Source organism: Devosia sp., assembly GCF_039927955.1.
Taxonomy (GTDB): Bacteria; Pseudomonadota; Alphaproteobacteria; order Rhizobiales; family Devosiaceae; genus Devosia.
The window spans coordinates 108,968-165,691 of record NZ_JBDSUA010000005.1; the positions used below are offsets into that span (position 1 = coordinate 108,968).

Below are 56,724 nucleotides of genomic sequence, written 5' to 3' on the forward strand. Positions count from 1 at the left end.
CAATCTCTCCCGCGCCCAGCCGGCCGGGCGCTATCTCTAGCGTGCTGCACGCGCCAAAATCACCACGGCGCCCTGCGGGGCGCCGTTTTCGTTTCGTGAAAATGCCATATCCGTGCTATAGACTTTGCTTGTCGGCACACCGTTCCTGCCCGGCGCTTCACCCATTTTGAAGTCTTGCCCCGCCCTTACAGGCGTCGACGCAGTGTCATATCTTTCATGAAGGACGCACCCATGCGTTACAAATCCCTTGGAGGGACGGGCTTGCTCGTCTCTGAAATTTGCCTTGGCACCATGACATTCGGTGGCGCCGGTTTCTGGACCGCCATCGGCCAACTCGATCAGGGCACCGCCGACTCCATCGTCGCCCGCGCCCTCGATGCTGGCGTCAATTTCATTGATACCGCAGACGTTTACTCCGAAGGCCTCTCCGAAGAGATCACCGGCCGCGCCATGGTCAACTCCGGCCGCAAGCGCACCGACATCGTGCTGGCCACCAAATGCACCGGCGGCACCGGCAAGGGCGTCAACGATCGCGGCTCGTCGCGCGGCCACATCATGGATGCGGTCAAGGCGAGCCTCAAACGCCTCAACACCGACTACATCGACCTCTACCAGATCCATTCGCAGGACGAATTGACCCCGGTCGAGGAAACCGTCCGCGCGCTCGAAGACCTGGTCCAGCAGGGCCACGTTCGCTATGTCGGCGTCTCCAACTGGGCCGCCTGGCGCATCATGAAGGCGCTTGGCATTGCCGACAAGCATGGCTGGGCGCGCTTTTCCACCATGCAGTCCTACTACACCATTGCCGGGCGTGATCTGGAACGCGAACTGATGCACGTCCTGACCGAAGAAAAGCTCGGCCTGATGGTGTGGAGCCCGCTCGCCGGTGGTCTGCTCAGCGGCAAGTACAACCGCGACGGCAGCGGCCCCGAAGGCTCCCGCCGCGTCAATTTTGATTTCCCGCCCGTCAACAAGGACCGCGCCTTTGATGCGGTCGATGTGATGCGCGAAATCGGCGACAGCATGGGCGTTTCGGTTGCCCGTATCGCGCTGGCCTGGTTGCTGCACCAGAAGCATGTGATGTCGGTGATCATTGGCGCCAAGTCGGTCGAACAACTCGACGACAACCTCGCCGCGGTTGACATCGTCCTCTCGCCCGAACAGTTGGAAAAGCTCGACAAGGTCAGCGCCCTGCCGCCTGAATATCCCGGCTGGATGATCGAGCGCCAGAATGCCACGAGCCCCAAGCTCAAGGCCTGATCGATACCGGCGGCGCCAAAAGCGCCGCCGTTTTGCTTTAGCGCCCGAACCGAAAATTAGCGGTTCGCCGCTACCATTCGCCCCAACCAACCTGCCGGGCGGATGATGAACCAGCACCTGATCGATCCATCGCTGCACACCGCCAACCCGGTCAATCCACCCCTGCGGCTGGACGAACTCACCGCCGCGCGCGGCTTTGCCGCCTGCTTCGTCGTGCTCTACCATGTCGATGCCTATGCGCAGGGCTTTCTCAGCCGCTGGTTCCCGCCGCTGCATTATGGGCCGCTGGCCGTGGACTTCTTCTTCGTGCTCTCGGGCTTCGTGCTCACCCACGTCTATCGCGACGCCTGGCGCAATGGCAGCTATCGCCATGCCAGTTTCATGCTCAAGCGTTTCGCCCGCGTCTGGCCGCTCCATATCGCCACCCTGCTCGGCGTCGCCGCGCTGATCCTGGTCGGCACCCGCCTCGGCCTGGTGCCCGATTGGCAACCGAGCGTGACGTCGTTCCTGCTCAACGTCACCATGCTGCACGCTACCGGCCTCGCCTCCGAGCTTGCGTGGAACCAACCCTCGTGGTCGATCAGCGCCGAGTGGTGCGCTTATCTGGCGTTTCCGCTGTTCCTGCTGGCGGTCGATCGCCTGCCCAGTCTGCTCGCCCGGCTCATTGCCGCGGCGCTGCTCTTCGTCATCTGTGCGCTGGTCGCGAGCCAGGTTCTGCACGAAGACCTGATGGAAATGACCATCCATATCGGCGTTCTGCGCATCATTCCCTCATTCTTTGCCGGGGTCGTGCTGCGCTACTGGCTGGATCAAACCAGCACGCCTGATGCCCGCGACACCGGCTTGTTGTCGATGCTGCTGCTGGCGACGCTCGCCGCAGCGCTCAATGCCGCCTGGCTTGGTGCGGCCAATGCAGTGTTCTGGCCGATCATCATCGTCACCATCCTGCTGCTGGCCCATCGCGGAAAATCCGCCAAAGCCGGGCTGATGCGCGCCAAACCCCTGCTCTGGCTCGGCGATATTTCCTATGCGCTGTATCTAGTCCACGCCCCCGTCCTGATGCTGGCTTTCGGCGTCGGCGGCAAGCTGCTGCATCTCACCACGCCGGCCGCCCTCGCTATGCTCGGCCTGATAGCCTTTGCGGTGGCCATCGCCATCGCCCATCTGGCGCATGTGCTGATCGAGCGCCCCGCCCAGCGCCTGATCGTTGGCTTGGCCAAACCCAAACAGCAGACCGCTGCGGCCTGAAACAAAAAGGGCGCCACCCTGCGGCAGCGCCCCACATTTGTTGGCCGATCAGCCTACTTCAGCGTGATCTCGGTGCGCTCGCCGGCCGGAACGGTCAGCGGCGTTTCCTTGTCCAGGCTCTTGATCACATAGTCGCCGGCCTTCAGCGTGGTCTCGAAGGCAGGGCCATAACCGTAGTCGAACGACTCGCGGTTGCCCTTGATGTCCTTCTTGGCGCCAAGAACTTCGATGTAATCATCGCCTGGCGTCGTAAAGGCCACCACGCCAGCATCCAGCACCAGCGTCACATCGGTGCGTTCGCCGGTCTTGATCGAGAACGGCACTTCGCCCTTGGTTCCGTCGAGGGTGTAGTCGACCACATAGTCACCCTGCGGCAGATCAAAGGTCTGGTTGCCGCCATAGCCGTTGGTCACCGATTTGCGGCTGCCGTCCAGCGCCTTCTTGGCCTCGAACACTTCGAGGAAGATGTCGTCATCGACCGCCTGGCCCTCAACATATTCCGACTGGAAGCTGCCAATGCCCGAGCCGACGATGACGTCCTTGTCGATCGTGTCGCCTGCCGTGGCCGTGAACGTCTCACTCACTTTGGCGGCGCCGATAGAGACGTTGAGCGTCACCTCGCCAGCGGGCACCACGGTGGTGATCTCGCCGTAGAACGTCGTCTCGTCATTGGGCCAAGCGATGGTAACCGTTGCGTCCTTGTCCACATCGGCCCCCTCGCTGGGGCGCGGATGCACCTTCAGGATGGCGCCATTGATGACAAAATGCGGCTTGGAAACCTTGCCGGCCTTGATCGTCACCGGCATGGTGGCCTTGGCCGAACCCTCGCCCGCCGAGATCAGGTACTCGCCTGGATCGAGGTTGACCTTATAGGTCGAGCCATAGCTGGTGGTGACGTATTCGCCTTGGGTGCCATCAGCCTTGGCCTTGTAGATTTCCCAGACCAGATCGACCTTGTCGTCGACGATATCTGGGCCACCTTCAGACAGGGTTGCCGTGGGGATCAGGTTGAACTCGTCCTCTACCGGTGCTGGCTTGGGCTCTGGTGCCGGCGCAGGCTTCGCCGTCTCAGCCACAGTCTGCGCCAGTGCCTTGACCAGCGAATCTCCGTCCTGCGCCGAGAAATACTGGCCGCCGGTATTGTCGGCGAGGCAGGCAACCTGCTTTCCCTCTTCTTCCGTCAGACCAAATCCGACCACGTCGACGGTAAAATCAACGCCCTGGCTCTCCAGATCGTTGCCCAGGGCGCATGGATCGACATTGCAGGTTTCCAGCCCGTCGGTGATCAGGATCACCGTGGCCTTCTCCTCAGTGAACTTCAAATCGTCAGCAGCCATCCGCACGGCGGCGGACAGCGGCGTCTTGCCCTTGGGCGTGATGCCGTCGGCCGCCTTCAGAATGGCTGCCGCAGTGCCGGCAGCCGGCTCCACCATCATTTCGATGTCGTCGCAATTGCCCTTCTCGCGATGGCCATAGGCCATGAAGCCGAGTTCCAGATCGTCCGGCACACCTTTGAGCACGGTGGCCAGGGTCTCGCGCGCAATGGTGATGCGCGCCTTGCCATCCACCTGCGCCCACATCGATCCCGACGCGTCCAGGATGATGATCGCCTTTTCGGCTGCAATTACGGGCATCGCCATGGCCACTGCCGCGACGCCGCCTAAGATCAGATTTCGTATAAGTCCCATCGATATGCCCTCCAAAATCCGCAGGTCTTTTAAAGACTGCATCACGGCGCGCCAGTCACATCACGTTTCGGCTGAAGCCAGGATGAATGCAATGTTCACCCAGTAACTTACATTGCATTGATACGACGTCTGCAAGACCCCACTTGCGCCATTCATTGCAGATCACATCCACCGGCAATTCCGCTTCTGCGGGCAAACGGACATCGACGCACCACGCGGTTGGCGCTATGCTGCTAATATTATTGCCTGAGTCCCCCACCCCTATATTTCTGGATAGTCAGATGCCGATCGGCGTCATTTTTGCGTTGGGCGCCTATGCCGTGTTTTGCGTCGGCGACGCCCTGATCAAGGCCATTGGGCCAAGCGTTTCCGTCTTCGAAATGGCCTTCTTCACCACCATCTTTTCCATGGCGCCGGCCGTGCTGTCCAATCGCGGTGAGCAGTGGCGCTTCATGTTCCGCATGCGCCATCCCTGGCTGCTGCAGCTCCGCTGCCTGTGCGCCATCGGCAGCACGGCCTGCGTCATGTACGCCTTCACCCATATTCCGCTGACTGAAGTTTATGCCATTGCCTTTGCCGCACCGATCCTGACCACCATTTTATCGGTGTTCTTCCTGCGCGAACACATGACCCCGCTGCGCTGGCTGATGCTCGCAGTCGGCTTTGCCGGGGTCCTGCTGGTGATCCGGCCCGGCTTCCGCGCGCTCGAACTCGGGCACGTCATGATGATGGGCGCGGCGGTTTCCAGCGCCCTGGCGGCGATTATCCTGCGCCATATCGCTCCGGTCGAACAGCGCATCAGCATTATCGGCATGTCGGCGATCTATTCGCTGCTATTCAACGGCGCGCTGATGCTGCCCGATTTCACCATGCCCACAGCCCATCAGATGCTGATGTTCCTGCTGGTCGGGGCCACCGGCGGCACTGGCCAGGTGCTGATCATCGCCGCCACCCGTGTCACCCCGGCCAGCGTTGTCGCTCCGCTGCAATATAGCCAGCTGATCTGGGCCATCCTGTTCGGCGCCATGTTTTACCACGAGTTCCCCGACCAGATCGCCGTGGTCGGCCTGCTCATCGTCGTCGTTGCCGGCATGACCAACGTCATCAACGAAGAAACTCGCACCCGCTGGAAAGCCAGGGTATTTTCCTACCGGTTGGGCCAGTAGTTTTAGGCATAGTGTTGCCGACTGGTCATCGACATTCGCCCCGATGTCCGCAAGCTGGCCTGAAGACAAAAGGTCCGCATATGCCAGATCGCGAAACCAAGCTTAAAGCCGGCAAGTTTCCCGTCGATGTGCCTTTGGTACGGCAGCTTGTGGCTGAGCAGTTTCCGCAATGGGCGGGCCTGCTCGTTCGTCCCGTCGCCCAGGATGGCTGGGACAATTGGACCTTCCATCTGGGCGACCACATGAAGGTGCGGTTACCGTCCGCCGAGTGGTACAACGAGCAGACTGCCAAGGAAGCTCACTGGCTCCCGCTTCTGGCGCCACAGCTGCCAATCCCGGTCCCCGTCCCGTTGGCCACCGGCAAGCCGACGGCGGACTTCCCCTGGCCGTGGTCGGTCTATCGTTGGATCGATGGCGAACCCGTTAGCCGCAGCATCGACAAGCTGGCTTTGGCTGGCGATGTCGCCGGGTTCCTTGGCGCGTTGCAGCTGATCGACGCGACCGATGGCCCGCCGGCCGGCGAACACAATTTCTTACGCGGCGGCCACCCGGTCGACGCCTACGGTGCCGAGGCGCGGCGCTACATCGACACATTGGGTGATCGCATCGATGTGGAGGGCGCCTATGCCGTGCTCGAGAACGCAGCACAATCGAGACAACCAAACCCGGTCTGGGTGCATGGCGATATCGCCGTAGGCAATTTGCTCACCAGCGATGGCCGTCTCTCGGCAGTCATCGACTTCGGTGGCGCCGCGGTGGGCGATCCTTCCTGCGATCTGGTGCTGGCTTGGGTGTTTCTTGAGGGTCAAAGCCGTGCGCTGTTCCGTACGGCCGTGCCGGTGGACGAGCCGACATGGGCGCGCGCTGGGGCGTGGGCCTTGTGGAAGGCGGCTTTTCAGCTCGCCAACGACCAGGTCGTTCATCCCGACGAAAACCCGCCGCTCGATGTCATCGCCGCAGTGATCGCAGACCACCGCAGCCGCACCTGATCCAGGCTAAATTGGCCCGCCTCAAGGGCGACGGGCCAAACCGGTCAGCCGGAAAGCTAGAGCAGCGCTCGAATGGCAGCCAGTGCCTCAACCGACTTCGTCCCATCCGGCCCACCGGCCTGAGCCATATCCGGCCGGCCGCCGCCGCCCTGCCCGCCCAGTGCCGCCGAACCGGCCTTCACCAGATCCACGGCCGAAATCCTGCCCACCAGATCGGCAGTGACGCCAACAGCCAGCCCGGCCTTGCCATCTTCGGAAATGCCGATGATCGCCACCACGCCGGAGCCGATCTGGCTCTTGGTCTGGTCAACCAGACCGCGCAGATCCTTGGGCTGCAAACCATCGATCGACCGGCCCACAAAGGTCACGCCGTTGATCGTTTCGGCTTCGCTGGCCGCCTGCCCGCCAGACCCGCCGCCCATCGCCAGCTTCTGCTTGGCATCGCTCAGCGCCCGCTCGGACTTCTTGATCTGGTCCTGCAACGCCTGAATGCGGTCCAGGACTTCGTGGCTGCCACTGCGCAGCAGGCCGGCAGCCGCGCCGACAATCGCCACATTGGTATTGCCGCGATGGCGCGCCGCCTTGCCGGTCAGGGCTTCGATACGCCGCACGCCCGAACCGACCGCGCTTTCGGCAACCACCGAAACCAGCCCGATATCGCCGGTCCGGCGCACATGCGTGCCGCCGCACAATTCCACCGACCAGCCCAGGCTATTGCCGGTCGGCTCGCCCATGGCCACGACGCGCACTTCATCGCCATACTTTTCGCCAAACAGCGCCCGAGCGCCGGATTCCTTGGCTTCCTCGACGCCCATCAACCGGGTTTCGACCGGCGTGTTCTGCAGGATAATCGCATTGGCAATATCCTCGATCTCGACCAGTTCCTGATCGCTCACCGGCTTGGTATGGACGAAGTCGAACCGCAAGCGGTCCGGCGTTACCAGCGAGCCCTTTTGCGCGACATGGTCACCCAGCACAATGCGCAGCGCCTCATGCAGCAGATGCGTCGCCGAATGGTTGGCACGGATTGAAGAGCGACGCTCATGGTTGACGTGCAATGCCAGCGCCGTGCCCTTGGTCAGCCGGCCCTTGGTCACGGTGACCTTATGGCCAAATACGCCATGGTTCTTCTGTGTTTCGGTGACCTCGGCCTCGATTCCGTCGCCAACCAGCTTGCCGGTATCGCCAACCTGCCCGCCGCTTTCGCCATAGAACGGGGTCTGGTTGAGCACGACAAAACCTTCGTCGCCCTGCTCCAGCGCATCGACCAGCTCGCCGGCTTTCACCAGCGCACTGACTTCGCCTTCGGCGGTCTCGGTTTCATAACCCAGAAACTCGGTCGGCCCGACGCTGTCGGCCAGCGTGAACCAGACGCGGTCAGTGCCGGCATCGCCCGAACCCGACCAGCTCTTGCGCGCCTCAGCCTTCTGCTGCGCCATGGCCGCATCGAACCCGGCATGATCCACCGCAATACCGCGCGCCCGCAGCGCGTCTTCCGTCAGGTCGAGCGGGAAGCCATAGGTATCGAAAAGCTTGAACGCGGTGCCACCGGCCAGCGTATCACCATCGCCCAGCGTGCTGGTTTCATCGGCCAGAATCTGCAGCCCGCGACCGAGCGTCTTGATGAACCGGCCCTCTTCCAGCTTCACCGTCTCGGCAATCATGGCTTCGCCATGCACCAACTCGGGATAGGCCTGGCCCATTTCGCGCACCAGCGTCGGCACCATCTTGTGGATCACCGGCTCGGTTGCACCCAATAGGGTCGCATGGCGCATCGCCCGGCGCATGATGCGGCGCAGCACATAGCCGCGGCCTTCATTGGACGGCAGTACGCCTTCGGCAATCAGGAAGCTCATCGAGCGCAGATGATCGGCGATCACCCGCTGGCTCTGCTTGCCCGCACCATTGAGTTCGCTACCGGTGAACTGTGCGGTCGCCGCCAGCAGGGCCTTGAACAGATCGATATCGTAATTGTCGTGCACGCCCTGCAGCACTGCCGCGACGCGCTCCAGCCCCATGCCGGTATCGATCGACGGCCGCGGCAAAGCCGAGCGTGCGCCACCCGGCGCCTGCTCATACTGCATGAACACCAGGTTCCAGATTTCGACGAACCGGTCGCCGTCTTCCTCGGGCGAACCCGGCGGGCCGCCCCAGATATGATCGCCATGGTCGTAAAAGATTTCCGAACACGGCCCGCACGGACCAGTATCGCCCATCTGCCAGAAGTTCGACTTGGCCCCGAGCCGCACGATGCGGTCATCGCCAATGCCGGTCACCTTCTTCCACAAAGCATGGGCCTCATCATCGTCCTGATAGACGGTGACGGTCAGCCGGTTCTTGCCGAGGCCCCATTCCCTGGTCAACAGTCCCCAGGCCAGCTCGATCGCTTGCTCCTTGAAATAATTGCCGAAGGAAAAATTCCCCAGCATTTCAAAGAAGGTATGGTGGCGCGCGGTAAAGCCCACATTGTCCAGATCGTTATGCTTGCCGCCAGCGCGCACGCATTTCTGCGCCGTCGTCGCCGTCGAATAGGGGCGCTTTTCCACCCCGGTGAACACGTTCTTGAACTGCACCATGCCCGAATTGGTAAACATCAACGTCGGATCGTTGCGCGGCACCAGCGAGCTCGACGCGACAGGCTCATGGCCAGCGCGGGTGAAGTAATCGATAAAGCTCGACCGGATATCGTTTACGCTCGTCATCACAAGGCTTTCGTCGCGGGAATGGCGCTCCGAAAGCTTCCGGGAACGCCCATTGAATGGTGCTGGCTTTCTATCGCGGGGCTTGCGTCTCTGTCCAGCATTGCGGGCTGGTCAGCGCCTGCAACTGCCACAATTCCAGACAAAAAGGGCGCCGGTTACCCGACGCCCTCAAAAACTGCCTCAAAATCAGGCGTTTACTCCGCGTCGTCGACCTCGCTATCGGAGCCGGCGGTGATCAGCACATCGCTCAGCAGACCCGCACTTTCGCGCACACCCTGCTCGATGGTGGCGGCAATCGCCGGATTGTCCTTGAGGAACTGCTTGGAATTGTCACGCCCCTGCCCGAGGCGCTGGCTGTCATAGGAGAACCAGGCGCCGGATTTTTCGACGATGCCGCTCTTGACCCCAAGGTCGATCAGTTCGCCGACCTTGGAAATGCCCTCGCCATACATGATGTCGAATTCAACCTGGCGGAACGGCGGCGCCAACTTGTTCTTGACCACTTTGACGCGGGTCTGGTTGCCGACCACTTCTTCGCGATCCTTGATCGCACCGATACGACGAATATCGAGGCGCACCGACGCATAGAACTTGAGCGCATTGCCGCCCGTGGTGGTTTCGGGCGAGCCGAACATCACGCCGATCTTCATGCGGATCTGGTTGATGAAAATGACCATGCACTTGGATTTGGAGATCGACGCTGTCAGCTTGCGCATTGCCTGGCTCATCAGACGGGCCTGCAGGCCCGGCAGGCTGTCGCCCATTTCGCCTTCCAGCTCGGCCCGCGGCGTCAATGCCGCCACCGAATCGATCACCAGCACGTCGACGGCACCGGAACGCACCAGCGTATCGGTGATTTCAAGCGCCTGTTCGCCGGCGTCCGGCTGCGAGATCAGCAGATCATCGACATTGACGCCCAGCTTGCGGGCATAGACCGGGTCCAGCGCATGTTCGGCGTCGACAAAGGCGCAAATGCCGCCATTGCGCTGCGCTTCGGCAATCACATGCAGCGCCAGCGTGGTCTTGCCCGAGCTTTCCGGCCCGAAAATCTCGACGATACGGCCCTTTGGCAGGCCGCCAATGCCCAGCGCAATATCCAGCCCGAGCGAGCCGGTCGAGATCGATTCGACCTCGATCGACGCCGCTTCCCCCAGCCGCATGATCGAACCCTTGCCGAAGCTGCGCTCGATCTGGCTGAGTGCAGCCGCGAGCGCCTTTTCCTTGTCCATTGATCCCCCGTCGATAACGCGAAGCGGTGAGCTAGCCATCGTTGTCTCTCCTTATTCCACGCCCTGGGGGTTCCTGCAACGCAGTGCAACCGCAGCAAGCTGTGCCGTTAATGTCCCCTGTTTGTTCTCATTTTGTTTCCGTTCTGTCAAGCGCATTTCGCGGACAAATTGGATACGAGGCGAATCTTTATCATCGCGAACAAGGCGGCCTAAGTCATAACGCCGAATCTGCGCGGCCAAGGGCAATCCGCCCTATGTCTCATGGGCTTTTGCGCAGTTTGTGCTTGCCGCCGACTGGCATGTTGCGTTTTATGCGCCCGAACCAAGCGGGCAGGAGCAGCGCCATGAACCTTATTCAATTTATCGATTCCAATGGTCAGCGCGCCGTCGGCAGCGTCGAAGGCGGCACAGCCCGCCAGGTCAATGACGCCGCCAGCGTTTATGACCTCGCCCTGACCGCCTTCCAGCGCAATATCGGCCTTGGCGCATTGATTGCCGAAAAGGGCCTCGGCGCCACTGTTGATCGCGAAAAAATCCTCGCCGAAGGCCGCATGCTGTCGCCGATCGATCATCCCGATCCGGCGCACCTCTATGTCACCGGCACTGGCCTGACCCATCTGGGCTCCGCCGCCACCCGCGATGCCATGCACACCGCCAATTCGGCCACCACCGAAGTTGGCCTCACCGACACCATGAAAATGTTCCGCATGGGCCTCGAAGGCGGCAAGCCCAAGGGCGGCGCCAGGGGCGTCCAGCCGGAATGGTTCTACAAGGGCAACGGCTACACCGTCGTCGCCCCCGGCCACCCGATCCCCTCGCCGTCCTTCGCCCGCGATGCTGGTGAAGAGCCCGAAATCGCCGGCATCTATATCATCGACCAGAACGGCCAGCCGCGCCGCCTGGGCTTTGCCATTGCCAATGAATTTTCCGATCACGTCACCGAGCGCGTCAATTACCTCTATCTGGCTCACTCCAAGCTGCGCGCCTGCTCGTTCGGCCCGGAAATCCGCGTCGGCGACCTGCCCGCCCATGTCGAAGGCACCTCCAAGATCCTGCGCGATGGCAAGGTGATCTGGGAAAAGCCGTTCCTCTCCGGCGAGGACAATATGAGCCACACCATCGCCAATCTGGAATATCACCACTTCAAATATGATCTGTTCCGCACCCCGGGCGACGTCCACGTCCATATGTTCGGTACCGCCACTTTGAGCTTTGCCGATGGCATCCAGACCCAGGCCGGCGACATCTTTGAAATCCAGGAAGCCCAGTTCGGTGCCGCGCTGCGCAACCCGATCAAGCTCGAAACCGAAAACCCCGTCATCGTCGGCAATATCTACTGATATCAGCCGATTAGCCGGACAATCGGAATCACATTCAAGGGGCGCCCACTGCGGCGCCCCTTTTCTTTACCGATAAAACACAAGTGTTCTTTACCGCCGCAGGCTAACATGTCAGTTAGAAGTAACGGTCGGAGGAACATCATGAGCCAGCACAAATTCAACAAACGCAGCGTCGGCCAGACCGCCCTCAAGATCACCGAACTCGGCTTCGGCGCCGCCACCATTGCCGGAAACTTCAAGGCTGTCGCGCCTGAAGACGCACGCAACACCGTCAGCCATGCCTTGGATCTGGGCATCAATTACGTCGATACCGCCCCCCAATATGGCTATGGCCGCTCCGAGCACATGGTGGGCGACGTGGTCCGCGAGCGCCGCGATGAGGTAGTGCTCGCGACCAAGGTCGGTCGCCTGCTCAAGCCCGCCTTCAATGATGTGCGCACCTTGCCGCACAATTGGGCCAATCCCCTGCCCTTCGATCAGCACTACGAATACACCTACGACGCGGTGATGCGCTCGTTTGAAGACAGCCTGCAGCGCATGGGCGTCAACCGCATCGACATCCTCTATGTCCATGATATCGGCGTGATGACCCATGGCGTCGAGGGCAACAAGCCGCTGTGGAAGCAGCTTGAAACCGGCGGCTACAAGGCGCTGCGCGAGCTTCGCGATAGCGGCGTCGTCTCCGCAATCGGCTTTGGCGTCAACGAATGGGAAGTCCTGATGGACGCGCTGGACCTGGGCGATTGGGACGTGTTCCTGCTCGCCGGTCGCTACACCCTGCTCGAACAGACCTCGCTGTCGCCGTTCCTCGAAAAGTGCCTCGCCCGCAAAACCTCGGTCGTAGCGGCTGCCCCGTTCAACGGCGGCGCGCTGATGGGCAGCGGCACCTGGAACTATGGCAAGGCGCCGGATCACATCATCAGCAGGGTCGCCGAACTCGAAGCGATCTGCAAGGAATTCAACGTTCCCATCGGCGCGGCCGCCCTGCAATTCCCGCTGACCCATCCGGCAGTGTGCAGCGTGCTGACCGGCCCGAAGTCCGTGTCCGAGCTTGATGGCGTCGTGGCGTGGTGGAACACGCCGATCCCCAATGAATTCTGGACGGCCCTGGTTGATCGTGGATTGGTCGCCCAAGGCACGCCGCTGCCCCAATGAGAGGTTTGGCGCACCCCGCCGCTCAGCTCAAATCCAGCGCATGCCGCTTCAAATCCGCCAGGCTGATCCGTCCCAGCACTGCCTGATGCGTGCTCAGCAGCGCCACGCGCGGTGCCTGCCCGGCTTCCAGCGCCTCGGCCCAGCGCTCTGCCACCAGGCACCAGCGATCGCCAGCCACCAGCCCCGGAAACGCATATTCGGGTCGCGCCGTGCTCAGATCATTGCCGCGCGCCTTGGAAAACGCCAGGAAATCGTCGGTCATCTCGCAGCACACCAGATGCCGACCGGCATCTTCCGGTCCAGCCGAGCAGAAGCCGTTACGATAGAACCCGGTCAGCGGACTGGTTGAACACGCGGCCAGCGGCTCGCCCAAAACGTTGAGCGCCCCATCGGGGTCCATTGGTCCCAACGCGTTCACTCCGTGGTGCCGCGCAGCGCCGATTGCAGCACTTCCTTGACCTTGGAATTGATCTGGTCGAGCGAATAGGGCTTGGACAGGAATTCCACGCTCTGGTCGTCTTCGATATCGCGCCGCACGCTGTCCTCGGCAAAGCCGGACACAAAGATCACCTTGAGCGTCGGCATCACTTCGCGCACATGCTTGAGCAGCGTCGGCCCGTCCATTTCCGGCATCAACACGTCCGAGATCATTAGGTCGATCTTGAACTCCAGCTCTTCCAGAATTTCCAGCGCCTCGTCGCCGCCATCGGCCTCGAATACTTCGTAGCCGGTGGTGCGCAGCGCCCGCGCCGAGAAATTGCGCACGCTTTCTTCGTCTTCCACCAACAGGATGCGCTCATGCCCGGTCAGATCGCGCACCGGCGCCGCCACCGGCCCCTTGGCCACGGCTTCGTTGGCCAGGGGAATGTAGCGCGGCAGGAAAATCTTGAAGGTCGTACCGACCCCCACCACCGAGACGGGATAGATGAAGCCTTCGGTCTGCTTGACGATGCCGTAAACCGTCGACAGCCCAAGGCCCGTGCCCTTGCCCAATTCCTTGGTGGTGAAGAAAGGCTCGAAAATCTTGGCCAAAACCTCGGCTGACATGCCGGTGCCGGTGTCCTGCACTTCGATCAGTACATAGTCGGCTGCAACCATGCCCTCGAAATTGAGCTGGCTGGTTTCGGACTCGGTCACATTGCCGGTTCGCAAGGTGATCGATCCGCCCTCCGGCATCGCATCGCGCGCATTGACCACCAGATTGATGATCACCTGCTCCAGTTGCACCACGTCGGCACGCACCGGCCAGATATTGCGGCCGTGTTCAACGGCGAGGCTGATCTTCTCCCCGATCATGCGCTTGAGCAGCACGGTCAGGTCATCCACGATCAGCGGCAGTTCCAGCGTCTGCGGCCGCAGCGTCTGCCGGCGCGAGAACGCCAGCAATTGCCGGGTCAGGCCCGCTGCGCGATTGGCGTTCTGTTTGATCTGCATCAGTTCCGAGAACGACGGGTCACCCGGCTTGTGCTTGAGCAGCAGCAGGTCCGAGAAGCCGATAATTGCGGTCAGCAGATTGTTGAAATCGTGTGCCACCCCGCCAGCCAACTGGCCCACCGCCTGCATTTTCTGGCTCTGCGCAAACTGCGCCTCGAGCTTGCGCTGGTCGGTCATATCCAGCGCATAAACATTGACCTGCTCCGGCGAGCCGGCGCTCATCTCCGAGCCGGACAGATACAGCCGCACGGCATGATCGCCTTCCGCCGTCAGCAGCGCGTCCACGGGCTCGGGCGAACGATGCGCGCCTGCTTCGGCAATCGCGGCGGCAAACTTTTCACGGCTGCCCTCGCCGATCAGCTCGGCCAGCGGCTGCAGTTCCAGGCTCTTCTGTTCGCCCGACCATTTGAAAATCCGCCCGAACGGGGCGTTGGTGCGCACGATCCGACCGGCCGCGTCGAGCGTGGCGATGGCAAAGGGCGTATCATTGAAGAAGCGCGAAAACCGCACTTCGGCGGCGCGCAACTCTTCTTCGGAATCCGGCGCACTGGTCTGGTCCAGCACCAGCGTTCGCGTCTCGCCCAGTTCACCCTCGGCCAGCCGGGCCGCCCGATGCAGCAGGCGCACCGGAAATGCCGTGCCGTTGCGGCGCACAAAGTCGATATCGATGATTTCGGTGCCGATCTCGCCATCGCCGCGCCCGCGCATCAACAGGCTGGCGCCATCGCCGCGCACAATGTCAGTCAGCCGCAACTGCCCGGAATTGAACTCGGCCAGATCATAGCCCAGCCAATCGGTCAGCGTCGAATTGAGATACTGAATGCGCCCCTGCGCATCGGCGGAGAAGAAGCCGGCGGGCGCATGATCTAGATAATCAATTGCCCGCTGCAAGTCGCGGAAGGCGCTCTCGTTATTGTCGCGGTCGCGGGTGATGTCCTCGACCGACCAGACCACCTGAGGCTTCTTGACCTCGTCGATTTCCGGCAGCGGCCGCACCGCGACCCGGTACCAGAACGGCTTGCTGCTATCGGTCTGCGACCCGCCCAGCCCGCCGATCAGCCGAATGTCCTCGACCGCGCTACGGCCGTCCTTGGAGGCCCGCGCCAGGCGGTACAGCGCTTCGCTGGCCTCCGATTGCCCGGCAAACAGCCGCGGCACGCCTACCGGCACGCCGTTGGAAATCCCGCCGGAGAAATTGCCGTAATGCGCGTTCACGTATGAAATCTTGCCATCGCGATCCGACACCACTGCCCCGTAGGGCAGGCTGTCGACCACGGCGCGCGACACGGTGCGCTTCTCCTCGCCGCTGGCGAACTTGAACAACCCGGCGGCCAGCCCGAACAGGCAGAACACCCCGATCACCGCCAGCACGCCGACAAAGGTCATCACCAGATCGGACGGAATCCGGTCGCCGAACAGCGCAAACACTGTGGCGACCGCCACCATCACCACGCCCAGGGCCGCGACGCGCCACAGCCCGGAATTGCTGCGCCCGCGTGCCACCAGAGGTTCGGGGTAAGAGTCCTCGCCGAGCTGCGTGCTAGCCATGGATGAGAAAGCTCCGGGGACGGATCAAGAAGGTCGAATCAGGCAACCCTTTAAGCTCTACCAAATGGCCCGGGGCCTTGGGAGAGTTAATGGTTAGTTTACCGAATTCCCGGCGTTCCAGCCACGCTTATCGCGCAGCCGCATCACGAAGCCGATAACCTGCGCAACGGCCTTGAAATGCTCGTTCGGAATGGTCTTGTCGATTTCGACTGTGGCATAAAGTGCGCGCGCCAGCGGCGGGTTTTCCACAATCGGCACATCATGTTCCTTGGCCACCTCGCGGATGCGCAAGGCGATCGCATCGGCGCCCTTGGCCACGCAGAGCGGCGCGCTCATGGTCTTGTCGTATTTCAGCGCCACGGCAAAGTGGGTCGGGTTGGTGATGATCACGGTCGCCTGCGGCACCGCCGCCATCATCCGCTGCCGGCTGCGCTCCATGCGCAACTGGCGGATACGCCCCTTGACCTTGGGGTCGCCTTCCATCTGCTTGTATTCGTCCTTGGTCTCCTGCAGCGTCATCATCTGCCGCTTCCACCATTTCTGGCGCATATAGATGAAGTCGGCCAGCGCGATCACCGTGACCACGCAGAGCACCGAGATCAGGATTTTCATCCCCAGGCTCTGAAAAGCCATCAGGATCGCACTGGGGTCGGCCGTCATCATGGTCGAAAGCTGGTCCTGCATCGGCCACATCGTCATCGCCACCACGGCGCCGACAATGCCCAGCTTGGCCAGTCCCTTGATGAAGTTGACCAGCGCTTCGCTGGAAAACAGCCGCTTGGCCCCGGCGAACGGCGAAATCTTGGAAAATTTCGGGGTAATCGGTTCCGCCGAAAACAGCGGTCGATGCTGCACCAGATTGGAAACGATGGCGCAGAACGACATCACCAGCAGCGGGATGGTGATCACCCCCACCAGTTGCAGCGCCAAACCGTTGAAAAAGCTCCAGAATGCCGGTCCGCCGATTTCCACCTGGTCGGCATTGGCAAAAATGTTCTTCAGGGTTTTGGCCAGTTCGGAACTCGATGGTCCCGCCATCATCCCGAAGATCGCCGTCATGCCCGCCAGCATGAACCAGGTGGTCACTTCCTGGCTTTTGACCACGTCGCCCTTCTTGCGCGCGTCTTCCAGTTTTTTCTGGGAGGGGTCTTCGGTTTTGCTGGATTCCTCGGCGGCTTCGTCAGACATCAGAGCCCCCGCAACATGGCCAGATGCTCTTCATACGAAGAGAGGTACCAGCCCATCATCATGCTCAGCAGCAGCCCGAACAGCAGCAGCCCGACAATGATATTGGCCGGCATCAGCAGGAAATACACCTGCAATGCCGGCATCAGCCGTGACAGGATGCCGGCGCCCAGGTTGAACACCAGGCCGAACACGAGGAACGGCGCCGACATCTGGATACCGATGGTAAAGGCATGCGCCACCGTCTTGATCGCCAGTTGCGAGGCATCCTCGAACATCAGCGGATCGGTGGGCAGAAACACCATATAGCTGTCGTAAATGCCCGCCAGCGCCACGTGATGCAGGTCGGTGGCAAAAATCAGCGTCACGCCGACAAACGACAAAAACGTGCCGATCACCGCCCCCTGCACCCCGTTCTGCGTGGGGTCGGCCACCTGCGCAGCGCTGAGGCCAGCCTGAAACGCCACCACGGCGCCCGCTACCTGCGTCGCCATCACCGTGATCCGGGTAATCGCACCCAGCATCAGCCCGATCGCCACTTCGTGGAAAATCAGCGCCACCGTCGCCGAAAATTCGGTCGGCAGCACCGGCATGGTCCTGGACAGTAATGGAAACAGCACCAGCGTGAACGCCAGCGCAAAGGTCAGGCGCATCCGCGCCGGGATCATCTGTTCACCCAATGCCGGCATCAGCATCAGGATCGATCCAATCCGGCAAAACAGCAGGATGTAGATAAAGGCCGTCTCCGGCAGCCAGTTGAGGCTTACGGTCAACTCAGCCGCCGACGATGATCATGTCGACGATGCGGGACATATAGGCCGACATGGTCGCGCCCAGAAACGGCAGCGTGATCAGCATGGTCACGAAGATCGCCAAAATCTTCGGCACGAAAATCAAGGTCTGTTCCTGAATCTGCGTCAGGGCCTGGAACAGCGCCACGATCACGCCAACCACCAGCCCCACCAGCATCATCGGCATGGAGACAATCAGCAGCACCCAGATGCTGTCGGTGGCAATATCAAGAACCTGAGCGCCGTTCATCGTCTCGTCGCCTTCTGTCAGATCGGCATCTTCATGATTTCCTCGTAGGCGGAAATCACCCGGTCACGCACCGTCACCATGCTCTCGATCGCCATTTCGGTCTTGGAGAGCGCCGTGACCATGTCCACGACATTCGCCTTTCCATTGACCATATCAAGCGCCATCGCATCGGACTTCTTGCCGGTATCGACCACGCCCTGCACCTGCTGGGCCAACATCTTAGCAAAATCATTGCCTTGGCCAGAATCGGCGGTCAGATTCATGTTCGGCTTGGCGGACTGCGTAATCAGCTTGGAGGCGTTGGCATAGGCACTTGTCGCAGCGCTCAACGGGATGGCCATGGCAGTGATTCTCTATCGTTGGTGAAACGCGAACGCCTTAGCCGCGCAGAATATCCAGGGTGCGGCTCAACATCTGGCGGGTGATCGAAACCACGTTCAGGTTCGCCTCATAGGTCCGCTGGGCCTCGCGCATGTCGGTCTGCTCGATTAGCGGATTGATATTGGGATACTTCACATAGCCCTGCGCATTGGCTGCCGGATGGCCGGGCTCATAGCGGGTGGTGAAGTCCGACATGTCGTAGGCGAGCTTCCCCACTTCCACGACATTGCCACCCAACTGGGCGTCAAACTCGGTTTTGAACGTTGGAATGCGACGCCGGTATGGGTCCTCGCCGGGCGTCTTGCCGGCGGAGTCCGCATTGGCGATATTTTCCGCGATCACCCGCATGCGCGCGGTCTGCGCATGCAGCCCGGTTGCGGCAATGCCCAATGAAGTATTGAAGTCGCCCATTGCTCCCGTCTCCGTTCAGTTCAAGACGACCGCCCCATGGCGGTGCGCAGGATTTTCATGGATTTCTCGTACATCGAGGTTGCCGCCTGATAGTCGGTCATATTGGTGGTGACCTTCATCATCTCGTCTTCCAGCGATACCGCATTGCCTTCCGGCGTCACTTCAAAGCTGTGCATCTGCTGGGCGCTGAACGGGCCGCTGGAATCGCCGCCCACCGAGATATGCATCGGCTGCGTCGCCACCACGGTCAGCGATGCATGCGAGCCGCCACCGATCCCGTCGGAAAACTTGTATTGCGCCAGGTCGCGGCCGCGATATCCCGGCGTCTCCGCATTGGCGACATTTTCGGCCAACAGGCCTTGACGCTCCTGATGCCAGCGCATCTTGTCGGTCAGGGCCGAAAAGATCGGCAAATCCATCAGGCCCATGATCTGGCGTCTCCTTGCCGGACTCGTCGCGTCGATAGGCAATTGTTGCCGAGGCATGGTTAATCAAGTGTTAACCGCGACCCGATAACCCAGCATTTGCCTCGCAAATCGCACAATTGACGGGCTAAATAGGCAATATGTGCCGATAGACGGCGGCATTTCGATTCGGAGCATCAGTTTTGCAGTTCATCACCAGCCTGTTCGGCGGATCCGGCAATTCCATCCTGACCTCGGTTTTCGCCCTCGGCGTTGTGATCGTGCTGATCGTCCTGGCGCTCTGGGTCTTCAAGATGCTGTTCAAGGCGTCCAACAATATCGGGCGCGGTCGCAACCGGCGGCTGGCGGTGGTCGACACGCTGGTGATCGATCCCAAGCGCCAACTGGTCATCATCCGCCGCGACAATGTCGAACACTTGATCCTCACCGGTGGCCCGCAGGACCTTGTCGTTGAAACCGGCATCCCGGTTGAGGAAGTCCCGGCCGCCACCTCGCGTCGCCCGGTTCCCTCCGTTCCGGTCGTGGCCAGGCCGGTGCCACGTCCGCCGATCAAGCCAGTGGTTACCCCACCGATCGTGCCGGTCACCGTCGTCACGCCCCCGACCCCGATCGAACCACCCGCTCCTGCCGCCGAACCCGCCCCAATGCCGCCGCGCGCTGCCAATTCGGTCACGGCGCTCAAGCGCCTGCGCGATCTGGGCAAGCCCACCACTGGCCGCCGCACCAATTCGCTGCGCCACACCGGCCTGATGCGCCCGGTCAGCCAGATGGAACCGGCCTCGCTCCCCGGTGAAAATACGACAAGCCCCGCTCCCGACTCAGTTAAAGAGATCGTTAACGAATATGACGACCAGGGCGAGCATGCAGAGCGTGGCGAATCCAGCGGCGGTGACGACAGCAACGGCCAGTCCTCCGACCGCAACTAAACGTTTCCGCCTGATCTCATGGAGCGGGCTGGCGCTGCTGGTCGGCTTCACTTTGGCGCCCGGCATTGCCTTCGCGCAGGACCTGTCGATCAATTTCGGCGACGATGCCACGCTGACCCAGCGCGCCGTTCAGCTCATTGGACTGATCACCGTACTGGCGCTGGCGCCGTCCATTCTGGTGATGGTCACCAGCTTCACCCGTATCGTGGTGGTGCTGTCCCTGCTGCGCACCGCCATCGGCCTGCAAAGCGCGCCGCCCAACTCGGTGATGGTGTCGCTGGCCTTCTTCCTGACCCTGTTCATCATGGGCCCCACCCTGCAGCAGACCTATGATCTAGGCATCCAGCCGTTGATGGCTGGGGATATCGAGATCACCGAGGCGTTCGAGCTGGGCAGCGCCCCGATCCACAAATTCATGCTCGCCAACGTCCGCGAGAAGGACCTGTCACTGTTTTTCGACCTCACCGAAACCAAGCCGCCCGAGGACCTGACCAAGATCCCACTGCAATTGCTGGTCCCGGCGTTCATGATCTCGGAACTGCGCCGCGCCTTTGAAATCGGCTTCCTGCTGTTCCTGCCCTTCGTCGTCATCGACATGGTGGTGGCGTCGGTACTGATGTCGATGGGTATGATGATGCTGCCGCCAGTGGTGATTTCACTGCCGTTCAAGCTGATCTTTTTCGTGCTGGTCGATGGCTGGTATCTGGTCGCCGGATCGCTGGTGCGAAGTTTCGTCTCGGGATAGTGCCTTTCCAGCTGTAACTGAAACATCCCCAACTTCGATGTCACCCCGGCGCAGGCCGGGGCCCATCCTGAAATCTCAAGATGGGTACCGGCCTTCGCCGGTATGACACTGCGTTTTTGGGTGGCGCAGCGCAAACGTGAAAAGATCTAGCTTACTTGCTGGCCAAAGCCTGGTCCGGCTTGGCGGCGGTCAACGGCGCCAGTGCCCCACCGTCCCCATAGGTGTCGCGATACGAGGTCAGGAACGCATTGAGGCTATCCAGCCCCGATACCGCTGCCGCCACCTTCTTGAATTCCAGGCTATCCACGACAATGACGCTGGTCACGAAATCAAACATCGGCCATTCCGGCGAAGTGACCATCGCGTCGCCGAACTTGGCCCGCAGCCGCGCCAGTGCCAGCTTGTCGCCCACCAGCACATAGCCTACGGCGGCCTTGATCAGGTTCATCCGCGCCAGCTGCGACATCGGCTGGTTCGCATTGGCATCGCCATACATCGCCTCGATCAACCCGCCGGCCAGTGAATAGCGCTTGGCCTTCCAGTGTGCGTCGATCCGCAGCAGATCGACATCGCGCCCATCCATATCCTTGAGCAGGTCCAGCGCCAGCTCGTCCCGCCCGCCATCGAGCAGCGCGCGTGCTTCCAGCACCCGGCGTTGCCGCGTCAGGGTCGGTGAAATATCGGGCACGCGCGTCTGGTTCAGCACCGTCAGCGCATCCCTGGGCTTCCGGTCGGCCAGGTAAATCACCGCCAGATCGGTTGCCACCTGCGATTGGGCCACGCCCTTGAGGCGGTTGCTCAACTGGTATTGCAGCAACTCCGACGCCTGCGACAGCAGATCGACCTTCACCAGCCGCCGCGCCAGATTGCGGATCATTTCGTCGCCACGCGCGCCGGGCGGGGTCAGTTCGCGGAAATCGTAGAACAGGCTCAGCGCATCCACCGGCCCCAGCGAATCTGCCCGCCCGTTCAGGTAAAGGTCGGCAAATACCTTCTGCGCGTCGTCGCGCAAGGCGTTGGTCGGCGGGCTTTCCGGATAGGTGGCAACGGCCTGCTTCACCGTTTCGAAGCCCTGCCGGTAAGCGCCTTCGCGAAAATAGAATTCCGACAGCATCTTCTGCATCGCCGCTTCCAGCGGATTACCGCGCCACAGCATCGACTCCGCCGAAAGCGTTGCCGTCGCCTTGGCCAGATCGAGATTGCCCGCCTTGTCGAGCAGCAGCAATGTCCGGTAGATCGCCTCGGCCCGGGTCGGGCGGATATCGGCCGAAATCACCTGGCCATAGGTATCGATGGCTTCGGCGGTTTCCCCTTTCAACTCGGCGACCCGTCCGGAGAGCAGATGGAACATGCTCGCCTGCTCGACATCGAGTTCGGCAAAGCTGACCTTGTCGAGCAACCGCTCGGCCATGGCAATATCGCCGGTTTCCACCGCCGCCCGGATCGCCGCGAACTGGAACCGCAATCGCACCCACAGCGGATAAGAGTCCTGCACCGCCTCGGCCGCCAGCGCATCCTGCTTGGCCCCGCTGAAATCATCGCTGTCGGCCCGCGCAATGGTGCGCCATAGCAGGGCATCGGCCTCACTGCTGAAATTGGGCGCGTTGAGGATCGACAGAGCTTCCTTGGACCTGTTGGTCACCGTATTGGCAATCGCCTTGGTCACCAGGATCTTGCGCGTCAGGTCCTCGGCCTTGAGATCGCCCTCAAGCACCTTGAGCAACCCAAGCGCTTCGTAGGAATAGCCGTTGGCCACCATATATTGCGCCAGATCGAGCCGCGCCTTGTCCCGGGCGCGCCCCTCCCCGTCCGCCGCCACATCGAGCAATTGCTCCTGATGGTCGCTCATCATCCCCGGGTCGTCCTGCTGCAGCGTCTTCAGGTCAACAAAGCTGGCGCGGCTGGCTTCATTTGAATTGGTGCCACTGCTGCGGGGCTGGTCGGACGGCGAAACCGTCAACCCGCCTGGCGAAGTGATCACCGCCAGCTTGCCTTCGATGGCAACATCCACGCCATCATGCATCGGCTTGACCACCAGGCCATGCACACTGCGCAGCGCCGAAAAATCTACATATTCAAGATTGCGCAGCACGCCGCGCGCCGGCGGGTACGCGGTCACCACTTCGAGCGTATCGCCCACCGTCGGGTCGATAAATTCATGCACCCGCGCTGGCCGCTCGATATCGGCGGTCATCTGGAACGTGCCTTCGCCATCGCGGCGACGGCTCAGGGCCATCGGCTCGGTCGGCGTCAACAGGATGTCCCCCAGCGACAGCACCCACGCCCGCCCTTCCGAGCCCAGCGTTGCCAGCCGGTCCTGCGACAGATCGATCTGCACCACCTGGGTGTCCCCCGACGGGATCACTGAAAATGCACTGGCCAGCGGATCAAGCGTCGCCTTGTCCCTGGGCGGCATGATGTCCGCGGTGGTGTCGAACAGCATCCACACCGTATTGCCGCGCCGGAACACCGCTGCCGGCGTATCCTGCTCGAACGGAAACACCACGCGTACCGTCGATCCCATCATGCTCACATAGGGCGTAACCGAGGCCGCAGACATATCGGGATAGAGCGCGCTGACGTTGGAGCGCAGCCGTTCATGCTCGGCAGCGGTCGCAGCCGCCTTGGCAGCAGCTTCCTTGTCGCGTTCGCCCTTGGCCTTCTCATCGAGCTCACCCACCGTGATTTCCGGCAGATCGTGCTTGGCCAGATCAATATCGAGCGTATAGGTGCGCGGCGTGTCCTGATAGAACCGCGGTGTCACGCCCTTGGCAAACACCAGTTGCACAATGCTGCCGTCCTTGGTCGCGTCGCTGGTCACGGCGGTGATCTCGGCGGGCATATCCAGCTTCAAATCGCTCATATTCACTGGCACCGGCCATTCGAACGCCATCGAGCCGGTTTGTTCGTTCATCGAGAATTCGGCCTTGGTGTCGACAGACCAGTCAAACTGCAAGCGCATGAAGGTGGGATTGCGGCCAACCCGCACAGTGACCACCGGCTTCAGCCGCGCCACTTCATCGGCCAGACGCTTTTGCTCTGCGGCGATCGCCGCCTGCTTGGCACGCGCCGCCAGCAGATCGATCACCTCCTGCGGCAATGGCGGCGGTGGGCCCTGCCAGTTTGGCGGCATCATGTCGATATAGAGCTTTTCGCCGGCCTCGGTGCGATTGAAGCTGAGCGTCCGACGCAAGCCGAACCGCAGTCCCCTGCCGTCGGCATCGACGCGCGCTGCAGCGAGATAGTCGGGAACCGTCACCGCCACATCGGGCAGCAGCACACTGACCGGCTGCTCGAACACGATCGACAGCACGCCGTTATCGGTGCTCATCGAATACTTGGGCAAGTGGTCGTAACCCGGAAAACTCAGGATCAGGCGGCCGTAACCGGCCTCGTTGGTGGCGAACAACTGACCGTTATCAATGGCAAAAGCCGGTGCAATGCATAGCAAGCTGGCCGCCGCCATGGCGGCACCAAACGTCAGGGCAATTCTTGCCCTTCTCCAGCCTGCCTTCAATGCAGCCTTCACCGACGTCGCCCGCCTAAGCGATTAAGCGTTTTTGATCGAAATGCAGTATTTCGGACGCCAAAAACGCGATTGCACAACTCAATATGCGACCCTACCGCGTCGTGCTTAACGTCCCCTTACAAGCCGCGCATCAAAGCCGTGCGACATTCATCGCTGGTTGAATCGAGTTCACCCGAGTGTGCGCCAACGCCGTTTCGGTGAGTCAGATAGCGTGGTTGTTCGAGAGTGATGAGCTTCTTGAAAAAGGTCCTGTGGACCTTTTTAGCGAAGAACGCCCGTAGAGCTACGCTCGAAGGGCTATGGCGCAGCGTACGTTTTGTACGTGAGCACCGGAAGCGCAGAAAACCACGCTAGATGGCCGCCGAAATGGCGTTGGCGGACACTCCCGCTACTGGCCGACGATCTGCGGCAAGGCCGACAAATCCTGCGGGGTCATGGTTTCGGCCGGTGTCGCGGCGCTGGTTGCCATCTGCACTGTCAAGTCCTGCGCCCGCGTCGAGGTCATCGCCGCCAGGACCGGCGCCATCTTGCGCGGGTTCATCGCCTGGGCCACGCGCAGCAAAACGCCCATATCGAGGTTGTTGAAAATTGCCGCGGCCTCCTTGGGTTTCATGTTCTCATACATGGTGACGATGGCCGCGAACTGGCCGGTTTCTGCATCCTTTTTTTGATCGACCAGCACCCCGATCTGATCCTGCATCTGCTTCAGCGTCGCTGCACGCTCGTCGATCCTCTTTTCAGCGGCATCGACCAGCGACTGGCGCAGGTCGAGCTGCGAGGCATAGCTGTCGAGTTCAGTACGGCGCTGCGCCAGACGCTCCAGCAAGATCTTCTCGGTCAGCGAACCACCATCGCTGTCAGTCAGCGGCACCACGGTGCCGCCGTCAGTGATTTCCATCGGCACGCCTTCGGCCTTTGGATCGCAGTTGTTGTCGGTCATTCCGGCAGCAAAACTCTCGGTCGGCACCGCCGCAGGGTCAGCCGTATGGTCAGCAGCGGCAGCATCAGCGCTGGCATCGGCAGTGGGATGGTCACCTTCTGTCGCGACGGCAGCAGCCGCAGGGGTTGTCGCCCCGCCAGTCGGCGGACAGGCCGCAGCATCGGCGGTCGCTGCTGCGCCATCGGCCGGTGCCGCATGGCCTTCGGCGGGCGCTGCTGCAGCTTCACCTCCGGCCGCGGCACCCTCGGCAGCCGGCGCCGCGCCATGGGGTGCGCCCTTGGCCGCCTCTTCAGTCGCCAGGGTTGGCGCCGTGTCGGCAATGGTTGGATTGGTGTCGGCCAGCGTCGGCTCTGATGCCATCGTGACCCCGGCGTCGGCGCCCTCGGCCGGCGCTGCCCCAGAGGCCGCAGGAGCAGCGCTCCCGCCCTCGGCTGCCTGCACCCCGGCTGGTCCCAGCACATAGCCGCCATTGGTCACCAGGCCGATGGTCTTGAAGATCAACAGCGCGGCAATGGCGAAAATGACGATGGGAAGCAGCCGGACAGATTTCACGCAGCCACTCCCCGGGTCCGGGCGCGCGTCGCCAATTGTTCAAGCGCCGAATGCAGCTTGTTGACCGGCGGCGCCGGTTCAGCCGGAACCACTGGCGCCACTGGCTCGATGGTCTGGCTGTGGCGGGCCACGCTGGTGATCTTGGCAATACGTTCCATCAGAATGGTGCCGGCAGTGACATGATTGGCCAGCTCGATGCCGAAGCGCTCGGCCTCCTCCAGCCGGGCGCCAAGCTGCAGATCGGCCTCGACCGCAGTTGCCTTGAGTTCCTTGATCGCCTGGTTGGCCAGGTTGGTGGCGCTCACCAGATCATTGACCATCTGCCGCAACTGATCGCGGTCCGCGTGCAGCCGCTTGAGGCGCTCGTTGAGCACCACGCAGTACCCTATTGTCATCACCAGAAGGATCGCCACCGAACCTTCCACGACCAAGCCTATGGGCAAACCAAACATCATCGTCCTTCCATTGACTCATCGATTGCCTCGAACGCCGCCATCGTTACCTTTGGCGGATTCAAGGGGCGGGTCACCCGCACCGAAACATTGTTGTCGATATGGCCCATAATGGCCTCGGTCAGATCGACATTGCCGCATTTGAGGCGGATCGGATCGCTCGGGGTGCGGTCAAACATCACCGTATCGCCCGGCGCCAGGCTCAACACCCGCGACAGCGGCAAATCCTGCTCATGCAGCACGGCCTCGATTTCGACGTCTGCCGAATAGATTTCAGTGGCCAGATGGCCTTCCCAGATCGGGTCACGGCCAAACTTTTCGCCCATGAACATTTGCAGCAATTGTTCACGGATCGGCTCGATCGTGGCATAGGGCAGCAGGATTTCGACCTTGCCGCCGCGGTCGTCCATTTCGATGCGCAGCTCGATCAGGATTGCCGCATTGGCCGGCCGGGAAATCGCCGCGAAGCGCGGATTGGTTTCCATGCGCTCGAGCTTGAAATTGACTTGCGTCACCGGCTCGAACGCGCGGTGCGTATCGTCGAGAATGACCTCGATCATCCGTCGCGCCAGCGCCATTTCGATCGTGGTGTAAGGCCGGCCTTCAACGCGGATATTGCCGCCGATACGGCGGCCGCCCAGCAGCACGTCGATCATCGAATAGATCAGGCTGCTATCGATGGTCAGCAACCCGTAATTTTCCCATTCCTCGGCCTTGATCACCGACAGGATGGCCGGCAACGGGATGGAATTGAGATAGTCGCCAAAGCGCACCGACGAGATCGAGTCGAGCGTGACTTCGACATTGTCCGAAGTGAAATTGCGCAGCGACGTCGTCGACAGGCGCACCAGCCGGTCGAACACGATTTCCAGCATCGGCAAGCGTTCGTAGCTTACCAGCGCCGAATTGATCAGCGCCTGCACGCCGGTCAGCTCGACATTGCCACCCGCATTGGGATCAAAGCCAAGCAGGCTGTCGATTTCGTCCTGGTTCAGAACGCGATCAGCCCCGCCCGGACCTTCCGCCGTAGCGGGATCGGATTCCAGCATCGCCGCCCACTCAGCAGCGGCATCGGCCGCCGCCAGCGTTTCGGAAGCAGCACTGACGCCGACGTCGGGAGCCGGAACATCATCCAGTCCCCAGTCGTCCGCCAGCTTGTCCTGGTCCGTTGGTCCCGCCATTTACTGGACCAGGATTTCTTTGAACAGGATGCTTTCGACATGTGACGGATAGATCGCCACATTGACGCGTCGGAGCAATTCTTCCTTCAGCCGGTAAATCCCGGCCGAGCCCTCAAGGTCGCTCTTGCGCAGTTCGCGCAGATACACCTGGAATGCGTCGACCACCTTGGCCATGCGCGGCTGGATTTCGGTCATCACCGCTTCGCTGGCGACTTCAAGTGCAATCGTCAGCTTCATGAAAGCCTGGCCGCTGCCGTCATCGTTCAGATTGACGGTCATCGGCTGCAGATTGAAAATGAAACTGTGCGGGGCACCCAGTGCTGCGGCGTCGGCAGCGACAGCAGTGTCCGCCGACTTGCCAGCCGACAGGAACACGAACAGCCCTGCCCCAATCAGCAACACCACAAGAGCGCCCGCGCCGATAATGATCAGCTTGCCCTTGCCTTTTTTGGCAGGGACTTCGCCTTCTGCGATTTCAGCTTCGGCAGCCATGGCCAGAATTCCTGCAAACCAGAATAAAACCGGGCGATTCCGGCTGTCACCAGCTAAGCGCGGCTTGGTTAACGAAGTCTTACGAACCACCCCGAAGCGGCAGAAATTGCCGGGTAAGTTTTGCCGCACGTCCAAACACCGTCACCCGCAAGTGAACTGGCGTCAGTCACTATATCTCTGATTTTATTAAAGTTTCCGCCTTGGCATGGTTTCTGCAAGGTAAATGGCGAGACGATCGGCTTGGGGAAGCAGGTGGTTTCGGGGAATTAAGACTTCGGGGATATCGCATGATCGAAAATGCGCAATTGATCAGCCTTTCAAGGCAAATGGCCTTGCAGCGCCAGATGGACGTGGTGGCCAACAACATGGCCAACGTCAACACCACCGGCTTCAAGTCGGAGCAGATGCTGTTTGAGCAATACGATATGCCGGTCGCCCGTGACCGCGATTTTCAGGGCAGCGACCAGCCCCTCGCTTACGTGCAGGATTGGGCCACGGTCCACGATCTGAGCGGCGGCGACATCATCCAGACCGGCAATCCGCTCGATGTCGCGCTCAATGGCGACGGCTTCTTTTCGGTCCAGACCTCTGGCGGCGAGCGCTATACCAAATCCGGCGCTTTCCAGATCAGCAATACCGGCCAGTTGGTCGATCTCAATGGCAACCCGGTTCTGGGCCAGGGCGGTCCGTTCCAGTTCGGTCCCGCCGAAAAGGACGTCGCCATCGCCGCAGACGGCACCGTCTCCACCAGCGCCGGCATCAAGGGCCGCCTCAAGCTCGTTGAGTTCGCCCAGCCGCAGGCGCTGAACCGCGAGGGCGACAACCTGTTCTCCGGCGGCACCCCGACCCCATCGACCAAGACCCAGGCCATGCAGGGCTCGCTGGAAAAATCCAACGTCTCCGGCATCACCCAGATGGCCGAGATGATCCGCGTCACCCGCTCCTATGAATCCATTGCCCAGTTGATGAGCCGCCAGGACGAAATGCGTTCCGCAGCCATTCAGCGTCTCGGCTCAGTCAACGCGTAACAGGGAACCCAAGTCATGAAAGCTCTCTACATCGCATCGACCGGCATGAGTGCCGAGGAACGCAACGTTGAAGTGATCTCCAACAACATCGCCAACATGCGCACCACCGGCTACAAGCGCCAACGCGCCGAGTTCCAGGATCTGCTGTACCAGCAGATGCGCCGCGCCGGTTCGCAGACCTCCAACCAGGGCAACATGATCCCTGCCGGCCTCGAAATCGGCTCGGGCGTTCGCACCGTCGCCACCCCCCGCGTGATGAGCCAGGGCAGCGTCAGCCCGACGGAAAAAGATCTCGACATCGCCATCCGCGGCGATGGCTTTTTCATGATCCAGATGCCCGATGGCCGCACCGGCTACACCCGCGACGGCTCGTTCGAACGCGACGCAACCGGGCAGCTGGTCAATTCCAGCGGCTTCGTGCTGCAGCCCGGCATCACCATTCCCGATACCGCCAAATCCATCGCCATCGCGCCAAACGGTACGGTCGAGGCAACCCTGGGCACCGATGCTGCGCCGACCCAGCTGGGCCAGCTCCAGCTCGCCAACTTCGTCAACAAGGCGGGCCTTGAATCGGTGGGCGACAACCTGTTCGTGGAAACCGCTGCCAGCGGCACCCCGCAGATTGGCCTGCCCAATGCTGACAGCAATGGCGACCTGCTCCAGGGCTATCTCGAAATGAGCAACGTCAATTCCGTCACCGAAATCGCCGACCTCATCGCCGCCCAGCGCGCCTACGAAATGAACGCTCGCGTCATTTCCGGCGCTGACGAGATGATGCAGTCGACCAGCCAGATGCGCTGATAGGGGCCATGATCATGTTCGCACGCAAAATCCTCGTCGCTCTCGCCCTCACCCTGGTCACCAGCGCCACCGCGCTCGCCACCCCGGTGCTCAAGTCCGAAATTCTGGTCGCCGCCGCCGTCGTCACGGTCGGCGACATGTTCGACGATGCCGGCCTGCTGGCCGAGGAACCCCTGTTCCGCGCTCCCCTGCCCGGCACCACCGGCATGGTGCCGCTCCGTGACATCGCCGCCGCTGCCGCCCGCGTCGGCCTGACCAATTTCACCAGCACCGGCATCGCCAGCGTCCGGGTGATGCGCGACACCACCGTGGTCGACGAACAATTGCTGACCAAGATGATCGCCACCGACTTGCAGGCCAAGGGCATTCTCACTCCCGGCATGAGCGCCCAGACCATGTTCGATCAGCCACTGACCCCGATCAATGCCGAAGCCAGCGACACGCCTGCGACCCTGTTGAACCTGCGCTACCTGCCCGCCAATGGCGCCTTCACCGCGCGCTTTATCGTGGCCGGCGTACAGGCTCCGCTCGATGTCAGCGGCACGCTCGACCTGATGATCTCGGCCCCGCACCTGGTGCGCACGCTGTCTGCCGGCACCATTCTGAGCGCTGACGACATCACCATGAAGCTGGTCCCGCTCAAATTTGCCGAAACCACCGGCGTTGCCACCGAAGAGCAACTGGTCGGCAAGCAGCTGCAGCGCCAGAGCCGCGAAGGCATGATGCTGACCCCCGAGGATGTCGTCACTGCCCAGCTGATCACCCGCAATGAATTCGTCACCATCTACTTCCGCAAGGGTCCAATGACCCTGACGGTCAAGGGCCAGGCCTTGGGCAATGCCGCCGCCGGTGCGCCGGTTCAGGTGCTCAACCTGATGTCCAACAAAGTTGTCACCGCCGTCGCGGCCTCTGCCGGCGCCGTCGAAATCTCGTCCGGTCCGCTCAATGTGGCCGGCCTCTAGTCAGCCTTCAGGAGAATAGAAATGAACACCGTCAAACTCGCCACCATCCTGACGCTGACCGGCCTGCTCGGTGCCTGCAACACCATCGATCGCCTCGCCAATGTGGGCAACGCCCCGGTGCTGACCGCCATTGCCGATCCCACCACCACGGCGGGCTATCAGCCGGTGCGCATGCCGATGCCCGAAGCCATCGAAGACACCTACCAGGCCAATTCGCTGTACCGCACTTCGGCCAGGGGCTTCTTCAAGGACGAACGCGCCCACCGTATCGGCGACATCCTCACCGTCATCGTCACCATCGACGACAAGGCCAAGATCAACAACTCGACCCAGTCGAGCCGCAGCGCATCGAACTCCGCCGGCATGGGCGGCATCTTCGGCGCCGCTATGACCAACGTCGCCCCGGACCTCGATCCGTCGAGCGCCATCGATCTGACCTCGGGCCTGAAGAACTCCGGCGCCGGCTCGGTCAACCGTGCGGAAAACCTCACCACCTCGGTGGCCGCGGTGGTCACCCAGGTTCTCCCCAATGGCAATCTGGTCATCGAGGGCCATCAGGAAGTGCGCGTGAACTTCGAAGTACGTGATCTGGTGGTAGCCGGCATCGTCCGTCCGTCCGATATCCAGGCCGACAACACCATCCCTTCGTCCAAGATCGCCGAAGCCCGCATCGCCTACGGCGGCCGCGGCCAGATCACCGATGTCCAGCAGCCCCGCTATGGCCAGCAGGTCCTCGACGCCATCCTTCCCTTCTAAGAGCCAGAGTAGAGTTTACAAACGGCCTCAGAAATTCCCCTTCCGGTCGCACATTCCCCCAATGGTGCGGCCGGCCTCCCCGGCAGGGTCAAGGCCTTGCCACAACGGCGCCTTCAGAAGAATCCGCCGCAATGAGGCGCAGTCCCCCGGCTGCGCCTCTTCCCTTTTCAGGGTGATCGACAGCCGATGCGTCCGAAAAGGGGAACCATCCTTGCCGCGACCGGTTTATCCGAGACCCAACCAACGAAGGAGAGAACCATGATCACCTCGGCAACCATCGCCGTCGGACTGGCAATCGGCGTCGGCATTGGCGTGGCTATGGGTAACGTCGCCTTGGGGATCGGCGTCGGTATAGCAGCGGCGATCGCTCTTGCCGGAACCTATCTCAGCTACCAACGCTACCTGCGCCAAAACGGAAGTGATTAAAACCGCCAGGGTACATTAGTCGCTCTGGTCCTTGACCCCTTCACTCCTGCGCCGGCCAGAAATGAACGCCGCACCACCAGCGAGCCGCTTGCTGCTTGGCTTGCTCGGCTCGACCACGCGCCAGAACGGCACCACGTCGGTGTCTCCAGCTTCATAAGCCGCCACGGCCTCTTCGGCGATGGTCTTGATATGGTGCTGCGTGGTGACCGGACAGGTCGCTTCTGCACCAGCTTCAACAGCAAGTTCGCGTCGCACCGCGTCGAGCGACCGGGTCTGGCCCGGCGGCACGCGCCTTATGCTGTTGGCGATCATGGTGACATTGGGGATCAGCATGGTCTGCATCACCGTCTCGCCACGCACGCTGTGCGGCCGGTTCTTGATGTAGCTTTCGCCGTCAGCCATCAACGCCTCCTCGCGCCACAATAGCCTGACCAGGCAAACCGCGCTTGATCGCGCTTGCGCTCAGTCCTGCGCCCACAGCACCTTGTCCTGGTCGAGAAAATCGATCGAATGGATCACCGTGCTCTCAGGCTCCAGAAAGCACACATTGTAGGTCGGGCTGAAGGCGCCATAGCCCATGCGGCCAGCGACGCCCGAAAAATCCGGCCAGCACACATGGTTGGTCGAGCGCGGCGCCGAAAACGGCACCCCGCACACCTGCCCGCTCAACGTATAGTGGCAGTGGCCGAAAAAGATGTGCCGGACCGTATCGCGATAGTCGCGCAGAATGGCGTGAAATTCCGCCTCCTGCACCAGCCCGATCGCATCGGCATTGGCCACATGCACCACCACCGGATTGTGATGCAGAAACACCCAGGCTGGCTTGCCCGCCCGCTTTGCGCCGTCGAGGACATGGCGCAACCAGGCCTGCCGCTGCCCATCATAGTGACCTGCATGCGTGCCTGGCTCACTGCTGTCGAGATAAACCAGCAGCCCTGCCTCGCTCTCTTCGACCGACTGGACAAAGCCATGCTCGTCGCGCTGCGCATCGGTAAATACCGACGCAAAAGTCTCGCGATTGTCGTGATTGCCGATCAGTAACCGCGGCCGCAGGTCGCCCTGCAACGGCGACGCATCCAGCATCGCCTTGAGCCGCTCATAGCTCTCCGCCCCACCATGATGGGTCAGGTCACCGGTGATCACCACCCGATCGGCATCGGCCTGAAACTCCGCCACATGCGCCAGGCACGCCGCAAAATTGGCCACCGGATCAAACCCCAGGATCGGTTCGGGATTGATGTGGATGTCGGAAATATGGATCAGCTTCATCGACTGCTCTCTGTCAAACCGCGCCAGCTTGCATCGGCCCGGACCACACTATTGGCACCATTGTCTATTTGACCACCATGTCATTCTAGCGAAGGCGGGAACACCGCGTCGCCCCGCCCCACCGGCCCACCCTCTCCCCTTGAGGGAGAGGGACAGATTTTCTGCGTCCAGCAGAAAATCAGGGTGAGGGGTGCTGCGCCATCCCATGCCGGAAGCCCGGGATACCCCTCATCCGCCCTGCAGGCACCTTCTCCCTCAAGCGGAGAAGGAAGATCTTATGTAACTTATCCCCACCACCAAATCTGCGCGCATACTCTCCCCATCCCCGTGCATTACTGCGCGGTCGCGACGAACGGTCGGCGCGGGGATACCGGATGAAGGGAAGGTCGCTTCCCTTCCGCTGGTGCGATTGAACTGGGTCCGGCCAACTCTCCGGGCCGAAGGTGGGGGGCGAACGGGCTGAACCTGTTTGCCAACCCATGGCGACGCCATCAGGGCGTGGACGCCATGGGCCTGCCGTTGCGGAACCAAGACGCAAGTCCGCCAGTCCAGCGCATGCGGCGAGCCTCCGGAACAGCATGGGGCAAGGCTTGCTTCATTTTACTACCCGCCGGAAGACCGGCACCGAGGCGATCCTTGCCCCATGTCGCAGAACCTTGCGACCAGCGCCGATCGAGTGCCCGCAGGCCACTGGCCGTGCGGAGTTTTCGCACATCCCTCTTCCCTCCTTTGCCCGCCTGTGGAACACCTCTGCCAAAGCTTATGGAGCCTTCATGTCCTTCGAAAAACTCGACGCCCTCGGTCACCGCCTCGAAGCGCTGGAACACGCGCTGTCCATCCTGGGGGCCGACGAGGCCACCCACATGGCCGTCGGCGGCGGCGACAAGCGTGCTGAAGCCATGTCGACGCTGGCCGGCATGTACCATGCCCAATCCACCGCGCCCGAAATCGCCGACTGGATTGAGGCCGCCAAACCCGAAACTGAAGACCAGAAGCTGGCGCTCAAGGAATTCAAGCGCAGCTATCTCAACGCCACCTGCCTGCCCACCGAGTTCGTCGAGCGCCGCACCGCCGCCACCATGCGCTCCGAACAGCTCTGGCGCGACCTGCGCGCCAAGGGCGATTGGGACAGCTTTTTGCCTGCGCTCGAAGGCGTCGTCTCGCTGGTTCGCGAGGAAGCGCATCTGCGCGCCGATGCGCTCAAGCTGGCGCCCTATGACGCGCTGATGGAACAATACGATCCCGGCAATCGCACCGCCCAGCTCGATGGCGTGTTTGCCGATCTCAAGAGCTTCCTCAAGGGCTTCGTGCCCGAGGCACTGGCGGTGCAACAGGAAAAGCTGGCCAAACGCCCGCTCAAGCCGCTGAACGGCCCCTACCCGATCGAAAAGCAGCGCGAGCTTGGCCTCGCCGCCATGCGCGCCGTTGGCTTCGATTTCACCCATGGCTCGCTCGCCGTCTCGCACCACCCGTTCTGTGGGGGCGTCCCGACCGATGTGCGCATGACCACGCGCTATCGCACCGACGAATTTCTCTCTTCGCTGATGGGCGTGCTGCACGAAACCGGCCATGCGCTTTACGAACAGGGCCTGCCAAAATCCTGGTCGCATTGGTCGCTCGGCAAGGCCCGTGGCATGGGTATTCACGAAAGCCAGAGCCTGTTCGTGGAAATGCAACTCGCCCGCAGCCCCGAATTCTGGCAGTTCGCGCTGCCGCTGGTGCATCAGTATCTGGGTGCCGACGCCATTCCGGGCTGGGACGTCGATGACGTGCTGGCGCAGGTCAATCTGGTCGAACGTGGCTATATCCGCGTCGATGCCGACGAGGTCACCTACCCGCTCCACGTCATCCTGCGCTACGAGCTGGAGCAGGACCTGATCAACGGCAAGCTCGAAGCCGCCCAGATCCCCGAAGCCTGGGATGCCAAGATGACTGAATATCTCGGCATTTCCACCATCAACAATCCCAAGGACGGCCCGATGCAGGACGTCCACTGGCCCGGCGGCGCCTTCGGCTATTTCCCCAGCTATACCCTGGGCGCCATGATCGCGGCCCAGCAATGGGCTACGCTGGAACAGGCTCAGCCCAACCTGCGCGCCGATATTGCCAAAGGCGATTTCACCGGCGCCAATCAATGGCGCGCCGAAAACATCTGGTCCCAGGCCAGCCGCTACTCGACCCCCGACCTGATCACCCGTGCCACCGGCGAGCCCCTCAACGCCGCCCATTTCAAGGCGCATCTCAAAAAGCGCTATCTTTAGCCGCGCAAGGAACCAGTCGGGACCAAAGATAAAACCGTCAAATGATATGAAATAAATTCTTCAGGGTGATGCCGTATCTTGTGGTTCGTAATACTGGGAACCGCGCCTATGAAGGCCAATGTCAGCGATATGCTGCTTCATCTGCAGAACGAAGTTCTGGAGGCGATTGCCTATGGCGAGGCTCTTGAATCCATTGGCAGGGTCTTGTGCGAACGCGCCGAGGTACTCGCGCCGGGCGCCATCTGCTCAATCCTGACTGTTGATCGCGACGGCCGCCTGCATCCGCTGGCGTCCCCCAGCCTGCCGACACATTACTCCAATGCCCTCGACGGTCTGCCGATCGGCCCGGACGTCGGTTCCTGCGGCACCGCCGCCTATCTCGGCCAACCCGTGAACGTCACCGATATTGCCACCGACCCGCTCTGGGCCAAATACAAGACCCTGCCCCTGCCGCTGGGCCTCAAATCCTGCTGGTCCAGCCCGATCACGGCCCGCGACGGGCGCGTTGTCGGCACTTTCGCCTTCTATCACCGCACCAATATTGGCCCAACCCAACTCGAAGAGCGCATCGTCAGCACCTGTCTTCACCTGTGCACCATTGCCATGGAGCACAAGGAAGTGCAGGACCGCAATCATCGGCTCGCCTATTTCGACACGCTGACCGACCTGCCGAACCGGGGCCATTTCAACCAGTTGTTGCGGACCCGCATTACCAACAACCGCCCCTTTGGCCTGCTGTTTGTCGATATCGATCACCTCAAGTCCATCAACGACACTATGGGGCACGTCTTTGGCGATGTGTTCATTCGCACTCTGGCCGGGCGCATCGGCGCGGCTGATCCAGCCATGCCGGCCTGCCGCATGGGCGGCGACGAATTCGCGCTGCTGGTCGACAACTGCGCCTCCGATATTGCGCTGCAAGCCGCTGCCGAAAAAGTTCTGGCCAGCGCCGCCGGCTTGATCGAAGTGGGGCATCACACCGTTTCTCCCAGCGTCACCATCGGCGGCGCGCTGTTTGGCCGGGACGGCAGCGACGCCGAAACGCTGTATCAAAACGCCGATTTCGCGCTCTATCACGCCAAGGAAAAGCATCGCGGCGGCTTTGTGCCTTTCCGCACCGACCTGCGGAGCGCCATGATCGAGAATATCAATCTGGTCAGCATGGTCGACAAGGCGCTCGATGAGGGGCGAATGCTGGCCCACTACCAGCCAATCGTTCGGCTCGACACCGGCGAGATTGTTGGTCTGGAGGCGCTGGCCCGGTTGCGCACTGAAGATGGCACCATCATTGCTGCCGGTCAGTTTCAGCCGGCACTGGCCGATCCCAGGATCGCCTACCGCCTGACCGATTGCATGCTCGCCGAAGTTGCCGCCGATATTCGCAACTGGCTCGATCAGGGCCTGCCGATCCAGCATGTCGGCATCAACGTCACCACCGGCGATTTCCAGCGCGGTGACCTGAAGCAACGCATTGTTTCGACGTTCGAAGCCGCCCGCGTGCCCCTCAAGCACATCATTCTTGAGGTCAACGAGGCCGTCTACATGGGCGGCACCGATCGCATGGTGGCCAAGGCGGTCGAAGATCTGCGCAACATGGGCGTCCTGGCGGCGCTCGATGATTTCGGCACCGGCTTCGCCTCGCTGACCCACCTGCTGTCGTTTCCGATCGACGTCATCAAGATCGACAAATCCTTTGTCGACCGCATCGCCACCGACGCGCCCAGTGCCGTGATCGTTGGCGGCATCATCGACATTGCCCGCAAGCTGAACATGCGCATTGTTGCCGAAGGCGTAGAAACCGCCGTTCAGGCCGCCTTTCTTGCCGATCTCGGGTGCAGCCTTGGCCAGGGATATCTGTTCTCGCGCCCGTGCGGCGCCGCCGATGTAACGACCTTGCTCGGCGCCTTCGCCCAAGGCGTGAAGACCCCGATGCCGGCCGCCGCTGCACCGTTGCCCATTCGCAGGCTTCGGGCGTCATAGACGCTGCGCGGTCCGCGCCAAACCACTGCGTCGTAACAATTTTCAACAAATCGTCACGGTGAACGAATTCTGAATTTGCAGTTCAGACCCGGTTCCGGAGCGCGCCGCTAAACCTGTTGTCATCAACCAAGCGATCGCCGATCGCCAAACCCAACAGGAGACTTCCAAATGCGCGCTTTCATCATCACCACTGCAATCGCCGCCGTCCTCGCTCTCTCTGCTGCCCCTTCCATGGCCAATGACGTGTTCCTCAACCAGACCGGTTTCGGCAATGCTGCCGGCGGTTCCCAGTTCGGCACGGCCAACACTCTCGGCGTGTTCCAGAACGGCGTGTTCAACCAGGCGGTTGGCCATCAGACCGGCAACCACAATACCGGCGCCATTGGCCAGATCGGCGTCAACAACGCCGCCCAGACTGACCAGAACGGCGACTTCAACGAAGCTGGCATCGGCCAGTTCGGTGACAACCACACTGCCATCATCAGCCAGGACGGCAATGGCAACGTCGCAGCCGGCGTGCAGGTCGGCAACGGTTGCAACGCCAACGTGGTTCAGCACGGTGTTGGCAACGTCTCGGCCTTCGTCCAGGCCTGCCCCTGATCCTCAGTTCGCCTGACCAAAATTCAAGCCGGGAGCGCGCAAGCCTCCCGGCTTTTTCGTTGCTGACCCGCAAATCAAAAGCTGCACCATTTCAAAGGCTTCGATCCATCGAAGCCTTTTATTTTAGCCCATCGAAAGAAAAAACCGCGGTGAACGGATTCTGAATGAGCCGGTCCGAATGGGTTCAGCCACCGGGTGGCAATCTCTAGTCATCAGCTGGAACACACCAGCGCCCCAACAAACCGAACCCATCAGGAGACTTCAAATGCGCGCTTTCATCATCACCACTGCAATCGCCGCCGTTCTCGCCATCTCCGCAGCTCCCGCCATGGCCAATGGCGTGTTCCTCAACCAGACCGGTTTCGGCAACGCGGCCGGCGGTTCCCAGTTCGGCCTCGATAACACCCTCGGCGTGTTCCAGAACGGCGCCTTCAACCAGGCCGTCGGCCATCAGACCGGCAACCACAACGTCGGCGCCATCGGCCAGAGCGGCGTCAACAACGCTGCCCAGACCGATCAGAATGGCGACTTCAACGAAGCCGGCATCGGCCAGTTCGGTGACAACCACACCGCCATCATCAGCCAGGACGGCAATGGCAACGTCGCGGCCGGCGTCCAGGTCGGCAATGGCTGCAACGCCAACGTCGTCCAGCACGGCGTCGGCAACGTCTCGGCCTTCGTCCAGGCCTGCCCCTGATCCCCGGCAGTCGTGATTTTCCCGCGGCCGGGAGGCAGACCGCCTCTCGGCCATCGGTCCATCAACCCAACAGGAGATTTCAGATGACCAAATTCAGCCCCCGCTTCCTTGCTACCGCCGTTCTCGGCCTCGGCATTCTCGGCTTTGCCGCCACCAGCGGCCACGCCGATACCGCAACCACCGCCGGCCCCGTACTCTGCGGCGTCGAAGCCAAAACCATCAACGGCATGCTCTCGCTCGAAGCCACCATGCTTTCTACCGAGGCGCTGAGCGGCTACTACGAGTTCAAGGTGGTCAGCTCCGGCCCCGGCGGCAATTCCAACATCAACCAGGGCGGCGCCTTTGCAGCCAATGCCAATGACCAGATCTCGCTGGGCAAGGTGATGATCAACGGCGGCTCCAACTACAAGGTGTCGTTCGACGTCAACGCCAACGGCGCTTCGATCGATTGCGCCAAACAGGTCGCCAGCCTGCGTTGATTTTATCAACGCATTGTATCCAAAGGGGTTTCGAGCAATCGGAACCCCTTTTCGTTTCCCCACCAAAGAATTTTCGCGGCTGAACGCATTCTGAATGAGCCGCTCCGAATGGGTTCAGCCACCGGGTGGCAATCTCTAGTCATCGGCTGGAACACACCAGCGCCCCAACAAAACCGAACCCATCAGGAGAAGCCAAAATGACCAAGTTCCTCAAGACCGCCATCGCCGCCGTTTTCGTCGCCACTCTCGGCTCCGCCGCCCTGACGCTCCCGGCTACTGCCGGCGGCCAGGTTTCGGTCAGCTACACCCCGACCGATCCGGACCAGGCTCAGGCTTTGGGTCTTGGCCTGCAGTTTCTGTCGCTGGCAAACGGCATGAAGGCGCATGGCGCCAATGTCAGCCAGAACGGCAATGGCAACGGCGCCGGCGTCGCCCAGAACGGGTCGGGCAATAATGGTGTCATCCTCCAGGAAGGCAATGGCCACACCGGCACCATCAACCAGAACGGCAACAACAACAATTGCGGCCTGCTCCAGTTCGGCGAAGCCACCAATGCCGAATGCGTCCAGAACGGCGACAACCAGTCCAGCCTCACCACTGTCTTCGGCTTCTGATCCCTCCCATCAGAGCCAGAACGGGGCCTTCGGGCCCCGTTTGCATTTGTGCTTGCCAGTCCAACTATAGTGTATTACACAACTAGCACACTGACATAGCGTCATACGAGGGCAAACGCATGACCACCAAGTCCAACTGGCCGATACCAACTGCGCTGATCCTGCTCACCGCAGTCCCCGCCATTGCCGGCATTGCCCGCCTCTATGGCCTGGCTGGCGGCACCGCAGTCTCCTCCGAAAACGCCCGCTTCTTCGCCATGCCGCTCCCGGTCGTGCTGCACATCATCGGCGCCACGCTGTTCTGCATCCTGGGCGCCTTCCAGTTTTCCGCCAGCTTCCGGCGCAATCACCTGCTCTGGCACAAAATCTCCGGCCGCCTGCTGATGGTCTGCGGCATGGTCGCCGCCCTGTCCGGCCTGTGGATGAACCAGTTCTACCCGCAACCTCCGGGTGACGGCATCGTGGTCTATTGGGAACGGATCATTTTTGGCGGCGCCATGGCCGCCTCGATCGCCTTGAGCCTGTCATTCATTCTCAAACGCGACATCCCCAACCATCGCACCTGGATCATTCGCGGCTATGCCATCGGCCAAGGCGCCGGAACGCAGGTGTTTACCCACGTTCCATGGCTGCTGCTTTATGGCTCCGCGCCTGGCGAATTTCCCCGCGCCATCCTGATGGGCGCCGGCTGGGTCATCAATATCGCCATTGCTGAATGGATCATCCGCCGCAAGCCAAAACCCCGTTTCCGCCCCCTTGCTATCCCCGCATGAACAAAAAGCCCGCATCGCTGCGGGCTTGATCATTTGATAAAGGAAACTGTCGCAACCGCCTTATTCGTCGCGATAGACTTTCTCGCGGCGCTCGTGCATTTCCTGGGCCTCGAGGCTCAGCGTGGCAATCGGGCGGGCGTCGAGCCGGGCAATGCCAATCGGCTCGCCGGTTTCTTCGCAATAGCCGTAGGTGCCATCCTCGATCCGCTTCAGCGCAGCATCGATCTTGGAGATCAGCTTGCGCTGACGATCACGGGTCCGCAGCTCCAGCGAGCGATCACTCTCCGACGAGGCACGATCGGCCATGTCAGGATGATTGGTGCTTTCTTCCTGCAGGTTTTCGAGGGTCTCGCGGCTTTCGCGGAGAATGTCCTCTTTCCACCCTTTCAGCTTGGCGCGAAAATATTCGCGCTGGCGCTGGTTCATGAACGGCTCATCAGCGGTGGGCCGGTATTCGACTACATCAACAACCGAAGACATCAGCAGACTCAACTCCAATGCGCCCCATGGCCGCCTATATAGTCAAGCAGCCGAAGCCGGGCAAGCACGCAAACCGCCAGTGCTTAATATCAGAATCGCATGGCACGCCAGCGCAATAGCGCGGCATAGGCTTCACTTTGATGACATTTGAACAGCTTAGTCAGTGAAGCGGCCGAACTTGGCCAGCTCGACGCGCACCCGCAGCTCGATATCGTCGATCAGCGCATCCAGTTCCGGATCGCTCTGCTCGCGTGCTTCGTTGACCATGGTCATCAACCCATCGAGCCGCCCCTCGCCCACCCGCCCGAGCAGCAGATCGGCCTTGATCTGGTCGAGCGTGTCGAGCAGCGATTTGCCGCGTTTGACGGCTTTCTTGCGCGAATGCAGCGCATCATCGACCAGTTGCACCGACAGCAGGGATGCGATGTTGGCGGTGGACGACAGCGGCGCGGTATTCTGCACCTTTGCTGGCGGCTGCATGCCGGCCGGAATGAACTCCGCACCCGCCGCAGCGCGACCGGCGCTGCTGCGCCCGTTGACTGCTGAAGTGTAGGGATTTCCGTCGATACGCAAAGCCGGACTCATCGGGTTGATTTGCTATACCGGCAAAATCTGCCGCCAACCGTTAACGCCCGCTTAACGTGCCCGGCAAGAATTGCTTAGCGCCCCGATCCAAGCGCGATTTTTCGACTGAACCGCCCGCCCTAGCAAGGACTATAACCAAACAAAAACAGCATCTTACCTGCACCTGGCGATCCAGAATTCAGACTGGCACGGTTTTCGCAATATCTCTGGCGAATGGCCGCCCATGGGGATGGAACGGCCGCGAACGGGGACGACGATGAAAAACTCTCTGCTACGGCAGTTGCTCGCAAGTTTGATAACCGCAGCCCTGGTGCTGGCGCCCATGCACGGCGCCCAGGCCGCCGCAGCGCGCATCAAGGACATTGTCGACATCGAAGGTGTGCGCGAAAACCAGCTCGTCGGTTACGGCCTGGTGGTCGGCCTCGATGGCACCGGCGACAGCCTCAACAACTCCCCATTCACCAAGCAATCTTTGCAGTCGATGCTGGAACGCCTCGGCGTCAACACTGCCGGCCAAAACGTCCGCACCGCCAATGTCGCCGCCGTCATGGTCACCGCCAATCTGCCAGCCTTTGGGGCGCAAGGCTCACGGATCGACGTCAACGTTGCCGCGCTTGGCGATTCCAAAAGCCTGCAGGGCGGCACGCTGCTGGTAACCCCCCTGCTTGGCGCGGACGGCGAGGTCTATGCCATCGCTCAAGGGTCGGTAACGATCAACGGCTTCAAAGCCGAAGGTGCCGCAGCGACGGTGATTTCAGGCGTCCCGACCACAGGTCGCATCTCATCGGGCGCACTGATTGAACGCGAAATCGCCTTTGAACTCGGCGCCCAGCGCACCTTGCGGCTGTCGCTGCGCAATCCCGATCTGACCACCGCCCGCCGTGTCGCTCTCTCGATCAATGATTTCATTGGCGTGCCGACAGCCGTGCCGGAAAATCCGTCGGTCGTCCGTATCACTCTGCCCCAGGGCTTCAACGGCAATATTGTCGATCTGTTGACCGATATCGAGCAATTGGTCGTTCAAACGGACGAGGTCGCCAAGATCGTCATCGATGAGAACTCCGGCATCATCGTCATGGGCAAGGATGTGCGGGTCTCGAGCGTGGCTGTTGCCCAATCCAACCTTACGGTGACGATTGCTGAAAACCCCACCATCGTGCAGCCGGCGCCACTGAGCAATGGCGTCACCGCCGTTCAGCCGAGCACGCAGCTCAATGTCGCCCGCAAGGACAGCAAGCTGGCGGTGATCGATGAATCCGTCACGTTGCAGGAACTGGTCGATGGCCTCAATGCCCTCGGTATCAGCCCGCGCGACCTCATCGCCATCCTGCAGGCCATCAAGGCCACCGGTGCCCTGCAAGCCGAAATCCAGGTGATGTGATGATCACCAATATCGAGCACAACCCAAAGCTTGCCGGTCCGCAGCGCGACAAACTGCGCGCCCAGGCCACCCAGCTTGAAGGCATGTTCCTCAACACGCTGGTCAAGGAAATGTTCTCCGGCATCAAGACCGACAGCAAGAATTTCGGTGGCGGCTTTGCCGAGGATACCTGGCGCGGCATGCAGGCCGAGCAGATGTCCACCAGCATGGCCGAAAGCGGCGGCATTGGCCTGGCCGATCAGGTGATGGGCGATCTCGTCGCCCTCCAGGAAGCCGCACAGAACCCAATGAATAAACCGGCAGCGCTCCAGGGAGCTTACAAATGACCGCCGCAGCCCGTCTCGCCGCTATCGACACCCTGCCCGCCGCCGAACTCTGTGCGCTTGCCGAGGCCGCGCTCACCGCGCTGGTCGATGTGATGAACAAGGAAACCACGCTGCTGCGTGCCGGCCACATGCGACAGGCCACCACCCTCACAGCGGAAAAGACCCGGCTGGCACAGGAATATGTTGGCTTTGCCCGTTCGGTGCAGCGCGAGGGGCCGCGGCTAAAGGCCGACGCTCCCAAGGCAGTGGAGCGGCTGCGCAACGGCCATGAGCGGCTGGCGACGCAGATGGCAGAGAATTTGCGCGTCCTCGCCACGGCCCGCACTGTCACCGAAGACCTGCTCACCGACGTCGCCATGGTCGTCGGCCAGCAGAACAAGGCCAAGGCCTATGGCATGAGCGGCAAGGTCACCGCCGACCCCAACAGTTCGGCCCGCGGCCTGGCAGTCAACCGGGCGCTGTAGACCGTTACAATTCGAATAAAACTGCCTGAACGATTGAAAGGTGGCCGATAGAGACGGCGTTCTATGCTGCGAACGGCAATAAAGGGATTGTTGTCAGCAAGGGATAAGCGTCATGTTCTCTGCAGTCGCGACAGAACCAGTATCGTCCACCGCCAACGTTGTCGACTATCGGCTGCGCTCGCCGGGGCTTGAACGCACGATATTGCCCGAAAGCACCAAGGCAGCGCCAAGCAGCCCCAATTCCGGCGAAGGCCAGTTTCCGCAAGGCGACAAGCCCAAGGCGCAGGAACGCCAGCCCGAGCCGCAGGCGGGAACGTCGACCATGTTCGCCGCTGCCGTGATTGCCGGCGCTCTGGCGCCCCGCCCTCATACCATGACCGAGCTCTACCGCCGCATCGGCATGTCGCCCATTCCCCCAGAGTCCGAAGCCAAGCTGCGCAACCTGACCGCCTAGTTAACGCAACCTTAGCAAATCCCCAGCGCCCCGTCGTCCAAGAGCCCCGGTTTCCGGGGCTTTTTAGTTGTTTCTGGTCGCGAATTAATTTCGATTTTGCTCAAAAATGCGGCAGCCATTTAACGTTTCTTTATAAGCTCAAAGTCATAAATCAGCAGGCCTCAGGAGAGGTTTGTAGTTTGCGTATCCCAGAAGAGGAAAAATAAAATGTCCAACAGTATCTCACTCTCGAAAGCCGTTCGCTCGAACCTGCTGTCCCTTCAGGGCACGGCCTCGATGATGGCCAAGACCCAGGAACGCCTTTCGACCGGTAACAAGGTCAACTCGGCGCTCGACAACCCGACCAACTTCTTTACTGCCCAGTCGCTGAACAGCCGTTCGAACGATCTGAACTCGCTGATGGACGGCATGGCAAACGGCATCCAGACTCTGGAAGCTGCTGACAACGGCCTCTCCTCTGTGACCAAGTCGGTTGAATCGATGCAGTCTTCGCTGCGTCAGGCCCGCCAGGACAAGTCGTTCAAGGGCGTGTCGTATGAACTCGACGGCGCAACTGCTGCTACTGGCGGTACGATCACCATCGCCGGCACTGCTACGAGCACCGTAACCGGCGCAACCACTGCCGGTGCCAACTACACTGCAGGTTCCATCACGGCCGCCGACATCACCATCCAGGTTGGTTCCGCAACTGCCGTCAACGTGACGCTGGCTGCGAACGACACGATCGACGCAACGATCTCCAAGATCAACGCTTCGGCTCTGAAGGACCAGGGTGTTACCGCATCCAAGGATGCTGCCGGCACCAAGCTGATCCTGACCTCTGAAAAGAACCAGGTTCTCACCGTCGGCGGTGCCAACGGTACTGCAGGCACCTCCGGCTTCACCGCCGGCGCCCTGACAAATACCACCTTTACCGCTCGCACCGTTGACTCGCTTGTCAGCGACGTGAACGCCAACACCGCGATTAACGCCCAGGTTCGCGCTTCGAACGACGGTGGCAAGCTGCGTGTTGAAAACCTGCTGACTTCGGCTGACGTGGCCATCAGCGGCCTGTCTGGTGGCAAGGTAACCTCCGGCACTGCCGGCTCGGGCACCTCGACCGTTGGCAAGAACACCGTTCGCGGCGATCTGGTCAAGCAGTTCAACGACCTGCGTCAGCAGCTCGATCGTACTGCTGAAGATGCCTCCTTCAACGGTATCAACCTGCTCCGTGGCGATAGCCTGAAGCTGACCTTCAACGAAACTGGTTCCAGCTCGTTGACGATCCAGTCCAAGGGCGCCAAGGCGATCAACTCGACCAACCTCGGCATCGACGTTCAGGCCGATACCGTCGCCGATAGCGACGCTTCGATCGACGCCGTGCTGACCAAGCTGAGCGATGCGCTCGGTTCGCTCCGTTCGCAGTCGTCTGCTTTCGGTTCGAACCTGTCGCAGGTTCAGAACCGTCAGGACTTCACCAAGTCGATGATCAACACGCTGCAGACTGGCGCTGCCAATCTGACGCTGGCTGACATGAACGGCGAAGCTGCCAACCTTCTGGCTCTGCAGACCCGCCAGTCGCTGTCGCAGTCCTCGTTGTCGCTTGCTTCGCAGGCCGACCAGTCCGTGCTGCAGCTGCTGCGTTAATCGCACCAGTCTCTACCATCATGGAAAGGCGGGCTTCGGCCCGCCTTTTTTCGTTTTAGGACTCGAACCAGACATCCCTCCTCCGCGCTCGAATCAGACGGCGACCGCCATTGGCTTCCAAACCAGACTCTTTTCACCTCTTCAGCGCCGATCACCCCTCGTTAAGCTCGATTAACGGCCGTTAGGCGCGGTTAAACCAGCGATAATTAAGATTTATGGCGGGTGAAGTTTCATGGTTAACGCCGCATTAGGATTCGGCGGGTAAAACGGTGTCAGGTCTCGAAAAGGGACAGTGAACCGCCAGTCGGTATCTTAGTGAAGGAAGCATTATGTCCGATATCTCCCTTTCGAAAGCCGTTCGGTCGAACCTGCTTTCACTCCAGAGCACTGCCACGATGATGGCGAAGACTCAGGAAAAGCTCTCGACTGGTAACAAGGTCAACTCGGCTCTCGACAATCCGACCAACTTCTTCACTGCCGCCTCGCTGAACAGTCGCTCTAACGATCTGAATTCACTGATGGACGGCATGGCCAACGGCATTCAGACCCTGTCAGCGGCCGACAACGGTCTCTCCTCGATCACCAAGTCAGTTGAATCGATGCAGTCTTCGCTGCGTCAGGCCCGCCAGGATAAATCGTTCAAGGGCGTGTCGTATGAACTCGACGGCGCGACTGCCGTCACCGGCGGCGTTGTTAGCATAGCAGGAACCACAGTAAGCACCGTAACCGGCGCAACCACCGCTGGCGCCAACTACACTGCAGGTTCCATCACGGCCGCCGACATCACCATCCAGGTTGGTTCCGCAACTGCCGTCAACGTGACGCTGGCTGCTAACGACACTATCGACGCTACGATCGCCAAGATCAACGCTTCGGCTCTGAAGGACCAGGGTGTTACCGCGTCCAAGGATGCTGCTGGCACCAAGCTGATCCTGACCTCTGAAAAGAACGAGGTTCTCACCGTCGGCGGTGCCAACGGTACTGCAGGCACCTCCGGCTTCACCGCCGGCGCCCTGACAAATACCGCCTTTGCCGCTCGCTCCGTTGACTCGCTCGTCAACGACATCAATACCAACGCCACGCTCACCCCGAAAGTACGCGCCTCCAACGACGGTGGCAAAATCCGCCTTGAGAACCTGCTGACCTCTGCCGACCTGGCGATTGGCGGCCTATCTGGCGGCAAGGTGACCTCGGGCGCCGCTTCCTCGGGCACCTCGACCGTTGGCAAGAACACCGTTCGCGGCGATCTGGTCAAGCAATTCAACGATCTGCGTCAGCAGCTCGATCGTACTGCTGAAGATGCCTCCTTCAACGGCATCAACCTGCTGCGCGGCGACAATCTGAAGCTGACCTTCAACGAATCCGGTTCCAGCTCGCTCACCATCCAGGCCAAGAACGCCAAGGCGATCAACTCGACCAACCTCGGCATCGACGTGCAGGCCGATACCGTCGCCGATAACGACGCTTCGATTGACGCGGTGATCGCCAAGCTCGGCGATGCGCTCGGCTCGCTCCGCTCGCAGTCCTCAGCTTTCGGTTCCAACCTCTCCCAGGTGGAAAATCGCCAGGACTTCACCAAGGCGATGATCAACACGCTGCAGACCGGCGCCGCCAACTTGACCCTGGCCGACATGAACCAGGAAGCAGCAAACTTGCTGGCTCTGCAGACCCGCCAGTCGCTGTCGCAGTCTTCGCTGTCGCTTGCTTCGCAGGCCGACCAGTCCGTGCTCAAGCTGCTCCAGTAAGCAGTTCCCACCCAATCGTTTGATGAAGGCGGGCCTCGGCCCGCCTTCATTGTTTTACCGCCCTCGGCGCGGTAGACATGGGCGGTGTTGCCGAGTCCCCGGAGTGAAGCGAATGGCCCTCAAAGTTGAACTCAAGCCTGGCGAAAAGCTGCTCGTGGGCCATTGCATCATCACCAATTCCGATCAGCGCACGCGCCTGTTCATTGATGGCCGCGCCCCCATTCTGCGCGAGAAGGACATCCTGACCGCCGAAACCGCCAACACCCCGGCCAAGCGCATCTATCTGGCGGTGCAGATGATGTATATCGAGGATGACATGACCCAGGTGCGAGACGAATATTTTGCCCATGTCACCGATTTTTTGGCTGCTGTCCCTTCGGCCAGCGAGATTGTTACCCAAATAAACAACGAGATATTAACCGGGGACCTGTACAAAGCTCTGAAGGCCGCAAACAGGCTGATTGAGTACGAACAGGACCTCCTTTCACATGCATCAGCAGGGCGCTCAGGCCTACCAGCAGACGGCAAAAACCGTTGAATCTCCACGTGATCGCGAGGCCATGCTGCTGGTCAAGGCAGCCATGGGAATCCAACGGGTCCGCGACCAGTGGCCAGTCAGCTTCGGTGAGTTGCGCGTCGCGTTGACCTTCAATCGCAAGCTGTGGACCGTGTTTATGGGTTCATCAGTGCGCGACGACAACACCCTGCCCGCTGCCGTTCGCCAGAACGTTGCCAATCTGGGCATCTTCATCCTCAACGAAACCCGCGAGATCCTGCTCGAGCCCACTGCCCCGGCCAAGCTCGATGTGCTGATCAACATTAATCGCCAACTTGCGGCCGGCCTGCGCGGCAGCTGATCTGGCAGGTACCATCCCAAACAAAAACCCCCGCATCGCTGCGGGGGTTTTCGTTTTCAGGTGCTCGGAGCGCTATTGGCTGAGGTCGGGTCGAAAATGGCCATGGGCGAGAACCGGACCGGAGCGTACTTAAGTACGTGAGGACCGGAAGCGCAGCTCCTGGCCATTTGCAGGCCGGCCTCAGCCAATAGCTAAAGGAAGTTGACCAGGCTGAGCTTGCTCACCATCGAGGTCACCTGATAGCTCGCCTGCAAGCGGGTCTGCAGCGCCAGGATCGACACCGCGGTCTCTTCCTTGCTCACGGTCTCTGTGTCGCTCAGCAGGTTCTCCAACTGCGCCCCGTAATCAGTGTGCCGCTGGGTGGCGCTCTGGGCCGCCGAAGCCGCCACGCTCAGTTCCATCGTCATGATTTCGATCGAGCCGCGCTCGGAATTGTGCGCCTCCGACATTTCCGACTGCTGGCGCATGGCCATTTCGTCGAACCGCACCCGCGTCCCCGGGTCGTCGCCATTGGGATAGGTTTCGACCGAAAGCGATGCCAGCGTCCTCACCATGCGCAGCAGACCCGATTCATTGGCCTCCATGCCATAGGAGGCCTTGCTGCTATCATCGATCTGCGCGGTGACGCTCTGGCGTGGATTGCCTTCCGCCGCCGCCGATGCGGTGGACATGCCGTTCTTGAGAGCCGCGCTGAACGCCGCGGCCGTGTTGTTGATGGCGTCGACCGGCGTTGCGCCGCTGCCAATGGTGAATTCGCCCGGACCAGCCGGACCGGCGACAGCCTTGAGCGAGAATGACCTTGTGCTGCCATCGGGCTGCGTCAGGTTGACCTGCACGGTTTCACCGGCGCTTGGCAGTGCGGCGAACTTTACCGTGACATTGTCTGGATTGGTGCTGTCGGTGGTGATGTTGGCCGTCGAGGCCGACAGCGACAGCGCCTTAAAGCCATAGTCCGGTGTCACCGGCTGGGTGCGCGCCAGCGTCACCGTATCGGTCGCAGTGCTGATATTGGTGCGGCCCAGGCCGTCGGCGGCGATTGCCGGGCTCTGCCCCTTGTACCACATCACCGTATCGGCCTCGGTCGCCACCTTCAGCGACGTCGCCGTCGCTGGCGAGCCCGAGACCCGCAACACCGGCTCGCCGGGGGCATTGAAGAAGTTCTTGGCCGCAGCAAAGGTCGACGATGCCGCCAGCGTCGAAGAGCCGACGTCCAGCAGCCGCGCATCGAGCGTGGTCTTGAAATTGGCGGCGGTCGCATCGGCATCCGCGCCAATGACGAATTCATCCTTGGCACCAGAGGCTTCGGCAGCAGTCACCGCCCGCAGCGTGATGTCCGTAGTGCCGCCATCGGGCAGCGAAAAGCCCAGCGTGATGGTCTGCCCGCTGCTGATCTGCGCCACCGGTGTCGGCTCGAATTTGACGCTTTCGGTATTGCCTGCCGGCAGCGTACCCGGCGCTTTCTGGTTCAGCGTTACCGAACCTGCAGTATAGGTGCCCGACATGTTGGAGAGCTTGAAGCCGAACGGGTGCACGCCGTCTTCGGTCAAATTCACTACGCCGGTCGGGGCGGTGTAGGAAGTCTGCAACCGGCCCCTGCCATCGGTGCCGGCATCGGCCAGCTTGCGCTCGTTGACCACCGTCTTGAAACCGGCAATGCCTGCTCCGGCGCCATCGAGCAAGGTCCCGGTATCCGGCAGCGGCTGCTGGTCGGTCTTTGAACCACCGAACAGATAGCGCCCAGCAACATCGGAATTGAGCATGGTCACGACTTCGTCGAACCGCGCCTTGGACAGGTCTGGCAGCGTCGCCATGTTGATATTATTGGTGCCGTACTGACCCTGGATGGCGGCGTTGCGCGCTTCGCCTTCGATCTGGTCGAACCGCGACATGGTCTTGTCCATAAAGCTCAGGCGCAGGTTGACCGTGTCGATATTGGCCGAATAGCCCTCGATCTTGCTCAGGCGCGACCGCACGCTGAGCGACATCGGCAGGTCGCGGCCCATTTCGGCAAGGTTGGAAGCCTTCTGTCCCGTGCCGAGCTGCTGCTGCAGTGTCGCCATGCTCTGCTGCATCTTGGAGATGATGGAGAACCCGGTCTGCAGCGGGAACATCGATTTATTGACGATCATTTATCGTACTCCCTAAACCGACTGCAACAGCGCGGTCAGCAGGTCCTTGACCACCGACACCACTCGGGCATTAGCCGCATAGGCATTCTGGATTTCCATCAGTTTGCCCATCTCCTCATCGACATTGACGCCGTACTCGCCATCCATCTGCTGGACCACCGTATCCAGCGTCAGCTGGCGATCGCTGGCCTGCGTCATCTGGGCGGAAATCGTACTGCCCTGAAAGCTGATGGTCTGGGAAATGATGTCGCCCAGGTTGCCGCTCAACTGGAACTTGCCGTTGCTCAACAGCGGATTGCCGCCGGAAACGAACTTCAGGTTCTTTAGCTGGTCGATCAGGTAATTCGGCCGCGCTGCATCACCCAGCGTCCCACCCACGGTGGACTGCACCATCAGGCGATTGTCAGCCAGAATGGCCGAGTTGAGCGAAATACGGGCCGCAAAGCCACCCTTCTGCGGCGGATCGGTATCGAGATTATTGGTGAACGCCGCATTGCCCTGATCAACGAACAGCGACATCGCCGAACCATCACCCTGGATCGCCGTCGAGGACCGGCGCACCGTGGCCGATTTCACATCGGTGGTGTTGGCCGCGCCGTCATCGAGAATGCGCAGATTGGTGGCGCTGCCACTCGAAATATTCAGCCCGGGCAGCTTGGTCGATAGCGCCGAGACCACGTTTGCCATCGGGGCCGACATGTCGACGCCGATCACGCGTGTGCCGCTGGCATCCTTGTAGTCCACCGCCTCGGTGGTGTTGACCACCCGGACGTTCTGCGGACCGGCGCCGTCGGTATAGTTCAGCAGAAAGTCATTGCCTTTCTGCATGCTGCTGACATCGAGATCGAAACCATTCGCCGCGCCAACCGTGGCTGCAGTGCCGGGCTTCTGTACGGTGGAAAACGCCTGTGCGAGACCGGACGCGATTTCATCAAGCTGGTCCTGCGCTTCCACCAGTGTCTTGTCGCGCAGCGTCAGCAGTCCGCCCAATTCGCCGCCCTGGATCACCCCGGACGACACCAGGTCGATGGTCAACCCGGCAGGAGTGGTCAGCGTCAGCTTGCCGACCTTGGTCTTGTCTGGATCTGGGCTGAACTGCGATGTCGGGGCCAGATTGCCGGCGCTTTCGAACTTGAACGTCGATACGCCATTGTCGAGCATGCCGACGCCGGAGCGGGTCATCAGCGATACGGTGCCGTCACCGCGATAGTCCGCCTTGACGTCGATCAGTTCGGCGACCGACGATACCAGCCGGTCGCGCTGGTCGAGCAGCGTGGCGCGCGAACTGTCATCCATGCCCAGATCGAGCATGCGATGGTTGACCTCGGCCAGCGACGTCAGCATGCCGTTCAGGTTATGCACGTCCGAAGCCATCTGGCCTTCGGTTTCCTGCCGCATGCCCTGCACGGTGGACGACAGCCGGTTGAGCGTTTCCGCCATGCCCTGGGCCTTCGCCACGGCCTGCGAGCGCGTGGTGTAGTCGTCCGGGCTGGTGGCCAGTGCCTGCATGGCATTTTGCAGATTGCTGTAGATGGTGTCGAGCGAACCGGCGGACCCCGGCTTGCCCAGAAAGCCCTGCAACCGGTCCATATAGGCCGATTGCGCGCTGGCCATCGAGGTATCCGACACCTGTCTTGTATAGTAGCTCTGCAGGCTGGTGTTGAACGCCCGCTGCACCCCGGCGGACCGGGCATAGGTCGAGGATTGGGCGTTGTAGTCGACAACGTTGAGCGCCTGCCGATGATATCCGGGCGTGCCCGAATTGGCGACGTTCTTGCTCAGGATCGACATCGAATCCTGATTGACGCGCAGACCGGAGATCGCGTGAGTGAGCGACGTTGTTAGACCCATTCCTTGAACTCCTCACTCAATTCCGGACCCGGCAAGTGCCAGGCCCCGATACCCTGCCTCAGCGGATCATGTTCAGTGCGGACTGCAGCATGTCGTTGGCCGCAGTCACGATCTTGGTGCCGGCCGAATAGGCCTGCTGAGTCACGATCAGCTTGGTGAATTCGTCGGAAATGTCCGTATTGGATGCTTCCAGCGCGCCGCCGATGATGCCGCTGCCCGACGTATCCAGGATGGCTTCGCCCGACTCCGAAGTCGTCGCGTAAAGCCCGCCATCCATGCGCTTGAGCTGGTTGACCGCATTGAACTGCGCTGTCACCACCTGTGCCACGTCGATGCGCTTGCCGTTCGAATACGTGGCAACCACACGCCCGCTGTCATTGATCGCCACCGAAACGAATTCGCCGGCGCCGTAACCCGTCTGGTTGACTGTCGAAACGTTCACGGTGCCGTTGACGTCGGCGAACTGCGACATGCCGCCCGTATCGTGGTGCAGCTCGACGTCGCCAATCGACACGCCATTGACGGTCAGGTTGGAAATTGTTGTCTGCACGATGACCGGGTTCATCGAACCGTCCGCACCGAACGTGTAGTCCTGTCCCACATTGGTCCACATCGGCTGCGAACCGGTCGCGTCGCTGTTGGACATGTAATAGAGGTTCCAGGTATCCGCGCCGCCCGATGCTGCGCTGTCCACCTTGGCCCAGCGCATCTGCACCGCCGCCGGAGCGCCGTTCGATGCGTAAACCGTGATCGCACCGCCCGAAATCGAGTTGGACTGGAACAGCGTATTGTCCAGTGCCTTGATCGCCGCGTGGCCAGCCGGCAGAATCGGGCTGGCGGCAGCGCCGGCCAGGCCGAGGGCACCTGTCGCCGTCAACGTTGCGCTACGATTGCCACCCATGGTGACTTCGATATTGGCACCGTTCAGACCCACCGTTGCCGAACCGGCATTGGTCCCACCCAGGCTGCGGAACTTCGCCTGGATATCGGCGAGCATGGTCCCGACCGTAACGCCCGCCGCAATGTCGACCGGCGTATTGGCACCGGCATAGGCGCCAGCACCGCTGTCATAAAAATCGAACACCACTGGCGTACCACCGCCCGCAGTCAGCGTCAGGCTGGCCGGCAGCGTCACCACGGATGAGGCCGCAGCGCCCGCGGTGGTCGCCGAACCGACCTTGGTCGCCGGAGTTGCATAATTGGCCGCCTTCAGCAGCTCGCTGCCTGGATTGGTCGCGTTGTAGCCGGTGTTCTTGGGCAATTGCGGCAGGTTGGCCTGGTAATTGATCCGCGATGTGCGCTGGGCCGGCAGGAAGGCGTTCGACAGCGCGATCACGCCGGGCACTGAACCGGAGATATTGCCGGTCTTGGTATCGATCGGCAGGCCCTTCAGATAATAGCCGGCGCCGTTGACCAGCATACCGTCCTTGTCGATGCTGAAGTCGCCGCGGCGCGTATAGAAGTTCGAGCCGGCGAACACGCCATTGCCGTCCGCCTGCCCCACCTTGGGCTCCACCACGAAGAAGCCGCTGGAGTTGAGCGCGATGAACGTCTCGTTCGACACGGTCTTGATATCGCCCTGGATTTCGTTGGTACCGCGTGACTGCGCCAGCACCGCCCCCGGCACCTGCCGCGCCAGCGGCGCATCGGGGATCAGGTCGATGAAATCGGTCTCGATGCGCTTGTAACCCGTGGTCTGCGAGTTCGCGATGTTACCCGAGATATTCTCCAGGGCCTGTGACTGCGCCCGCAGGCCGGTCACTGCGCTGGAAAGAGCCCCATAAATGCCCATCTAAAACTCCATAATACCCTGAAGCGTCCCGCGACGCATGTTCGACACAAACAATGCAAGCGCAGTGCCAGACTCGGCAGGCCTTGAATCTATTGATGAATCAGAGCTTTCGCCCCATGCGCCCCAACAAAACCCGGCAATTGAGTCCGATCGTCCGGCAGAAATTGCCGCCCGCTTGTCCTTGCGCGCCAAGTGCTCTAAATCCTTGGACGATTTTCACCGGGTCATTCCCGCGCAGGCGGGAATCCAGTTGCGCTGAATCTCGGGCAAGGGCTGGATATGCTGTATAAAAGTGCCGATGAGTTCCTCCAGGCGCCGCGCCGCGCCGTCACCGTGTTCGGCATGGCTGGCGTCGGCAAGACCCGGCTGAGCGCCCTGCTGCGCGACAGCAAGTGGTTTCACTACTCGGTGGATTATCGCATCGGCACTCGCCACATGGGCGAGTTCATCGTCGATAACTTCAAGCGCGAAGCCATGAAGGTGCCGTTCTTGGCCGAACTGCTGCGCTCGGACTCGATCTATATCTCGTCCAACATTACCTTCGCCAACCTCGACCCGCTTTCGACCTATCTCGGCACGCCGGGCAATCCAGACCAGGGCGGGCTGCCGTTTGCCGAATACCAGCGCCGCCAGGAACAGCACCGGGTCGCGGAAATCTCGGCTCTGCTCGATGTGCCGCGCTTCATCGAGCGGGCCAAGGAGCTCTATGGCTATGATGATTTCATCGCCGATACCGGCGGTTCGCTGATCGAAGTGGTGGACCCGCACAACCCCGCCGATCCGGTGATCAAGGCGCTGGGCGACAACACCGCCCTGCTCTATATTCGCGGCACCGAAAAGGACGCCGCCGAACTGGTGCGCCGATTCAGGAAAAGCCCCAAGCCGATGTACTACACGCCCCAATTTCTGGTGCGCAAATGGGCCGAATACAAAACCCTGACCAAGGTCGCCGAAGATTGCGACGTCGATCCGGCTGGCTTTGGCGCCTGGGGCTTTGAAGCCCTGCTGCATGATCGCCTGCCGCGCTATCAGGCGCTGGCCGATAATTTCGGCTATGTGGTGGAAGCCTCGGATCTGGCCATGGTGCGCGACGGCGATGAATTCCGCGACCTGATGGCCAGCGCCATCACCGCCCGAATGCGATAGCCGAAAGGCACGCCTGAACCGCAGTCGTTTTCGCACCCCCAATGAGGGTCCATTATGCCCATTCGCATTCCCGATAACCTGCCCGCCCGCAAGACGCTTGAAGCCGAAGGCGTCAATGTCATGGATTCAACGCGCGCCGCGCGGCAGGACATCCGCCCGCTGCAGATCGGCCTGCTCAACCTGATGCCCAACAAGGAACGCACCGAAACCCAGTTCACCCGGCTGATCGGCTCGACGCCGCTGCAGATCGAGCTGTCGCTGGTGCGCGTCTCCGACCACAAGGCCAAGAACACCTCGGAAGAATACCTCAACAGTTTCTACCAGACCTGGGAGCAGGTGCGCGGCCGCAAGTTCGATGGCTTCATCGTCACCGGCGCGCCGATCGCCCACATTCCGTTCGAGGACATCAAGTACTGGTCCGAAATGGTCGAGATCATGAACTGGACCCAGACCAATGTTCACCACACCATGTTCATCTGCTGGGGCGCCCAGGCCGCGCTGCACCATTTCCATGGCGCCACGCGCTATCGCATGCCCCAAAAGGCCTTTGGCGTGTTCCGCCATCAGGTGACGGGCGAGCGTTCGCCCTATCTGCGCGGCTTCTCCGATAGCCCGATGATCCCGGTCTCGCGCATCAACGACATCGACCGCACCTCGCTCGGGCCCGATCTGGAAATCCTGATCGACAATCAGGAGTTCGGCGTCTGCATGCTGGACGACCCCAAGCATCGGGCCGTACACATGCTCAACCATCTCGAATACGACAACCGCTCGCTGGTCGACGAATACGAGCGCGATGTCAAAGCCGGCCTCGACACGCCGCCGCCCGCCAACCTGTTTCCCAATGGCGATATCACCGCCAATCCGGAAAACCGCTGGCGCAGCCACGCCCATCTCTTGTTCCAGAACTGGATCAACGAAATCTACCAGACCACGCCTTACGATCTGAGCGAAATCGGCCAGTGACCCTGACGCCAGTCCGGCTGATCGCCGCTACTGTGGACATGCTGGCGGCGGAAAATGCCTCCGCCGCCGCCCTCTGCGCCCTGCTTGGCCTCAGCGCCCCACCCGTCTGGCCGCCGCCCAACAACGGCCCGGAAATCCGCAACTGGGTCATCGAAAAACTGACCATGAACCCCGGCACCCTCGGCTGGTGGACCTGGTACATCGTCGCCGAGGTCGACGGCCACGACACACTCGCCGGAACCGCCGGCTACAAAGGG

At 61.3% G+C, this 56,724-nt stretch carries 56 protein-coding genes (2 of these 56 only partly in view); 33 read left to right on the plus strand and 23 right to left on the minus strand.

The window, feature by feature from the left end; genetic code table 11:
• The 3 genes from ABIT12_RS02475 to ABIT12_RS02485 form a co-directional block, all read left to right on the plus strand.
• On the plus strand, nt 1-40 hold the final stretch of the coding sequence (locus tag ABIT12_RS02475; protein ID WP_348042993.1) for an SDR family oxidoreductase. It extends 755 nt beyond the left edge of the window; only the last 40 of its 795 coding nucleotides appear in the window; its start codon lies beyond the left edge, outside the window; its stop codon occupies nt 38-40.
• A 191-nt stretch (nt 41-231) separates the two neighbouring features.
• A complete protein-coding gene (locus ABIT12_RS02480; protein WP_348042995.1) occupies nt 232-1,260 on the plus strand; it encodes an aldo/keto reductase in 1,029 nt (342 codons plus the stop codon).
• Between the two features lie 105 nt (nt 1,261-1,365).
• Nucleotides 1,366-2,508: an acyltransferase gene (locus ABIT12_RS02485; RefSeq protein WP_348042997.1), complete on the plus strand. Its 1,143-nt coding sequence runs from the start codon at nt 1,366-1,368 to the stop codon at nt 2,506-2,508.
• A 53-nt stretch (nt 2,509-2,561) separates the two neighbouring features.
• Here the strand turns inward: ABIT12_RS02485 and ABIT12_RS02490 are convergent, their stop codons facing one another.
• Entirely contained in the window at nt 2,562-4,148 is a 1,587-nt protein-coding gene (locus tag ABIT12_RS02490; RefSeq protein WP_348042999.1) for a VWA domain-containing protein, read from the minus strand.
• Between the two features lie 329 nt (nt 4,149-4,477).
• Here ABIT12_RS02490 and ABIT12_RS02495 point away from each other — a divergent pair, with 329 nt between their 5' ends.
• Entirely contained in the window at nt 4,478-5,362 is an 885-nt protein-coding gene (locus ABIT12_RS02495; protein ID WP_348043001.1) for a DMT family transporter, read from the plus strand.
• A gap of 80 nt (nt 5,363-5,442) precedes the next feature.
• Nucleotides 5,443-6,351, plus strand: a complete 909-nt coding sequence (locus ABIT12_RS02500) for an aminoglycoside phosphotransferase family protein (protein WP_348043003.1) — start codon at nt 5,443-5,445, stop codon at nt 6,349-6,351.
• 56 nt (nt 6,352-6,407) lie between these two features.
• Here the strand turns inward: ABIT12_RS02500 and alaS are convergent, their stop codons facing one another.
• Nucleotides 6,408-9,053, minus strand: a complete 2,646-nt coding sequence (gene alaS, locus ABIT12_RS02505; protein ID WP_348043005.1) for an alanine--tRNA ligase — start codon at nt 9,051-9,053, stop codon at nt 6,408-6,410.
• 194 nt (nt 9,054-9,247) lie between these two features.
• On the minus strand, nt 9,248-10,321 hold the full coding sequence (gene recA / locus ABIT12_RS02510) for a recombinase RecA (protein ID WP_348043007.1): 1,074 nt from the start codon (nt 10,319-10,321) through the stop codon (nt 9,248-9,250).
• Nucleotides 10,322-10,626: 305 nt separating this feature from the next.
• On the opposite strand from recA, the gene araD1 reads away from it, so the two are divergent.
• Nucleotides 10,627-11,622, plus strand: a complete 996-nt coding sequence (gene araD1, locus ABIT12_RS02515) for an AraD1 family protein (protein WP_348043009.1) — start codon at nt 10,627-10,629, stop codon at nt 11,620-11,622.
• A gap of 141 nt (nt 11,623-11,763) precedes the next feature.
• Entirely contained in the window at nt 11,764-12,777 is a 1,014-nt protein-coding gene (locus ABIT12_RS02520) for an aldo/keto reductase (RefSeq protein WP_348043011.1), read from the plus strand.
• A gap of 22 nt (nt 12,778-12,799) precedes the next feature.
• On the opposite strand, the gene ABIT12_RS02525 is transcribed toward ABIT12_RS02520, so the two are convergent.
• The 8 genes from ABIT12_RS02525 to flgB form a co-directional block, all read right to left on the minus strand.
• The gene (locus tag ABIT12_RS02525) at nt 12,800-13,177 is read right to left on the minus strand and encodes a DUF2237 domain-containing protein (RefSeq protein ID WP_348043283.1); all 378 of its coding nucleotides are present in this window, start codon (nt 13,175-13,177) and stop codon (nt 12,800-12,802) included.
• Nucleotides 13,178-13,191: 14 nt separating this feature from the next.
• A complete protein-coding gene (gene cckA / locus ABIT12_RS02530) occupies nt 13,192-15,759 on the minus strand; it encodes a cell cycle histidine kinase CckA (protein ID WP_348043013.1) in 2,568 nt (855 codons plus the stop codon).
• A 93-nt stretch (nt 15,760-15,852) separates the two neighbouring features.
• Nucleotides 15,853-16,947, minus strand: coding sequence for a flagellar biosynthesis protein FlhB (gene flhB / locus ABIT12_RS02535; RefSeq protein ID WP_348043015.1), 1,095 nt, complete (start codon nt 16,945-16,947; stop codon nt 15,853-15,855).
• Complete coding sequence (gene fliR, locus ABIT12_RS02540) at nt 16,947-17,717, minus strand: flagellar biosynthetic protein FliR (RefSeq protein WP_348043017.1); 771 nt, start codon at nt 17,715-17,717, stop codon at nt 16,947-16,949. The genes flhB and fliR overlap by 1 nt, the downstream gene beginning before the upstream one ends.
• 1 nt (nt 17,718) lies before the next feature.
• Nucleotides 17,719-17,985, minus strand: coding sequence for a flagellar biosynthesis protein FliQ (fliQ, locus tag ABIT12_RS02545; protein WP_348043019.1), 267 nt, complete (start codon nt 17,983-17,985; stop codon nt 17,719-17,721).
• Nucleotides 17,986-18,002: 17 nt separating this feature from the next.
• The gene (gene fliE, locus ABIT12_RS02550; RefSeq protein ID WP_348043021.1) at nt 18,003-18,326 is read right to left on the minus strand and encodes a flagellar hook-basal body complex protein FliE; all 324 of its coding nucleotides are present in this window, start codon (nt 18,324-18,326) and stop codon (nt 18,003-18,005) included.
• A gap of 37 nt (nt 18,327-18,363) precedes the next feature.
• Nucleotides 18,364-18,777: a flagellar basal body rod protein FlgC gene (gene flgC / locus ABIT12_RS02555; RefSeq protein ID WP_348043023.1), complete on the minus strand. Its 414-nt coding sequence runs from the start codon at nt 18,775-18,777 to the stop codon at nt 18,364-18,366.
• A gap of 20 nt (nt 18,778-18,797) precedes the next feature.
• The gene (gene flgB, locus ABIT12_RS02560; protein ID WP_348043025.1) at nt 18,798-19,205 is read right to left on the minus strand and encodes a flagellar basal body rod protein FlgB; all 408 of its coding nucleotides are present in this window, start codon (nt 19,203-19,205) and stop codon (nt 18,798-18,800) included.
• A 179-nt stretch (nt 19,206-19,384) separates the two neighbouring features.
• On the opposite strand from flgB, the gene ABIT12_RS02565 reads away from it, so the two are divergent.
• Nucleotides 19,385-20,128, plus strand: a complete 744-nt coding sequence (locus tag ABIT12_RS02565) for a flagellar biosynthetic protein FliO (protein WP_348043027.1) — start codon at nt 19,385-19,387, stop codon at nt 20,126-20,128.
• Entirely contained in the window at nt 20,064-20,873 is an 810-nt protein-coding gene (gene fliP, locus ABIT12_RS02570; RefSeq protein ID WP_407065573.1) for a flagellar type III secretion system pore protein FliP, read from the plus strand. Before ABIT12_RS02565 ends, fliP begins: the two co-directional genes overlap by 65 nt.
• 151 nt (nt 20,874-21,024) lie before the next feature.
• Here fliP and ABIT12_RS02575 read toward each other — a convergent pair whose 3' ends face one another.
• The 5 genes from ABIT12_RS02575 to ABIT12_RS02595 all read right to left on the minus strand — a co-directional run bounded on the left by ABIT12_RS02575 (nt 21,025) and on the right by ABIT12_RS02595 (nt 28,019).
• Nucleotides 21,025-24,339: a hypothetical protein gene (locus ABIT12_RS02575; protein WP_348043029.1), complete on the minus strand. Its 3,315-nt coding sequence runs from the start codon at nt 24,337-24,339 to the stop codon at nt 21,025-21,027.
• 451 nt (nt 24,340-24,790) lie between these two features.
• Complete coding sequence (locus ABIT12_RS02580; RefSeq protein ID WP_348043031.1) at nt 24,791-25,894, minus strand: hypothetical protein; 1,104 nt, start codon at nt 25,892-25,894, stop codon at nt 24,791-24,793.
• Nucleotides 25,891-26,349, minus strand: coding sequence for a DUF6468 domain-containing protein (locus ABIT12_RS02585; RefSeq protein WP_348043033.1), 459 nt, complete (start codon nt 26,347-26,349; stop codon nt 25,891-25,893). The genes ABIT12_RS02580 and ABIT12_RS02585 overlap by 4 nt, the downstream gene beginning before the upstream one ends.
• Complete coding sequence (gene fliM / locus ABIT12_RS02590; protein WP_348043035.1) at nt 26,346-27,527, minus strand: flagellar motor switch protein FliM; 1,182 nt, start codon at nt 27,525-27,527, stop codon at nt 26,346-26,348. The genes ABIT12_RS02585 and fliM overlap by 4 nt, the downstream gene beginning before the upstream one ends.
• Nucleotides 27,528-28,019 (minus strand): flagellar basal body-associated FliL family protein, encoded by a 492-nt coding sequence (locus tag ABIT12_RS02595; RefSeq protein ID WP_348043037.1) that lies wholly within the window; start codon nt 28,017-28,019, stop codon nt 27,528-27,530. It lies immediately after the preceding gene.
• A 287-nt stretch (nt 28,020-28,306) separates the two neighbouring features.
• Between ABIT12_RS02595 and flgF the strand changes: the two genes are divergently transcribed.
• From flgF to ABIT12_RS02620, 5 genes are all read left to right on the plus strand, one after another.
• Nucleotides 28,307-29,047, plus strand: coding sequence for a flagellar basal-body rod protein FlgF (gene flgF, locus ABIT12_RS02600; RefSeq protein WP_348043039.1), 741 nt, complete (start codon nt 28,307-28,309; stop codon nt 29,045-29,047).
• A 15-nt stretch (nt 29,048-29,062) separates the two neighbouring features.
• Entirely contained in the window at nt 29,063-29,848 is a 786-nt protein-coding gene (gene flgG, locus ABIT12_RS02605; RefSeq protein ID WP_348043041.1) for a flagellar basal-body rod protein FlgG, read from the plus strand.
• 14 nt (nt 29,849-29,862) lie between these two features.
• Nucleotides 29,863-30,810 (plus strand): flagellar basal body P-ring formation chaperone FlgA, encoded by a 948-nt coding sequence (gene flgA, locus ABIT12_RS02610; protein WP_348043043.1) that lies wholly within the window; start codon nt 29,863-29,865, stop codon nt 30,808-30,810.
• Nucleotides 30,811-30,831: 21 nt separating this feature from the next.
• On the plus strand, nt 30,832-31,566 hold the full coding sequence (gene flgH / locus ABIT12_RS02615; RefSeq protein ID WP_348043045.1) for a flagellar basal body L-ring protein FlgH: 735 nt from the start codon (nt 30,832-30,834) through the stop codon (nt 31,564-31,566).
• Between the two features lie 258 nt (nt 31,567-31,824).
• Nucleotides 31,825-31,992, plus strand: coding sequence for a hypothetical protein (locus ABIT12_RS02620; protein WP_348043047.1), 168 nt, complete (start codon nt 31,825-31,827; stop codon nt 31,990-31,992).
• A gap of 15 nt (nt 31,993-32,007) precedes the next feature.
• Here the strand turns inward: ABIT12_RS02620 and ABIT12_RS02625 are convergent, their stop codons facing one another.
• The gene (locus ABIT12_RS02625) at nt 32,008-32,394 is read right to left on the minus strand and encodes a hypothetical protein (RefSeq protein ID WP_348043049.1); all 387 of its coding nucleotides are present in this window, start codon (nt 32,392-32,394) and stop codon (nt 32,008-32,010) included.
• Between the two features lie 60 nt (nt 32,395-32,454).
• The gene (locus ABIT12_RS02630; RefSeq protein WP_348043051.1) at nt 32,455-33,261 is read right to left on the minus strand and encodes a phosphodiesterase; all 807 of its coding nucleotides are present in this window, start codon (nt 33,259-33,261) and stop codon (nt 32,455-32,457) included.
• Between the two features lie 773 nt (nt 33,262-34,034).
• Between ABIT12_RS02630 and ABIT12_RS02635 the strand changes: the two genes are divergently transcribed.
• The 7 genes from ABIT12_RS02635 to ABIT12_RS02665 all read left to right on the plus strand — a co-directional run bounded on the left by ABIT12_RS02635 (nt 34,035) and on the right by ABIT12_RS02665 (nt 40,665).
• Nucleotides 34,035-35,522, plus strand: coding sequence for a carboxypeptidase M32 (locus ABIT12_RS02635; protein WP_348043053.1), 1,488 nt, complete (start codon nt 34,035-34,037; stop codon nt 35,520-35,522).
• Between the two features lie 108 nt (nt 35,523-35,630).
• Nucleotides 35,631-37,502 (plus strand): EAL domain-containing protein, encoded by a 1,872-nt coding sequence (locus tag ABIT12_RS02640; RefSeq protein WP_348043055.1) that lies wholly within the window; start codon nt 35,631-35,633, stop codon nt 37,500-37,502.
• A gap of 168 nt (nt 37,503-37,670) precedes the next feature.
• Nucleotides 37,671-38,102: a curlin gene (locus ABIT12_RS02645; protein ID WP_348043057.1), complete on the plus strand. Its 432-nt coding sequence runs from the start codon at nt 37,671-37,673 to the stop codon at nt 38,100-38,102.
• Between the two features lie 265 nt (nt 38,103-38,367).
• Nucleotides 38,368-38,799, plus strand: a complete 432-nt coding sequence (locus tag ABIT12_RS02650) for a curlin (protein ID WP_348043059.1) — start codon at nt 38,368-38,370, stop codon at nt 38,797-38,799.
• Between the two features lie 83 nt (nt 38,800-38,882).
• Complete coding sequence (gene csgH / locus ABIT12_RS02655; RefSeq protein WP_348043061.1) at nt 38,883-39,278, plus strand: curli-like amyloid fiber formation chaperone CsgH; 396 nt, start codon at nt 38,883-38,885, stop codon at nt 39,276-39,278.
• 197 nt (nt 39,279-39,475) lie between these two features.
• Nucleotides 39,476-39,892: a curlin gene (locus tag ABIT12_RS02660; RefSeq protein ID WP_348043063.1), complete on the plus strand. Its 417-nt coding sequence runs from the start codon at nt 39,476-39,478 to the stop codon at nt 39,890-39,892.
• A gap of 119 nt (nt 39,893-40,011) precedes the next feature.
• Nucleotides 40,012-40,665 (plus strand): DUF2306 domain-containing protein, encoded by a 654-nt coding sequence (locus ABIT12_RS02665; protein WP_348043065.1) that lies wholly within the window; start codon nt 40,012-40,014, stop codon nt 40,663-40,665.
• Between the two features lie 60 nt (nt 40,666-40,725).
• Here ABIT12_RS02665 and dksA read toward each other — a convergent pair whose 3' ends face one another.
• Nucleotides 40,726-41,145, minus strand: a complete 420-nt coding sequence (gene dksA, locus ABIT12_RS02670) for an RNA polymerase-binding protein DksA (protein WP_348043067.1) — start codon at nt 41,143-41,145, stop codon at nt 40,726-40,728.
• 156 nt (nt 41,146-41,301) lie between these two features.
• Nucleotides 41,302-41,718 (minus strand): flagellar assembly protein FliX, encoded by a 417-nt coding sequence (locus ABIT12_RS02675; RefSeq protein WP_348043069.1) that lies wholly within the window; start codon nt 41,716-41,718, stop codon nt 41,302-41,304.
• A 268-nt stretch (nt 41,719-41,986) separates the two neighbouring features.
• Here ABIT12_RS02675 and ABIT12_RS02680 point away from each other — a divergent pair, with 268 nt between their 5' ends.
• The 8 genes from ABIT12_RS02680 to ABIT12_RS02715 all read left to right on the plus strand — a co-directional run bounded on the left by ABIT12_RS02680 (nt 41,987) and on the right by ABIT12_RS02715 (nt 48,583).
• Complete coding sequence (locus tag ABIT12_RS02680) at nt 41,987-43,111, plus strand: flagellar basal body P-ring protein FlgI (RefSeq protein ID WP_407065574.1); 1,125 nt, start codon at nt 41,987-41,989, stop codon at nt 43,109-43,111.
• The gene (locus ABIT12_RS02685; protein WP_348043071.1) at nt 43,111-43,437 is read left to right on the plus strand and encodes a rod-binding protein; all 327 of its coding nucleotides are present in this window, start codon (nt 43,111-43,113) and stop codon (nt 43,435-43,437) included. The genes ABIT12_RS02680 and ABIT12_RS02685 overlap by 1 nt, the downstream gene beginning before the upstream one ends.
• A complete protein-coding gene (locus ABIT12_RS02690) occupies nt 43,434-43,901 on the plus strand; it encodes a hypothetical protein (RefSeq protein ID WP_348043073.1) in 468 nt (155 codons plus the stop codon). Before ABIT12_RS02685 ends, ABIT12_RS02690 begins: the two co-directional genes overlap by 4 nt.
• A gap of 112 nt (nt 43,902-44,013) precedes the next feature.
• A complete protein-coding gene (locus ABIT12_RS02695; RefSeq protein ID WP_348043075.1) occupies nt 44,014-44,355 on the plus strand; it encodes a hypothetical protein in 342 nt (113 codons plus the stop codon).
• A 207-nt stretch (nt 44,356-44,562) separates the two neighbouring features.
• Nucleotides 44,563-45,981 carry a flagellin gene (locus ABIT12_RS02700; RefSeq protein WP_348043077.1) on the plus strand — a complete coding sequence of 473 codons (1,419 nt, stop codon included), beginning with the start codon at nt 44,563-44,565 and terminating at the stop codon, nt 45,979-45,981.
• 329 nt (nt 45,982-46,310) lie between these two features.
• The gene (locus ABIT12_RS02705) at nt 46,311-47,726 is read left to right on the plus strand and encodes a flagellin (protein WP_348043079.1); all 1,416 of its coding nucleotides are present in this window, start codon (nt 46,311-46,313) and stop codon (nt 47,724-47,726) included.
• 112 nt (nt 47,727-47,838) lie between these two features.
• Entirely contained in the window at nt 47,839-48,264 is a 426-nt protein-coding gene (gene flbT / locus ABIT12_RS02710; RefSeq protein WP_348043081.1) for a flagellar biosynthesis repressor FlbT, read from the plus strand.
• 22 nt (nt 48,265-48,286) lie between these two features.
• On the plus strand, nt 48,287-48,583 hold the full coding sequence (locus ABIT12_RS02715; protein WP_348043083.1) for a flagellar biosynthesis regulator FlaF: 297 nt from the start codon (nt 48,287-48,289) through the stop codon (nt 48,581-48,583).
• Between the two features lie 191 nt (nt 48,584-48,774).
• On the opposite strand, the gene ABIT12_RS02720 is transcribed toward ABIT12_RS02715, so the two are convergent.
• The 3 genes from ABIT12_RS02720 to ABIT12_RS02730 are packed head-to-tail and all read right to left on the minus strand — an operon-like array spanning nt 48,775 to nt 54,355.
• Nucleotides 48,775-50,712, minus strand: coding sequence for a hypothetical protein (locus ABIT12_RS02720; protein WP_348043085.1), 1,938 nt, complete (start codon nt 50,710-50,712; stop codon nt 48,775-48,777).
• Nucleotides 50,713-50,724: 12 nt separating this feature from the next.
• Nucleotides 50,725-52,563 (minus strand): flagellar hook-associated protein FlgK, encoded by a 1,839-nt coding sequence (flgK, locus tag ABIT12_RS02725; protein WP_348043087.1) that lies wholly within the window; start codon nt 52,561-52,563, stop codon nt 50,725-50,727.
• A gap of 58 nt (nt 52,564-52,621) precedes the next feature.
• Nucleotides 52,622-54,355 carry a flagellar hook-basal body complex protein gene (locus tag ABIT12_RS02730; RefSeq protein WP_348043089.1) on the minus strand — a complete coding sequence of 578 codons (1,734 nt, stop codon included), beginning with the start codon at nt 54,353-54,355 and terminating at the stop codon, nt 52,622-52,624.
• 37 nt (nt 54,356-54,392) lie between these two features.
• On the opposite strand from ABIT12_RS02730, the gene ABIT12_RS02735 reads away from it, so the two are divergent.
• The 4 genes in view from ABIT12_RS02735 to ABIT12_RS02750 are tightly spaced (at most 54 nt apart) and all read left to right on the plus strand, a layout consistent with a single transcriptional unit that may run on beyond the window.
• Complete coding sequence (locus ABIT12_RS02735; RefSeq protein WP_348043091.1) at nt 54,393-54,614, plus strand: hypothetical protein; 222 nt, start codon at nt 54,393-54,395, stop codon at nt 54,612-54,614.
• A 20-nt stretch (nt 54,615-54,634) separates the two neighbouring features.
• Nucleotides 54,635-55,501 (plus strand): ATPase, encoded by an 867-nt coding sequence (locus ABIT12_RS02740; protein WP_348043095.1) that lies wholly within the window; start codon nt 54,635-54,637, stop codon nt 55,499-55,501.
• A gap of 54 nt (nt 55,502-55,555) precedes the next feature.
• Nucleotides 55,556-56,467, plus strand: a complete 912-nt coding sequence (gene metA, locus ABIT12_RS02745; RefSeq protein WP_348043097.1) for a homoserine O-succinyltransferase — start codon at nt 55,556-55,558, stop codon at nt 56,465-56,467.
• Nucleotides 56,464-56,724: the start of a GNAT family protein gene (locus tag ABIT12_RS02750; RefSeq protein ID WP_348043099.1), read on the plus strand. The gene runs 276 nt beyond the window's last position; only the first 261 of its 537 coding nucleotides appear in the window; its start codon is at nt 56,464-56,466; the stop codon falls past the right edge of the window. Before metA ends, ABIT12_RS02750 begins: the two co-directional genes overlap by 4 nt.

Bases quoted from the DNA above. Each gene is read 5' to 3' on its own strand.
- ABIT12_RS02480 (WP_348042995.1), top strand. From the start codon at position 232: ATGCGTTACAAATCCCTTGGAGGGACGGGCTTGCTCGTCTCTGAAATT.
- ABIT12_RS02485 (WP_348042997.1), top strand. From the start codon at position 1,366: ATGAACCAGCACCTGATCGATCCATCGCTGCACACCGCCAACCCGGTC.
- ABIT12_RS02490 (WP_348042999.1), bottom strand. From the start codon at position 4,148: ATGGCGATGCCCGTAATTGCAGCCGAAAAGGCGATCATCATCCTGGAC.
- ABIT12_RS02495 (WP_348043001.1), top strand. From the start codon at position 4,478: ATGCCGATCGGCGTCATTTTTGCGTTGGGCGCCTATGCCGTGTTTTGC.
- ABIT12_RS02500 (WP_348043003.1), top strand. From the start codon at position 5,443: ATGCCAGATCGCGAAACCAAGCTTAAAGCCGGCAAGTTTCCCGTCGAT.
- alaS (WP_348043005.1), bottom strand. From the start codon at position 9,053: ATGACGAGCGTAAACGATATCCGGTCGAGCTTTATCGATTACTTCACC.
- recA (WP_348043007.1), bottom strand. From the start codon at position 10,321: ATGGCTAGCTCACCGCTTCGCGTTATCGACGGGGGATCAATGGACAAG.
- araD1 (WP_348043009.1), top strand. From the start codon at position 10,627: ATGAACCTTATTCAATTTATCGATTCCAATGGTCAGCGCGCCGTCGGC.
- ABIT12_RS02520 (WP_348043011.1), top strand. From the start codon at position 11,764: ATGAGCCAGCACAAATTCAACAAACGCAGCGTCGGCCAGACCGCCCTC.
- ABIT12_RS02525 (WP_348043283.1), bottom strand. From the start codon at position 13,177: ATGGACCCCGATGGGGCGCTCAACGTTTTGGGCGAGCCGCTGGCCGCG.
- cckA (WP_348043013.1), bottom strand. From the start codon at position 15,759: ATGGCTAGCACGCAGCTCGGCGAGGACTCTTACCCCGAACCTCTGGTG.
- flhB (WP_348043015.1), bottom strand. From the start codon at position 16,947: ATGTCTGACGAAGCCGCCGAGGAATCCAGCAAAACCGAAGACCCCTCC.
- fliQ (WP_348043019.1), bottom strand. From the start codon at position 17,985: ATGAACGGCGCTCAGGTTCTTGATATTGCCACCGACAGCATCTGGGTG.
- fliE (WP_348043021.1), bottom strand. From the start codon at position 18,326: ATGGCCATCCCGTTGAGCGCTGCGACAAGTGCCTATGCCAACGCCTCC.
- flgC (WP_348043023.1), bottom strand. From the start codon at position 18,777: ATGGGCGACTTCAATACTTCATTGGGCATTGCCGCAACCGGGCTGCAT.
- flgB (WP_348043025.1), bottom strand. From the start codon at position 19,205: ATGGGCCTGATGGATTTGCCGATCTTTTCGGCCCTGACCGACAAGATG.
- fliP (WP_407065573.1), top strand. From the start codon at position 20,064: ATGCAGAGCGTGGCGAATCCAGCGGCGGTGACGACAGCAACGGCCAGT.
- ABIT12_RS02575 (WP_348043029.1), bottom strand. From the start codon at position 24,339: ATGGCGGCGGCCAGCTTGCTATGCATTGCACCGGCTTTTGCCATTGAT.
- ABIT12_RS02585 (WP_348043033.1), bottom strand. From the start codon at position 26,349: ATGATGTTTGGTTTGCCCATAGGCTTGGTCGTGGAAGGTTCGGTGGCG.
- fliM (WP_348043035.1), bottom strand. From the start codon at position 27,527: ATGGCGGGACCAACGGACCAGGACAAGCTGGCGGACGACTGGGGACTG.
- ABIT12_RS02595 (WP_348043037.1), bottom strand. From the start codon at position 28,019: ATGGCTGCCGAAGCTGAAATCGCAGAAGGCGAAGTCCCTGCCAAAAAA.
- flgF (WP_348043039.1), top strand. From the start codon at position 28,307: ATGATCGAAAATGCGCAATTGATCAGCCTTTCAAGGCAAATGGCCTTG.
- flgG (WP_348043041.1), top strand. From the start codon at position 29,063: ATGAAAGCTCTCTACATCGCATCGACCGGCATGAGTGCCGAGGAACGC.
- flgA (WP_348043043.1), top strand. From the start codon at position 29,863: ATGTTCGCACGCAAAATCCTCGTCGCTCTCGCCCTCACCCTGGTCACC.
- flgH (WP_348043045.1), top strand. From the start codon at position 30,832: ATGAACACCGTCAAACTCGCCACCATCCTGACGCTGACCGGCCTGCTC.
- ABIT12_RS02620 (WP_348043047.1), top strand. From the start codon at position 31,825: ATGATCACCTCGGCAACCATCGCCGTCGGACTGGCAATCGGCGTCGGC.
- ABIT12_RS02625 (WP_348043049.1), bottom strand. From the start codon at position 32,394: ATGGCTGACGGCGAAAGCTACATCAAGAACCGGCCGCACAGCGTGCGT.
- ABIT12_RS02630 (WP_348043051.1), bottom strand. From the start codon at position 33,261: ATGAAGCTGATCCATATTTCCGACATCCACATCAATCCCGAACCGATC.
- ABIT12_RS02635 (WP_348043053.1), top strand. From the start codon at position 34,035: ATGTCCTTCGAAAAACTCGACGCCCTCGGTCACCGCCTCGAAGCGCTG.
- ABIT12_RS02640 (WP_348043055.1), top strand. From the start codon at position 35,631: ATGAAGGCCAATGTCAGCGATATGCTGCTTCATCTGCAGAACGAAGTT.
- ABIT12_RS02645 (WP_348043057.1), top strand. From the start codon at position 37,671: ATGCGCGCTTTCATCATCACCACTGCAATCGCCGCCGTCCTCGCTCTC.
- ABIT12_RS02650 (WP_348043059.1), top strand. From the start codon at position 38,368: ATGCGCGCTTTCATCATCACCACTGCAATCGCCGCCGTTCTCGCCATC.
- csgH (WP_348043061.1), top strand. From the start codon at position 38,883: ATGACCAAATTCAGCCCCCGCTTCCTTGCTACCGCCGTTCTCGGCCTC.
- ABIT12_RS02660 (WP_348043063.1), top strand. From the start codon at position 39,476: ATGACCAAGTTCCTCAAGACCGCCATCGCCGCCGTTTTCGTCGCCACT.
- ABIT12_RS02665 (WP_348043065.1), top strand. From the start codon at position 40,012: ATGACCACCAAGTCCAACTGGCCGATACCAACTGCGCTGATCCTGCTC.
- dksA (WP_348043067.1), bottom strand. From the start codon at position 41,145: ATGTCTTCGGTTGTTGATGTAGTCGAATACCGGCCCACCGCTGATGAG.
- ABIT12_RS02680 (WP_407065574.1), top strand. From the start codon at position 41,987: ATGAAAAACTCTCTGCTACGGCAGTTGCTCGCAAGTTTGATAACCGCA.
- ABIT12_RS02685 (WP_348043071.1), top strand. From the start codon at position 43,111: ATGATCACCAATATCGAGCACAACCCAAAGCTTGCCGGTCCGCAGCGC.
- ABIT12_RS02690 (WP_348043073.1), top strand. From the start codon at position 43,434: ATGACCGCCGCAGCCCGTCTCGCCGCTATCGACACCCTGCCCGCCGCC.
- ABIT12_RS02695 (WP_348043075.1), top strand. From the start codon at position 44,014: ATGTTCTCTGCAGTCGCGACAGAACCAGTATCGTCCACCGCCAACGTT.
- ABIT12_RS02700 (WP_348043077.1), top strand. From the start codon at position 44,563: ATGTCCAACAGTATCTCACTCTCGAAAGCCGTTCGCTCGAACCTGCTG.
- ABIT12_RS02705 (WP_348043079.1), top strand. From the start codon at position 46,311: ATGTCCGATATCTCCCTTTCGAAAGCCGTTCGGTCGAACCTGCTTTCA.
- flbT (WP_348043081.1), top strand. From the start codon at position 47,839: ATGGCCCTCAAAGTTGAACTCAAGCCTGGCGAAAAGCTGCTCGTGGGC.
- ABIT12_RS02715 (WP_348043083.1), top strand. From the start codon at position 48,287: ATGCTGCTGGTCAAGGCAGCCATGGGAATCCAACGGGTCCGCGACCAG.
- ABIT12_RS02720 (WP_348043085.1), bottom strand. From the start codon at position 50,712: ATGATCGTCAATAAATCGATGTTCCCGCTGCAGACCGGGTTCTCCATC.
- flgK (WP_348043087.1), bottom strand. From the start codon at position 52,563: ATGGGTCTAACAACGTCGCTCACTCACGCGATCTCCGGTCTGCGCGTC.
- ABIT12_RS02730 (WP_348043089.1), bottom strand. From the start codon at position 54,355: ATGGGCATTTATGGGGCTCTTTCCAGCGCAGTGACCGGCCTGCGGGCG.
- ABIT12_RS02735 (WP_348043091.1), top strand. From the start codon at position 54,393: ATGTTCGACACAAACAATGCAAGCGCAGTGCCAGACTCGGCAGGCCTT.
- ABIT12_RS02740 (WP_348043095.1), top strand. From the start codon at position 54,635: ATGCTGTATAAAAGTGCCGATGAGTTCCTCCAGGCGCCGCGCCGCGCC.
- metA (WP_348043097.1), top strand. From the start codon at position 55,556: ATGCCCATTCGCATTCCCGATAACCTGCCCGCCCGCAAGACGCTTGAA.